This window comes from Algoriphagus sp., assembly GCF_046296635.1.
Classification (GTDB): domain Bacteria; phylum Bacteroidota; class Bacteroidia; order Cytophagales; family Cyclobacteriaceae; genus Algoriphagus.
In genome coordinates, this window is sequence record NZ_JBKBKZ010000002.1 from 1 (window position 1) to 57,671 (window position 57,671).

The 57,671-nt window shown below is 40.9% G+C and carries 49 protein-coding genes and 2 tRNA genes (1 of these 51 running past the window's edge); 28 read left to right on the plus strand and 23 right to left on the minus strand.

Features of this window, described 5'->3' with window-relative positions:
- The first annotated feature begins 341 nt into the window (after positions 1–341).
- The 5 genes from ACK4HU_RS02160 to ACK4HU_RS02180 all read left to right on the plus strand — a co-directional run bounded on the left by ACK4HU_RS02160 (position 342) and on the right by ACK4HU_RS02180 (position 8,898).
- A complete protein-coding gene (locus ACK4HU_RS02160) occupies positions 342–4,094 on the plus strand; it encodes an ATP-binding protein (RefSeq protein WP_409803203.1) in 3,753 nt (1,250 codons plus the stop codon).
- A gap of 117 nt (positions 4,095–4,211) precedes the next feature.
- Positions 4,212–4,634 carry a carboxylesterase family protein gene (locus tag ACK4HU_RS02165; protein WP_409803204.1) on the plus strand — a complete coding sequence of 141 codons (423 nt, stop codon included), beginning with the start codon at positions 4,212–4,214 and terminating at the stop codon, positions 4,632–4,634.
- A gap of 95 nt (positions 4,635–4,729) precedes the next feature.
- The gene (locus tag ACK4HU_RS02170) at positions 4,730–5,104 is read left to right on the plus strand and encodes a hypothetical protein (protein ID WP_409803205.1); all 375 of its coding nucleotides are present in this window, start codon (positions 4,730–4,732) and stop codon (positions 5,102–5,104) included.
- 80 nt (positions 5,105–5,184) lie between these two features.
- Complete coding sequence (gene glgP, locus ACK4HU_RS02175) at positions 5,185–6,840, plus strand: alpha-glucan family phosphorylase (RefSeq protein WP_409803206.1); 1,656 nt, start codon at positions 5,185–5,187, stop codon at positions 6,838–6,840.
- A gap of 447 nt (positions 6,841–7,287) precedes the next feature.
- Complete coding sequence (locus tag ACK4HU_RS02180; RefSeq protein WP_409803207.1) at positions 7,288–8,898, plus strand: GMC family oxidoreductase; 1,611 nt, start codon at positions 7,288–7,290, stop codon at positions 8,896–8,898.
- An 11-nt stretch (positions 8,899–8,909) separates the two neighbouring features.
- Here ACK4HU_RS02180 and ACK4HU_RS02185 read toward each other — a convergent pair whose 3' ends face one another.
- The 17 genes from ACK4HU_RS02185 to ACK4HU_RS02265 all read right to left on the minus strand — a co-directional run bounded on the left by ACK4HU_RS02185 (position 8,910) and on the right by ACK4HU_RS02265 (position 29,848).
- Positions 8,910–10,580 carry a PQQ-dependent sugar dehydrogenase gene (locus ACK4HU_RS02185; RefSeq protein WP_409803208.1) on the minus strand — a complete coding sequence of 557 codons (1,671 nt, stop codon included), beginning with the start codon at positions 10,578–10,580 and terminating at the stop codon, positions 8,910–8,912.
- A gap of 146 nt (positions 10,581–10,726) precedes the next feature.
- Positions 10,727–13,417, minus strand: a complete 2,691-nt coding sequence (locus tag ACK4HU_RS02190; RefSeq protein ID WP_409803209.1) for a cation-translocating P-type ATPase — start codon at positions 13,415–13,417, stop codon at positions 10,727–10,729.
- 171 nt (positions 13,418–13,588) lie between these two features.
- The gene (locus ACK4HU_RS02195; RefSeq protein ID WP_409803210.1) at positions 13,589–15,382 is read right to left on the minus strand and encodes an acyl-CoA dehydrogenase family protein; all 1,794 of its coding nucleotides are present in this window, start codon (positions 15,380–15,382) and stop codon (positions 13,589–13,591) included.
- A 39-nt stretch (positions 15,383–15,421) separates the two neighbouring features.
- Complete coding sequence (locus ACK4HU_RS02200) at positions 15,422–15,781, minus strand: four helix bundle protein (protein WP_409803211.1); 360 nt, start codon at positions 15,779–15,781, stop codon at positions 15,422–15,424.
- A gap of 75 nt (positions 15,782–15,856) precedes the next feature.
- Positions 15,857–17,032: a thiolase family protein gene (locus tag ACK4HU_RS02205; RefSeq protein WP_409803212.1), complete on the minus strand. Its 1,176-nt coding sequence runs from the start codon at positions 17,030–17,032 to the stop codon at positions 15,857–15,859.
- A 77-nt stretch (positions 17,033–17,109) separates the two neighbouring features.
- Positions 17,110–17,469: a four helix bundle protein gene (locus ACK4HU_RS02210; RefSeq protein WP_409803213.1), complete on the minus strand. Its 360-nt coding sequence runs from the start codon at positions 17,467–17,469 to the stop codon at positions 17,110–17,112.
- Between the two features lie 52 nt (positions 17,470–17,521).
- On the minus strand, positions 17,522–19,927 hold the full coding sequence (locus tag ACK4HU_RS02215) for a 3-hydroxyacyl-CoA dehydrogenase/enoyl-CoA hydratase family protein (protein WP_409803214.1): 2,406 nt from the start codon (positions 19,925–19,927) through the stop codon (positions 17,522–17,524).
- Between the two features lie 44 nt (positions 19,928–19,971).
- Positions 19,972–20,433, minus strand: a complete 462-nt coding sequence (locus tag ACK4HU_RS02220; protein ID WP_409803215.1) for a MarR family winged helix-turn-helix transcriptional regulator — start codon at positions 20,431–20,433, stop codon at positions 19,972–19,974.
- 253 nt (positions 20,434–20,686) lie between these two features.
- On the minus strand, positions 20,687–22,435 hold the full coding sequence (locus ACK4HU_RS02225) for an AMP-dependent synthetase/ligase (protein ID WP_409803429.1): 1,749 nt from the start codon (positions 22,433–22,435) through the stop codon (positions 20,687–20,689).
- A gap of 440 nt (positions 22,436–22,875) precedes the next feature.
- Positions 22,876–24,492 (minus strand): Ig-like domain-containing domain, encoded by a 1,617-nt coding sequence (locus ACK4HU_RS02230; RefSeq protein ID WP_409803216.1) that lies wholly within the window; start codon positions 24,490–24,492, stop codon positions 22,876–22,878.
- Between the two features lie 71 nt (positions 24,493–24,563).
- The gene (locus ACK4HU_RS02235) at positions 24,564–25,457 is read right to left on the minus strand and encodes a class I SAM-dependent methyltransferase (protein ID WP_409803217.1); all 894 of its coding nucleotides are present in this window, start codon (positions 25,455–25,457) and stop codon (positions 24,564–24,566) included.
- A gap of 1 nt (position 25,458) precedes the next feature.
- Positions 25,459–27,324: a tRNA uridine-5-carboxymethylaminomethyl(34) synthesis enzyme MnmG gene (gene mnmG, locus ACK4HU_RS02240; RefSeq protein WP_409803218.1), complete on the minus strand. Its 1,866-nt coding sequence runs from the start codon at positions 27,322–27,324 to the stop codon at positions 25,459–25,461.
- 78 nt (positions 27,325–27,402) lie between these two features.
- A complete protein-coding gene (ybeY, locus tag ACK4HU_RS02245; RefSeq protein WP_409803219.1) occupies positions 27,403–27,828 on the minus strand; it encodes an rRNA maturation RNase YbeY in 426 nt (141 codons plus the stop codon).
- Between the two features lies 1 nt (position 27,829).
- The gene (locus ACK4HU_RS02250) at positions 27,830–28,231 is read right to left on the minus strand and encodes an ATP-binding protein (RefSeq protein ID WP_409803220.1); all 402 of its coding nucleotides are present in this window, start codon (positions 28,229–28,231) and stop codon (positions 27,830–27,832) included.
- 40 nt (positions 28,232–28,271) lie between these two features.
- Positions 28,272–29,033 carry an exodeoxyribonuclease III gene (locus ACK4HU_RS02255; protein ID WP_409803221.1) on the minus strand — a complete coding sequence of 254 codons (762 nt, stop codon included), beginning with the start codon at positions 29,031–29,033 and terminating at the stop codon, positions 28,272–28,274.
- A 106-nt stretch (positions 29,034–29,139) separates the two neighbouring features.
- Positions 29,140–29,499: a hypothetical protein gene (locus tag ACK4HU_RS02260; RefSeq protein ID WP_409803222.1), complete on the minus strand. Its 360-nt coding sequence runs from the start codon at positions 29,497–29,499 to the stop codon at positions 29,140–29,142.
- A 7-nt stretch (positions 29,500–29,506) separates the two neighbouring features.
- Positions 29,507–29,848, minus strand: a complete 342-nt coding sequence (locus tag ACK4HU_RS02265) for a carboxymuconolactone decarboxylase family protein (RefSeq protein WP_409803223.1) — start codon at positions 29,846–29,848, stop codon at positions 29,507–29,509.
- Positions 29,849–29,930: 82 nt separating this feature from the next.
- On the opposite strand from ACK4HU_RS02265, the gene ACK4HU_RS02270 reads away from it, so the two are divergent.
- The 6 genes from ACK4HU_RS02270 (at position 29,931) to ACK4HU_RS02295 (ending at position 33,494) form a co-directional block, all read left to right on the plus strand.
- The gene (locus ACK4HU_RS02270) at positions 29,931–30,626 is read left to right on the plus strand and encodes a ComF family protein (protein WP_409803224.1); all 696 of its coding nucleotides are present in this window, start codon (positions 29,931–29,933) and stop codon (positions 30,624–30,626) included.
- Between the two features lie 4 nt (positions 30,627–30,630).
- Entirely contained in the window at positions 30,631–31,167 is a 537-nt protein-coding gene (locus ACK4HU_RS02275; protein WP_409803225.1) for a YfiT family bacillithiol transferase, read from the plus strand.
- Between the two features lie 22 nt (positions 31,168–31,189).
- The gene (locus ACK4HU_RS02280) at positions 31,190–31,948 is read left to right on the plus strand and encodes an SDR family NAD(P)-dependent oxidoreductase (RefSeq protein WP_409803226.1); all 759 of its coding nucleotides are present in this window, start codon (positions 31,190–31,192) and stop codon (positions 31,946–31,948) included.
- Between the two features lie 69 nt (positions 31,949–32,017).
- Positions 32,018–32,602, plus strand: coding sequence for a hypothetical protein (locus ACK4HU_RS02285; RefSeq protein ID WP_409803227.1), 585 nt, complete (start codon positions 32,018–32,020; stop codon positions 32,600–32,602).
- Position 32,603: 1 nt separating this feature from the next.
- Entirely contained in the window at positions 32,604–33,062 is a 459-nt protein-coding gene (locus ACK4HU_RS02290) for a PaaI family thioesterase (protein WP_409803228.1), read from the plus strand.
- 24 nt (positions 33,063–33,086) lie between these two features.
- The gene (locus ACK4HU_RS02295; RefSeq protein WP_409803229.1) at positions 33,087–33,494 is read left to right on the plus strand and encodes a hypothetical protein; all 408 of its coding nucleotides are present in this window, start codon (positions 33,087–33,089) and stop codon (positions 33,492–33,494) included.
- Positions 33,495–33,547: 53 nt separating this feature from the next.
- Here the strand turns inward: ACK4HU_RS02295 and ACK4HU_RS02300 are convergent, their stop codons facing one another.
- A complete protein-coding gene (locus ACK4HU_RS02300) occupies positions 33,548–34,081 on the minus strand; it encodes an RNA methyltransferase (protein WP_409803230.1) in 534 nt (177 codons plus the stop codon).
- 81 nt (positions 34,082–34,162) lie between these two features.
- Here ACK4HU_RS02300 and mutS point away from each other — a divergent pair, with 81 nt between their 5' ends.
- From mutS to ACK4HU_RS02320, 4 genes are all read left to right on the plus strand, one after another.
- Positions 34,163–36,766 carry a DNA mismatch repair protein MutS gene (gene mutS / locus ACK4HU_RS02305; RefSeq protein ID WP_409803231.1) on the plus strand — a complete coding sequence of 868 codons (2,604 nt, stop codon included), beginning with the start codon at positions 34,163–34,165 and terminating at the stop codon, positions 36,764–36,766.
- 65 nt (positions 36,767–36,831) lie between these two features.
- On the plus strand, positions 36,832–37,629 hold the full coding sequence (locus tag ACK4HU_RS02310; protein WP_409803232.1) for a LuxR C-terminal-related transcriptional regulator: 798 nt from the start codon (positions 36,832–36,834) through the stop codon (positions 37,627–37,629).
- A 139-nt stretch (positions 37,630–37,768) separates the two neighbouring features.
- Positions 37,769–37,841: transfer RNA gene (locus ACK4HU_RS02315), tRNA-Gly, on the plus strand.
- A gap of 85 nt (positions 37,842–37,926) precedes the next feature.
- Positions 37,927–38,010: transfer RNA gene (locus tag ACK4HU_RS02320), tRNA-Leu, on the plus strand.
- Between the two features lie 87 nt (positions 38,011–38,097).
- Here ACK4HU_RS02320 and ACK4HU_RS02325 read toward each other — a convergent pair.
- From ACK4HU_RS02325 to ACK4HU_RS02345, 5 genes are all read right to left on the minus strand, one after another.
- On the minus strand, positions 38,098–39,330 hold the full coding sequence (locus tag ACK4HU_RS02325) for a type II toxin-antitoxin system HipA family toxin (protein WP_409803233.1): 1,233 nt from the start codon (positions 39,328–39,330) through the stop codon (positions 38,098–38,100).
- Positions 39,327–39,563 carry a transcriptional regulator gene (locus ACK4HU_RS02330; protein WP_409803234.1) on the minus strand — a complete coding sequence of 79 codons (237 nt, stop codon included), beginning with the start codon at positions 39,561–39,563 and terminating at the stop codon, positions 39,327–39,329. The genes ACK4HU_RS02325 and ACK4HU_RS02330 overlap by 4 nt, the downstream gene beginning before the upstream one ends.
- Positions 39,564–40,063: 500 nt before the next feature.
- Entirely contained in the window at positions 40,064–40,531 is a 468-nt protein-coding gene (locus tag ACK4HU_RS02335; protein WP_409803235.1) for a hypothetical protein, read from the minus strand.
- 78 nt (positions 40,532–40,609) lie between these two features.
- A complete protein-coding gene (locus tag ACK4HU_RS02340; protein ID WP_409803236.1) occupies positions 40,610–41,380 on the minus strand; it encodes a hypothetical protein in 771 nt (256 codons plus the stop codon).
- 188 nt (positions 41,381–41,568) lie between these two features.
- Positions 41,569–42,324 (minus strand): superoxide dismutase, encoded by a 756-nt coding sequence (locus ACK4HU_RS02345; protein WP_409803237.1) that lies wholly within the window; start codon positions 42,322–42,324, stop codon positions 41,569–41,571.
- A 287-nt stretch (positions 42,325–42,611) separates the two neighbouring features.
- Here ACK4HU_RS02345 and dapF point away from each other — a divergent pair, with 287 nt between their 5' ends.
- The 13 genes from dapF to ACK4HU_RS02410 all read left to right on the plus strand — a co-directional run.
- Entirely contained in the window at positions 42,612–43,385 is a 774-nt protein-coding gene (dapF, locus tag ACK4HU_RS02350; RefSeq protein WP_409803238.1) for a diaminopimelate epimerase, read from the plus strand.
- A gap of 98 nt (positions 43,386–43,483) precedes the next feature.
- Positions 43,484–46,861 carry a preprotein translocase subunit SecA gene (gene secA, locus ACK4HU_RS02355; RefSeq protein WP_409803239.1) on the plus strand — a complete coding sequence of 1,126 codons (3,378 nt, stop codon included), beginning with the start codon at positions 43,484–43,486 and terminating at the stop codon, positions 46,859–46,861.
- A gap of 6 nt (positions 46,862–46,867) precedes the next feature.
- A complete protein-coding gene (locus ACK4HU_RS02360) occupies positions 46,868–47,410 on the plus strand; it encodes a hypothetical protein (protein ID WP_409803240.1) in 543 nt (180 codons plus the stop codon).
- Positions 47,391–48,581, plus strand: a complete 1,191-nt coding sequence (locus ACK4HU_RS02365) for a M20 family metallopeptidase (protein ID WP_409803241.1) — start codon at positions 47,391–47,393, stop codon at positions 48,579–48,581. The genes ACK4HU_RS02360 and ACK4HU_RS02365 overlap by 20 nt, the downstream gene beginning before the upstream one ends.
- 59 nt (positions 48,582–48,640) lie before the next feature.
- The gene (locus tag ACK4HU_RS02370) at positions 48,641–49,411 is read left to right on the plus strand and encodes a S1/P1 nuclease (RefSeq protein ID WP_409803242.1); all 771 of its coding nucleotides are present in this window, start codon (positions 48,641–48,643) and stop codon (positions 49,409–49,411) included.
- A gap of 93 nt (positions 49,412–49,504) precedes the next feature.
- A complete protein-coding gene (locus ACK4HU_RS02375; RefSeq protein WP_409803243.1) occupies positions 49,505–50,155 on the plus strand; it encodes a response regulator in 651 nt (216 codons plus the stop codon).
- Between the two features lie 162 nt (positions 50,156–50,317).
- Positions 50,318–50,518, plus strand: a complete 201-nt coding sequence (locus ACK4HU_RS02380; RefSeq protein WP_409803244.1) for a dodecin family protein — start codon at positions 50,318–50,320, stop codon at positions 50,516–50,518.
- A 708-nt stretch (positions 50,519–51,226) separates the two neighbouring features.
- Positions 51,227–51,673 (plus strand): IS200/IS605 family transposase, encoded by a 447-nt coding sequence (tnpA, locus tag ACK4HU_RS02385; protein WP_409803245.1) that lies wholly within the window; start codon positions 51,227–51,229, stop codon positions 51,671–51,673.
- Positions 51,674–52,254: 581 nt separating this feature from the next.
- The gene (locus ACK4HU_RS02390; RefSeq protein WP_409803246.1) at positions 52,255–52,764 is read left to right on the plus strand and encodes a DUF1648 domain-containing protein; all 510 of its coding nucleotides are present in this window, start codon (positions 52,255–52,257) and stop codon (positions 52,762–52,764) included.
- A 55-nt stretch (positions 52,765–52,819) separates the two neighbouring features.
- Positions 52,820–54,109 (plus strand): M20/M25/M40 family metallo-hydrolase, encoded by a 1,290-nt coding sequence (locus tag ACK4HU_RS02395; RefSeq protein ID WP_409803247.1) that lies wholly within the window; start codon positions 52,820–52,822, stop codon positions 54,107–54,109.
- A 59-nt stretch (positions 54,110–54,168) separates the two neighbouring features.
- Entirely contained in the window at positions 54,169–55,059 is an 891-nt protein-coding gene (locus ACK4HU_RS02400) for a phospholipase A (RefSeq protein ID WP_409803248.1), read from the plus strand.
- A 227-nt stretch (positions 55,060–55,286) separates the two neighbouring features.
- The gene (locus ACK4HU_RS02405) at positions 55,287–57,161 is read left to right on the plus strand and encodes an alpha-amylase family protein (RefSeq protein ID WP_409803249.1); all 1,875 of its coding nucleotides are present in this window, start codon (positions 55,287–55,289) and stop codon (positions 57,159–57,161) included.
- 178 nt (positions 57,162–57,339) lie between these two features.
- A protein-coding gene (locus ACK4HU_RS02410; protein ID WP_409803250.1) for a glycoside hydrolase family 25 protein crosses the window boundary here: on the plus strand, positions 57,340–57,671 show its beginning. It continues 469 nt past the right edge of the window; the window shows 332 of its 801 coding nt (coding positions 1–332); its start codon is at positions 57,340–57,342; its stop codon lies beyond the right edge, outside the window.

Genomic DNA, 57,671 nt, shown 5'->3' on the forward strand with positions numbered 1-57,671 from the left:
TAACGGACACCGAGCGAAGTCGAGGTGAAACTAAATAGAATTTGGCTACTGGCAGAATTGCGTATATCCATATTGAAAATTAAAAAAATTTAAAGGGGAATAAAATTGAAATTATTTGACTCAACAAAGCAGAATTTTATTTGCTAAGTAAATTATTTACAATATTTTCAAAGTGATTAATTCTTATTAAACTTTTAATTACACATGTATTTGATCCTTCGGCACCAATTTTCAATACAACCATTTCGGTATTTCCTACGATCATTTACCTTTTTTTAGTTTCCTGTATTCCTAAAACATCATCTGAATTAGCATAAACACCCTTTTACAAATCAATAGTTATGAACCCTTTTTTTAGAAAATTTCGAATTCCCTTTTCTTTCCTTTTTACACTTGGAGTTTGGATAGGATTACCGGCCGTCTTATCTGCCCAGTCCATCTTCGAGCAGATCGGAAGGCTGCCGGTCACTACCTACACTCCTGAGGAGTATGGTGGTTACCCTTCTGTATGGGCTGCTATCCAGAGTGAGGAGGGACTGATGTATTTCGGGACAGGATATGGAGTGCATGAATATGATGGGGTTAACTGGCGTTCTCTTTTTGATCGAAATAACAGTGTAACGATCCGCGGCTTAGCAAAAGAAACCAAAGGAAGGATCTTTTATGCCGGAACTGATTTCGGTTATTTGATGTCCAATCCAAAGGGAGAAATGCAGGCGGTATCTTTACTTCATCTGATTCCTGAAGAGATTCGGTCAGGAATAAATTTTTTTTCCATCAATTTCTTGGATTCCTATATATTTCTCCAATCAAGAGATCAGTTGATCAGACTGGAACTTGCGGAAGATTATTCTTTGAAATCCCTAAAGACCTGGCCTGCGGAGACCACCTTCACTTTTACTTTTGTACAGGGAGCCGATTTTTTTATCCATCAAAATGAGCGGGGTCTTTTCCAATTAATTGGCGAGGAGATCAAGCTTGTCCAAGGAACAGAGATTCTGGGAAAGGATCGGTTCAGGATTATGCTTCCTTATCCAAGTGATAAAGGGAAGACATTTCTATTTGGAGGTTACTCAACCGGATTCTACCTTTTTGATGGGAACACAGTCAGTAAGTTTCCAACCCAGGTAGATCAATTGATCAAAGGAGGTGCAGGACTGTTGTATCATGCGTTTCCCTATCAGGGTAATTACATCCTTTCTTTTTCAGGAGCAGGAATAGTCATCATGAGTCCAAAAGGCGAAATACTCAATAGGATCGGAACCGAACAAGGTTTGCCTACAGATGTCATGAATGAAGTTTATTTAGATAAAGGTCAGGGTCTTTGGGCGATGACTGAGGATGGAATAGCAAGAATAGCCATCGATTCCCCGATCCAAACCTTTGGGAAGGAGCTTGGAATCAATTCGGGGGTGAAGTCAATTAGAAAGCAAGACGGAAAGTTCTTCCTAGGGACTTCAAACGGCCTGCTAAAGTTTGATGAAAAAAGCAAAACCTTTCAATTTATACCTGAAATAAATTCAATTGGAATAATTGATTTATATCTAGACGGAGAGGATCTGATAGTACCAAGTTCCCAATTACAGGTATTTAGAGATGATAAAGCCATTAGGTTGGATTTCCCCAAAGATATGGGCCGGCCAATTACAACTTTTATTCCTAAAAACAACCCAAATCTCCTTATGGTTGGTACGAGTTCAGGACTCCTGCTTTACGAAAGAGGCCTTTCAAAAGGATTTCCATGGGAATTAAAGGGGAAAGTTCCTGGAATAGGCAGTATTAGCACCTATTTTTTTGAAGGAAAAGACGGGACAATTTTTATAGGTGGGGCTGGAAAAATCCATGCGCTTAATCTCGAAAGTATTGGATTGGAAATAGGAAATACAACTGGAATTAAAAACACTGTATTTGAAGTTAATGCCTCAGAAGATTCTTTTTCCTTGGTGGATGGGGAGTTATATAAAACCTCCCCTCAGGGTATGCAGAAGTATTCATCCAAGGAAGGAAAATTTCTACCAAATGATGACTTCAGTGAAGTGGAAAAGGACATGTTCGATTTCATCCAGCATAATTCCGGAATTTTATGGTACGAATCTCTAGCAGGTAAAAAATTTGTGTTGAAGCGGAATGAAGTAGGAAAATTTGTGAAAGATGATACGCCAAATTCTGTTGCGCCTTACTTGTCCGAAATTGATTTTATCGATGAAGACAGCATTATGTGGTTTGGGTCACCAAAAGGCCTGATCCGCTATGACCCGAAAAAGGACAAACATACCGATAAGGAATTTTATACCCTGATACGAAGGATAGAATCCAAGGCGGATACACTTCCGCTGATCGCCTATGGCAGGGATAAAACCCTTCCTTCAATGGAATTGGTGGAAAATTCATTGCGGTTTGAGTTTGCCGCGCCCTATTTCGAAGAGGAGAAAAAAACCAAATACCAGACCTACCTAGAGGGTTTTGACGCAGACTGGGTGGACTGGAACGACAACCGGTTTAAGGAATATACCAACCTGTCTCCGGGTGCCTATACCTTTCATGTCAGGGCAATGGCATTCACGGGAAGAGTAAGCGAAGAAGCGTTCTTTTCCTTTGTGGTATTACCGCCCTGGTACGCCACTTGGTGGGCTTACCTGATTTATTTCTTACTGTTCGTCGGATTGATTACCGCCATCGTGAAATGGCGCTCCCAAAAACTCAAAGCTGAAAATCAGATCCTTGAAGAAAGAGTAAAAGAAAGGACGGCGGAATTGGAAAAATCTTACCACAACGTGGAACTGTTGGGTGAAATCGGCAGAAAAATTACTGCCTCCTTATCGGCTGAAAAGATCATTGCTACGGTTTATGCCAATGTAAATGCACTGATGGAAGCCTCTGTCTTCGGTATTGGTATCTACCATGAGGAAACTCAAACCCTAGACTTTCCTGCTACTTATGAAAACGGGGAAGCTTTAAATCCCTATTCAAATTCAATCAAAGATCCTAATAGACTATCAGCGCTATGTTTCAATACAGGAAATGAAATAGTAATAAATAATTTGAACGAAGAGTACGGAAAATACCTACAAAAAATGCCTACACCTTCCAAAGGTGAGGCACCGGTTTCTCTCATTTATCTACCTTTGAAAGTAAAAGGAAAAATGTTTGGGGTGATCACTGTGCAGAGTTTCACCAAAAATGCTTTTTCAGAATACCACCTGTATATGCTCAGGACGATTGGAGTATATACAGCAATCGCCCTTGAAAATGCCGAATCCTTCCAGAACCTGCAGCAAACCCTCGGCAGCTTAAAGGCCACTCAGTCGCAGCTAATCCAATCCGAAAAGATGGCTTCCCTGGGAGAACTCACCGCGGGAATAGCCCATGAGATTCAAAATCCCCTGAATTTCGTGAATAATTTCTCGGAACTGAATAAAGAACTCGTGCAAGAGGCAAATGAGGAATTAGCTAAAGGAGAAATTGAAGAAGCGAAAGCAATTTTAAAAGATATTGGTGAAAACGCAGAAAAAATCCATCACCACGGCAAGCGGGCTGATAGCATTGTGAAAGGAATGCTGGCACACAGCCGTAGCAGTTCGGGTGAAAGAATGCATACAGATATCAATGCACTGGCAGATGAATACCTTCGGCTCTCTTACCATGGATTACGCGCAAAGGACAAAGGCTTCTTTGCAGAATTTACAACAGAACTGGATTCCGATCTTCCAAAAGTAAATGTGGTGCCACAGGATATGGGGCGTGTGCTACTGAACCTGATCAACAATGCTTTTCAGGCTTGTGCAGGGAAAGACCTGCCAGGTTTTGTTGACGACGACAAAGAAAACCTGGCAGGTCTAACCCCAATGGTCACCGTCTCCACCAAAAACCTTGGCGACAAAATCGAGATCTCCGTCCAAGACAATGGCCCCGGCATACCCGATTCTATCAAGGAAAAAATCTTCCAACCTTTCTTCACTACCAAGCCAGCAGGCTCGGGAACAGGCTTGGGATTAAGCTTGAGCTATGATATTGTGAAGGCGCATGGAGGCGAACTCAAGGTAGATTCGGAAGTAGGAAAAGGAACAACTTTCAGGGTGCTTCTTCCGGTTTAATTTGGTACTCGCCCATTTCTAGCTTTAAAAAGTCAAATATCAATCGTAAGGGATAGGAATTACAATTCTATTTTTTCAAATTGAGACAATAGAATTAATGCTAAATCCGAATCCATTGTGAAAAATAACAGAAGAGACTTCCTACAAAAAATCAGCCTTGGGACGGCGGGCCTTGCCGCGGTACCTTTTGTTGGAAATGCAAAAGCCATGCAAAAAGCACCGGTTTACATGGCATGGTTTGGCTGGGAACCAAATCTGTACAATGGCCGTATGCGTGCTTTCCACTGCATTGACATTTGCTTTTGGTTTGACAATACAGACAGAATGTACACGCATACGGGAGGAGGCCAACGCCCAAGAGTCCTATCGGAGAAAATGTCAGCATCTCTTTTGGCATTTATGAAAACTGGAAACCCCAATGCTGGGGCCTTACCTAATTGGCCAAAATTCGCTGCTCAAAACGGCGAAATAATGGTCTTAAACGATGTGGTTGAGGTAAAAAATGACCCAGATCGATCCGCAAGGCTGGCTTTGGTATAAATATGTAAATAACCCAAGTGCTTTTATTCCGTTTGGAATTTGGAAAAGTCAGTGAGCTTTAGCTTTTTGACTACCAAATTCCAAACTTTCCCAAAATGATTGAAAGAAAACATTTGCCCATTATTGCCCTAGGAATTTTTGTAGGAGCTTTTGGTTATTGGACAGCAGATTTTTCAATTGATGGAGAATTTTCACGAGTAATTTATTCCATTTTGGGCCCGGGGGCGTTTATCTGCTCCGTGATTTCAGTTTTCGTCAGAAAAAAATCTCCCGGTTTCATAGCCCTTTTGATTAGTTTGGGTGTCATGCTGGGAATGCTTTCCAAAATTTTCTATGATATTATAAGAGACTCCTCCTCCCATAATTTATTGCCATTTGAATTGCTTTTGGGATTAGTGATTGTAATTCCTGCGGCATTTTTAGGTTCATTTTTAGTTTGGGGTTTAATTAGGATCGCAGGAAAAAATTAAGGTTCTCCGGTTCCATTTTTGGTTTTAATTGAGACTTTTCTGGGCATTTGGTTAACTTATGGCTCTCAAAATTTTAATCTATGACCGATTTTAGAAACTACATAGTTCCTTATGAATTTGAGCCTGAATATTCAAAATCAGTAGCTTACTTCTCGATGGAATTTGCCATCCATCAACCTCTAAAAATCTACAGTGGGGGCTTGGGGTTCCTCTCCGGTTCTCATTTGCGTAGCGCTTTTGAGCTAAAGCAAAATCTTATAGGAATCGGTATTCTTTGGAAATATGGCTACTATGATCAAGGCAGAAATCAGGATCAGACTCTGAAACCCGAATGGTACGAGAAAACTTACAGCTTTTTGGAAGATACCGGGATCAAATTTACAGTACCTGTCCATGATCAGCCTGTTTGGGTAAAAGCTTGGTATCTGCCTCCAACGACTTTCAAAAGCGCACCACTTTTCCTCTTGAGCACCGATCTGCCGGAAAATGACTACCTCAGTCAGACCATCACCCACCGACTGTATGATGCAGATACCGCCGCCAAAATCGCTCAAATGATGATTCTAGGTTTAGGTGGAGCCAAACTTATTGATGAGCTAAACTTCAACCCGGATGTCTATCACCTTAATGAGGCTCATGGAGTAAGTAGTGTTTTCTACTTGATGAAGAAATTTGGTAGCAAAGAAGAAGTCCAAAAGCGATTGGTGTTTACCACCCACACTCCTGAGGAAGCAGGCAATGAAAAGCATGACTTTCACCTTTGTGACAAAATGAGCTATTTCTATGGACATTCCATTGCTGAGGTACATTTGCTGACTGGAATAATGGGAGATCAATTCAACCACAGTTTAGCCGCCTTACGTTTTGCAAGAAAAGCCAATGGGGTGAGTAAACTCCACGGAGAAGTAAGTCGAAAAATGTGGGGATTCTATCCAAACATTCCCGAAATCCAGTCGATCACCAATGCCCAAAACTGGAATTATTGGGCAGACAAGCAGCTTTTCCGATTTATGGAAGAAGCAGATAATCCGGGTTTTGATGATCGTAAGCGCCACCTGAAGAAGCGGGCTTTTGAAATTGTTGCTGATCAGACTGGAAAGCTACTTGATCCCGATGTTTTGACGATTGTGTGGGCAAGAAGATTCGCCGCTTACAAAAGGCCTGAATTGATCACGCGCGATATCCGTCGATTTGATGCGCTGATGCGAAATACAGATCGACCGATCCAAATCATCTGGGCCGGCAAGCCATATCCAATGGATTATGGTGCAATAAGCGTCTTCAACCAACTGGTACACTTGAGCAAACACTACAACAATGTCGCTGTCTGCGTGGATTATGAATTGACACTAAGCAAGCGACTAAAGCAGGCTTCCGATGTCTGGCTAAATAATCCCCGGGTACCTCGGGAAGCATCCGGAACAAGCGGAATGACAGCCTCCATGAATGGCGCCATCAACTTCAGCACTGATGATGGTTGGATTTGTGAATTTGCCAGACATGGAGAAAATTCCTTTATAATCCCTCAGGTGGATTATATCCATCTCAGTGTTCAGGATCAGGATGAAGAGGATTTGGCACACCTATACGATATTCTTGAAAATCAGATCATTCCAATGTATTATGACAATAAGCGTAAGTGGAGAGATATGGTCCAAGCCGGAATGCACGACGTTCGCTACGAATTTGAGAGCAATCGAATGGCTAAAGATTATTACGAGTTGATGTACAAGTAATTTTGTAATTCCACGAATTTTCGTTCGGACTGCACCTCGACAAGCTCGTTGTCCGGAGGTTTTTGGTTTTGAGAGGAGGGGAGGAATATGCGGCGCATATTCCTCCCCTCCATACTTTAATCATGTACTCGGTGGCCGAGCTTGTCGAGGTCATTTAGTTTCAATTTACCTGGTGGTACCAAAGCCGTGAGTTATTTTGTTTTACCCTGATCTTCAAAGCTTGATAATTACTTTTTATGTGTATCCGCTTCTTTGCCAGTAGAAAAAAACCAAAAGGAGGAATTAGGCCCAAAATTAAAGTTTATGCTCTCTTCGGTCTCCCGTCTTCGGTCCTTCCTACCGAAGGCAGGCTTCCAGCCGAATTTAAAGAGATAATTTGTTTAGTGGCAGAATTGTGTATATCCATCTTGCTTTTTTTATATTATCACTCAATCAAGATGCCCTTTTATGAATTCCTTTGATTACATCATCGTAGGTGCCGGTTCGGCAGGTTGCGTTCTTGCAAATCGGCTTTCAGAAAATCCCCAAATCTCGGTTTTACTCATCGAAGCAGGCGGGCCAGACAAAAAACTGGAAATCGGAATCCCTGCCGGTTATGCAAAACTACATCGATCCGAGGTGGATTGGGGGTTTTGGACCGAACCACAAGAATTTGTCAACAATAGAAAAATTTATTTGCCAAGAGGAAAAGTCCTGGGCGGATCAAGTTCTACCAATGCCATGGCCTATGTAAGAGGCAACAAGGCAGACTATGATGAATGGGAAAGCCTGGGAAATCCGGGTTGGGGATATGAGTCGATTTTACCCTATTTCAAAAAGTCAGAGCATAATGAAGATCTTCAGAACGAGTTCCACGGACAAAAGGGTCCGCTTCATGTGACTTTTGCAAAGAGCCATCAAACCCCATTTGCCAAGGCATTTGTAAAAGCATGTGTCGAAGCTGGAATCCCCGAAAACCAGGATTACAACGGAGCAACTCAAGAGGGCGCTGGATTTTTCCAGTTCAACATCAAAGGGGGGAAGCGACATAGCTCTGCCAGTGCATTTCTCAAACCCATAATTGCCAGAAAAAACCTCAGGATCTTGACTCACTCCCAAGTCAAAGAAATTCTAATCAAAAATGACCGTGCAATCGGCGTTGAATTTTTCTCCGGAAAAAATTCCACTGATACGGCTTACGCTAAAAAAGAGGTCATCCTAAGTGCAGGTGCTTTTCAATCGCCCCAACTCCTCATGCTATCAGGAATCGGTGAACCGGAAGAATTGAAAAAAAGAGGAATCGATCTTGTCAAATCTCTTCCAGCAGTCGGTAAAAACCTTCAGGATCATCTGTTCTTTCCAGTATCCGGTTTATCCTCTACGAGAGACGGCTTTAATCATCATCTGAGTCCATTGAATCAAGTCAAAGATCTCATTCAATACTTGATAACCCACCAAGGAGTAATGACTTGCAGTCCTCTGGAGGCTGTGGCTTTTTACTCCACTCAAAAAAACAAACCTGTGGATTTCCAACTTCATTTTTCTCCGATCCAGGCAGGAATGGATGGGAAAACCGACATGTATGACTTGAACACTTACCCAACCACAGACGGCTTTACCATATTGCCAAGTCTTCTAAAGCCCAAAAGCGTAGGGTATGTTGGTCTTAATTCCCATCATGCGACTGAAGCACCGATCATTCAGCCTAACTTTCTCTCACAGGAAAAGGATCTGCAAACGTTAATCGATGGTGCCAAAAAGGCGCTTGAAATTTTTTTCCAGGATTCCTTTACTCCTTACTTCAAAAGTCTGGTTTGCCCTTTGGATCAGTCAGATGAAGGAATTGCCGCGCATATTTGCGAACGGGTAGAGACCATCTATCATCCTGTTGGGACTTGTAAAATGGGAATTGATTCCGACTCAGTAGTTAATTGGAAACTTCAGGTGAATGGAATCGAAGGCTTAAGAGTGGCAGATGCCTCCATCATGCCTAGGATTGTGGCTGGCAATACCAACGCCGCCGTAATTATGATCGGAGAAAAGGCAGCTGATATGATTCTAAAGGATTCGGAAGGCTGATATAATCACGTCTATTTGATTTTATACACTTTCCCTTCTGTCTTGCTCATGATGTAGACATTATTTTCAGCATCAATTCCGAATTTCAGGTCAACCCGGTCATGATTGACCAAAGTCTGCATGGAAACTTCTTTGCCCTCAAAAGTGACTCCCCAAGTCTTCACAACTGGACTGGAAGATTCATTGAGATCTGCAAAAAAGAGACGGCCTGAAGGAATGTCCCCAAAGATGAACTTCCCTTTCAATGGACCATATGGCATGGTATACCCACCAATGATCGCCACAGTCTCGTCATGCTCCAATTGTATAAGTGGATAAGTGACTCCATATTTTTTATCATCCGCCGGCAAAGGGTATAACGCTCGAAAGCTTCCAAAAGGATTGATTCCAAAAGTTCCTTCCCGAATCGGCCATCCATAGAACTTGCCGGGTTCTATTCGATTGATCTCCTCAATGCTATGCTGACCAATGTCTGTAGAGTGGAGTTTTCCTTTTTCATCCCAAAAAACTCGATTGGGGTTTCTGAATCCATAGGCAACGATCTCTCCTGCTTTGCCCGGAACTCCCGCAAAAGGATTGATTTTAGGAATTCCATACTTACCGTTTTTTCCATCTTTTCCTGCAGGATCAATCCTCAAAATGCTGCTGTATATGCCCGCTCCACGATGATTGGAAATTGCAGCAAAGCGCTTTTCAGCCGTTCCTCCATCTCCATATCCGATGTAAAGCAATCCATAATCTGCATCTCCATTTTTGGAAGTTGGATTGAAGGTGAGCTCTTGCATACCATGGGCTTGAGAAGAATTGTCAATCCGGAGAATTTCCCGGTCTGTTCCTTTGAAATTTCCGGAATTTGGGTCGTCCACTTTCCACTCAGTCAACACCCATTGCATAAAAACGGATAGACTATCAGTGTATCCAAAATCTGATTTTTGAGTTCCTCCAGGCTCAGTGTGGGAAGTATAGAATAAGCCGTTGTTTTCGAAATCAGGGTGAAATGCAAAACTGCCCACTCCAGTGGCCCAGCCTGGTTTACTCACCATGTCAGGACGCTTTTCTTTCAGGTTTAAATACAAAACTGGTTTTTGATCAACAAACTCATAAAGTCCAACACGTTGATCGTTTATGAAAAGCCTCTTTGTCCCGGGAATCGGCTCCATTTTTGTCATTTTGGCCAAAGGTGGAACAGGGTCAGAGGCGGGGAGTTGAGCAAAAAACTCCAATTCAAGGCGAATACCGGAGTCCTGAATTTTCTCGGGGATCAAGTTGGAAGTGGTGTCCCCGCTGATCGGGATTGGCAAGGTCTCAAAAGTGTGCATATAGCTAAGCAGCGCATCGATATCCTGATCTATCAAATCCGGAAAGCCAGGCATTTGGCTCTTGTATTTAGCAAGAAGTTCCACGGCTCGTGGATCTTTTGCATCTATGGCGACGGCAGGATTTTTTATAAACTCCGTGATCCACTGAGTTTCAATTTGACGGGTGAGTCCGCTTAGGTTAGGACCTATTGCGTCTTCATTGAAGTTATGACAGGTGGAGCAGTGCTTTTCAAAAAGCGTCCTTCCCTTAAGAATTTGGGAGGCATCTGAAGAAATATCACTTCCAAATTGCTCTTCCTGAGACGAAGAACAGGCCCAAGAAAGAAGGCCTAAGGCTAGAAATTTTACAATTTTTGGAATCATCAATTCTAAAATTGAAGGTTTTTCCAGTACTAAAAAAAACTACCTCTATTTATTTACGAAATGGATTTCATAGGATTATTTTTTTTAAAGGCCTCACCCGACTGCCGACATGCCTGTCTGCCTTAGGTAGGCTCGATTTCATCGAACTAGTTCACTATTGTCCTTAAAGTTTCAAGTCTTCGTTGATTCCACTTGAATAATTCCATCGCTGCAACAATCGGGATTGCCAATAAAATAACATAAGTCCATTCCTGAAAAGTGATAGGTTCTATCCTCAATGCACTTTGCATAAATGGAATCTGCATGCTTAATATATGCAAACCCTGTGCAGCAAGCACTCCCATCACCAAAATCCAATTCCGATTCAGCGGGATTTTGAACATGGAAACACGCTCAGAACGGCTATTGAAAGCGTGGAAATTCTGCATGAAAACCATCAGTAAAAGGACGAGATCACGTGCATGATACTCGCTCATCTGCCTCACTTCTATCAACCAATACCAAAATCCAAATGCAACAAGTCCAATGGTCAAACTTGCCACCAGAGTCTGCTTCACCATCAGTGCGTCAAAGACCGACTCTGTCGTCCTTCTTGGCTTTTTGTTCATTGCGCCCGCTTCTCCGCTTTCAAAAGCCAAGGCGACATCCTGAATACCGTTAGTAACAAGATTCAACCAAAGCAACTGCACAGCCAAAAGAGGTAGTGGTAAACCCATCATCACAGAAAGAAAAAACATGATGACTTCGGCCGCCCCGGTAGAAATGAGCAAGAAAATTACTTTCCTCACATTGTCGTAGGCAAATCGACCTTCTTCCACTCCTGCTACAATAGAACTGAAATTATCATCAGTGACAATCATCGAACCGACCTCCTTAGCGACGTCAGTGCCAGAGCCCATCGCGACACCGATATTTGCACGCTTTAGTGCTGGCGCATCATTCACACCGTCTCCGGTGACAGCTACAAATTCCCCATTTTTGATTAAGACATCCACGATTTCCAACTTTTGGACTGGAGAAACCCTTGCAAAAACAGTAGTGGATAGCACCAAGTCTTTGTACTTCTTGTCTTCTGTTCTCCCCGCCTCACTGAGCATTTGGCCTGTTACTACTGTTTGACCTTTTTCTATTATTCCCAACTCTTGGGCTATCGTAAAAGCTGTAGAAGGATGATCACCGGTAATCATTAAGACTTTGATTCCTGCCTTTTTACATTTTTCAACTGAGTCCTTGGCCTCGAATCTGAGCGGATCTATAAAACATACCAAACCCAAAAATTCAAGGTCTGGAATGTCTGTTTCTGAATATTCTTCTTTTGATTCAAATCGGGTAGAAGATCCTTCTGCAAATGCCAGGACGCGGTAACCATTGGAAGCCAGTTCATCCGCATGTTTTAAAATGTTGGAAACATCTTCCTGTGATTTACTTCCGCAAAATTTTAAGATCGTTTCTAATGCTCCTTTTGCTCCGAAGTAGATATCAGACCCAACTTGATAAAATGCTCCTGAGAATTTTCGTTCTGATTCATAAGGAATTTGTCCCAAAACTGGAAAGTTGTTTTTCAGATCATCAGGAGTTGTCTTGGTTTTATAGGTCAATGCCAAAAGCGCTACATCCATCGCGTCACCATAAAAAGTCCACTCTCCGTCCACAGATTGTAGTCCACCTTCATTGGCCAAAGCAGCAACCCTGATTAATCGGGAAATTGGTTCTGGGTTTTCTAAGTTTCTGACTTCTCCCTCTCCATTGTAGCCTTCTCCCGTGATCTCATATCTATTCCCACCGGATAGAATAATCTCTTTCGCCGTTTGTTGGTTGACCGTAAGAGTTCCTGTTTTATCACTTGCAATCACTGTGCAGCTTCCTAATGCTTCTACTGCATTGAGTTTTCTGACGATGACGTTCCGCTTAGCCATCCTTCGGGTGGCAATCGAAAGTGCTACAGTCAAGGCAACTGGAAGACCCTCGGGGATTGCAGAGACAGCTAAAGCCACAACAAAAAAGAAAATCGAAGCCAAGTCCATTCCTTGAAATCTCAGCAAGAAGGAAAGTATCAGCCCCAAGATCACAATAAACAATGTGATCTGCTTGATAAATTTCTCCATCCGTTGAATCAAAGGAGGTTTGGCGGATTCTCCGGTAGCTACATTCTGAGCGATTTTTCCCACCTGAGTATCTTTACCTGTTTCCACAACCAGCCCTTTTCCACGTCCGGAAAGGACTGTCGCTCCTGCAAATGCCATATTGAAACGATCAGGAATTCCTGTTGATTTTTCCAAAAGATCAAGTTTCTTAAAGGATGGGTGGGATTCTCCCGTCAAGAAACTCTCATCTATTTCCAAACTTGATGCTTCTGCAAGCCGAATATCAGCGGGAACTTTCATCCCTGACTCCAAAAAGACCAAATCTCCCGGCACAAGAAACTCCGAATCAATCTCCTTTATCTTTCCTTCTCTTTTGATTTTTGCTTTGATTTTCATCAGTTGCTGAAGAGCAGATGCACTTTTTTCCGCATTAAACTCTTGATAAGTCCCGAGTCCAGTATTTATTAATATGACAAGGAAAATGAATACGGCATCTTTTGCCTCTCCAATAAGTATGGAAGCAAAAGCTGCCAAAACAAGAATAAAAATCAAGGGATTGAGCACTTGATGAAGAATGATCTTCATCAAGGTGGTTTTGGATTGTTCTGGTAATTTATTGGGGCCAAATTGGTTTAAGCGATCTTTCGAGTCAGAATCGCTCAGCCCTTTTCCGTCCGTACTTAGTGTTGAATAAATTTTTTCCCAATCCAGAGAATGCCAGGAATCTTCGCTTTTGATTTTTTGAATATCCATGTTTAAAATATTTAATTCAGGTTAAAAAACAGATTAACAAAAGCTTACGCTTTGATAGCATAAACTAGACCTATCAATCGAAAGAAAAAATGATTTTTGACAAAACATGATAAAAATCAAAAAATCCTCCGATTGAATTTACAATCGGAGGCTTCGTTATTATATCTATCGTTAAAATGGATATTTGCCCTGAGCGATCATATAATCGGCAATTTGCCTTCTTAGCTCTTTGGTATTGACCAAATCGGCTTTGGTGTAGCGCTTTAGACCCATTAGCATGATTTTTTGTTCATCACCCTTGGTAAATGAGGCGATGGCTTCTTTTGCTGCGTCATTTATTTTGTTCACAGCTTCAGAAAGGTAAACCTGAGACATAGCAATCTGATTAGAGCAAGCAGCTTCTCCTTTTATGCTTACCAATTTTTCGGCGCGTAGAATTCCGGATTCGGCAGCATAGATTTCAATCATCAAATCCGCCAAATTCATCATAATCTCCTGCTCGTCTTCAATCCGATCCTGAAGGGCCATAGCAGCTTTTCCTCCCACCATCAAAAAGATCTTTTTCAAGTTTTTCAAAACTTCCTTTTCCGCTGCGAAAAGTTCTGAGGTATCCACAGTTTCAAATGAAGGTACTGAGGTCAGCTCAGCAGAAACAGCCATTGCAGGTTCGAATAGATTTACTTCACCTTTCATCGCACGCTTCAACAGCATTCCTACCATGAGCATTCGATTGATCTCACTGGTCCCTTCATAGATTCTGGAAATTCGGGCGTCTCTGTAGGCTCTTTCCATAGGAGCATCCGCAGAATATCCCATTCCTCCATAAATCTGAACACCTTGGTCCACTACATAGTCAAGCACTTCCGAACCGTGGATTTTAGCAATCGCACATTCCATTGCGAAGGTTTCGACTCCTTTTAATTTCGCCTCCGCATCATCCATTCCTTCTGAAATCAAAGCATTGATTCGATCTTCAATATCCTGACCCGCACGATAGCACAGTGATTCGGTCACAAAAGTTCGAATTGCCATTTCTGCCAATTTGGACTTGATTGCTCCAAACGTATTGATGCTCACGCCAAACTGCTTCCGCTCGGTGGAATATTTAAGGCAAAGTGAAATTACTCCCCGCACGCCTCCCAAAACTCCCGCACCAAGTTTTACCCGGCCGATATTTAGGATATTCACTGCGATTTTGAATCCATTCTGACGATCGGAAAGCATATTTTCAGCTGGAACCGGACAGTCATTGAAGAAGACCTGACGGGTAGATGAACCTTTGATGCCCATCTTTTTCTCCTCCTCGTTCATGGTGATTCCACCGAAGGTTTTTTCTACGATGAAAGCCGTGAGGTTTTTGTCGTCCTCGATTTTAGCGAAGACAATGAAAAGGTCCGCAAATCCGGCGTTTGAAATCCACATTTTCTGCCCATTGAGCAAATAGGTCTTGCCGTCGGCTGAAAGCGTTGCCTTTGTTTTACCACTGTTTGCATCCGACCCTGCATCAGGTTCGGTGAGGCAATAACAAGCTGCCCACTCTCCAGTGGCAAGTTTTGGAAGGTATTTTTGCTTTTGCTCCTCCGTGCCGTAGTACAAAATCGGCAATGTTCCGATCCCGGTATGTGCTCCATAAGTGGTGGAAAAAGATCCTGCCGAACCGATAATATCAGCTATCAGCATAGAGGTATTGAAGCTCATGCCCATTCCCCCATATTCTTCGGGAACAGCGATGCCTAAAAGCCCTAATTCACCTGCCTTCTTGAAAATCGAAGGAACCAAGTCAGGATTCTTCATACTGTCAATTTCCTCGATGTTCGGAGTAATCTCCGTATCAATAAAATCCTGACAGGCCTGAGCCATCATTTTTTGCTCTTCTGTAAACTGCTCAGGTATAAAAATATCCTGCGCCTGGGTCTCTCTCACGAGGAATTCACCTCCTAGGATTGCTTTTGTAAGTGTTGCCATTATATATAGACTTTAGATTTTAGACGTTAGATATTAGACTCATTTGCGTGATTCAAACTTTTGAATTAAAGCATAGAGCATTTTTTGGATTTCAGTTATTTCCAAAGAAATCGGATCAATTTGGTCATAGGTAACAAATTCTAATTCCACACTTACAAAGAGTTGTGTCTCCAATTCACAAATAGAACCATGGGCGACACCAAGAAAATGAACAAATTCATTATCTGTTCTTCTTCCTCCTCCCTCTGCAATATTTGAAGGAACAGAAACTGAAGCCCTTCGCATTTGAGAAATCAAACCAAACCGTTCTTCGTTTGGAAAATTTGCCGTGAGCTTATAAATCACAGCGCATAATTTTATTCCTCTTTTCCAGACATTTAACTCTTTGTAGTTGTGCATAAAAATTCTTTTTTGGTTAAGCACTATATTCTGTTGCTAGATATCTTTTGTCTAATGTCTAGCGTCTTGAGTCTTTTACTTTAATAGCTCATAAATTCCTGCCACTCCCTGACCACCACCAACACAAGCTGTAACAAGCCCATACTTTTTATTTTGTCGTCGTAGTTCATTGAAAATCTGCACAGAAAGCTTAGCTCCGGTACATCCCAGCGGGTGACCCAAAGCAACTGCGCCACCATTGACATTGACGATATCCGGATTCATATCCAGCGATTTCATCACGGCTAATCCCTGTGCGGCAAAAGCTTCGTTCAGTTCAACCAAATCAATGTCGTTCAATGTCAATCCTGCTTGCTTCAAGGCTTTTGGAACAGCTTCTTTTGGACCGATTCCCATGATTCTGGGATCAACTCCAGCCACGGAATAAGACATCAATCTCGCAACGGGATCAAGTCCCAAAGATTTCATCAGTCGTTCGGACATTACCACCACGAAAGCAGCCCCATCGGAAGTCTGAGATGAGTTTCCTGCTGTCACCTGACCACCATTTTTGAAAGCAGGTTTCAGCGCCGACAAAGCTTCCATTGTCGTACCTGCTCTTGGTCCTTCGTCGGTATCGACGATGTATTTTCGGGTTTTCTTTTTGCCTTTTTCATCGAGGTAAGTTTCTTCAACTTCGACTGGTACGATATCTTCTTTGAATTTACCAGCGGCTATTGCTGCCAAGGCTTTCTCATGAGATCGAACCGAAAATGCATCCGCTTCTTCTCTTGTGATGCTGTATTCTTTGGCCAACTCCTCAGCAGTCAACCCCATGCTGATGTAATAGGATGGGTGCTGCGTGGCGATTTTGTAGTTGAGGGCTGTTTTGTAACCCATCATCGGAACCAAAGACATGGATTCTGTTCCTCCGGCAATGATGCAATCGGCCATTCCTGCTTTGATTTTACCGACAGCTAAGGCAATCGCTTCCAAGCCCGAACCGCAATATCGGTTGATGATAAATCCGGGGGCTTCAATTCCCAATGCTAAAAGTGAAATCATCCGACCCATCTGCATGCCTTGTTCCGCTTCGGGAACCGCATTGCCAACGATCAGATCGTCGACCATTTTTGTCTCCAATCCAGGCGTATTTGCCACCAAATGTTTGATCACATCTGCCGCCAAGTCATCCGGGCGATAAAATCTAAATCCCCCTCTTTTTGACTTTCCTACTGCTGATCTATATCCGTTAATTATGTATGCTTCCATTTGTTGATTAGTTATTGGTAATTGGGTTATTGAATGAGAGTATTAAGTAGCTAGTATCAAGTAGCTAGTATCAGGTATCAAGATTTTGACTCAATGGAGGACTTTAAACCCATGATCATCCGCTGAACTTCTGAAAGATCTACTTCCATTTCTTTGGCAATTTCAGGATCAAGAATTCCTACAATTTCAGAAATTATCAATTGGGTTTCCAATTCAAAGCTTTCTCCTAAACTCACTTCAAGAGAATTGACAAATGATTTTGAGGAAGTTTTAGCACAACCTTCCGCAATGTTTGAAGGAATCGAAACTCCTGCTCTTCTCATCTGTGAAACGAGCCCGAACTTTTCATCATTCGAATAGGCTCTCGTGACAGAATAAATTTTTACTGCAAAATCAACTGCTTTCTGCCATACTTTTAAGTCTTTGAAATTGTGCATAACCTATGGGTTTAAAATCTTGATACTTACGTCTTGATACTTGCTACTTTAATCAATTTCTAAGCGGTTTACCTTTGAATAAAATGCTATGAATTCGCTCAAGGGTCTTTTTCTCAGCAGTCAAACTCAAGAAAGCTTCCCGTTCCAAGTCCAGCAAATACTGCTCACTTACTTCGGTTGTCGAGGACAAATCTCCACCTGACATAACCCAAGCTAGTTTTCTGGCGATTTTGGCATCGTGCTCAGAGATATAAGCACCGTACTGCATTCCGGTGATTCCTGCTTCAAACAATGCCAAGGAAGTTTTACCCAACACCTTCACATTCGTCTGTTGAACTGGCTGGGTATATCCTGCTTCATGCAATCTCAACACATGGGATTTCGCATCCGCCAATTGACGTTTTCTGTTTAAAGAAATTCCATCGCTTTTTCTAAGATATCCCAAGCCTTGGGCTTCCACAGCTGAGGTGGAAACTTTCGCAGTGGCGATATTCATGAAGTATTCCTGAAGTTGATTTAGCTCGACATCGCCATTGATGACCGCATTGGAAAATCTCAAGGTCATCTCTTTGGTACCACCACCGGCAGGAATCAATCCTACTCCGACTTCTACTAATCCCATGTACAATTCAGCATGTGCCTGAATATGATCTGAATGAAGGGATAGTTCACAACCACCTCCCAAAGCCATATTATGCGGAGCAACTACCACCGGAATCGAAGAATAACGAGCCCGCATCATGGTATTCTGGAACTGAGCGATCATCATATTGATCTCATCAAAATCCTGGTCACCGGCAAACATGAACAGCATTCCAAGATTAGCTCCTGCAGAAAAATTAGCACCTTCATTGCCTATGACTAAGCCTTTGTAGGATTTCTCGGCCATTCCGATTGCAGTGTTGATTCCTTCGATGACTTCCGCACCCATAGAATTCATTTTGGTATGGAATTCCAAACCGATCACATCATCTCCCATGTCATACACGGTGGTGCCAGTATTTCCCCATACCTTCTTGCCTGCAGATTTCAGGGTATCCAGAATAATGAAATCTTCAATTCCCGGAATTTCCAGATAGCTTTTGCTTGGAATGTCATAATACAGCTTTTTGCCGCCATCGACTTTGTAGAAGTTTTCATGTCCTGCAGAGAGCATTTCATGAACCCAAGGAGCAGCCTTTTCACCGGCAGCTTCCATTTTTTCAACGGTTTCTTTTACCCCTAAAATATCCCAAGTTTCAAATGGACCTAATTCCCATCCAAATCCAGCGGAAACAGCTTGATCTATCCGGTACAATTCGTCGGAAATCTCAGGAATACGATTGGAGCAATATTTAAATAAATCATAGAAAGAAGCCCGATAAAATTCACCGGCCCGATCCTCGAAATTGACCAGAAACTTGATTCGTTTCTTCAAATCCTCGATTTCCTTCGATGCTTCCAAAGCCTTAAACTTTGGCTTTTCCACATCTTTGTATTCGAAGGTTTTTAAGTCTAATTCTTTCAGTTCTTTGGTTCCGTCTTTGTGACGGATCATCTTGAAGTAACCTTGGCCGGTTTTATCTCCAAACCATTTGTTGTTGTATAGCACTTCGACGATCTGTGGTAATTTGAATTTGTCACGGGATTCGTCGTGAGGAAGTGCTTTGTACAGATTGTTGGCCACATTGACAGTAGTATCGAGCCCGACCACATCCATGGTTCGGAATGTGGCTGACTTTGCACGACCAATCACAGGACCGGTCAATTTATCCACTTCAGAGACGCTGAAGCCCATCTTTTCAATGGCATGCATTCCGGAGATGATTGCATAGACCCCGATTCTATTGGCTATAAATGCAGGAGTATCCTTGCAAAAAACAGTCTCTTTTCCCAAAAACTTATCTCCATACTCCATCAAGAAATCGATGATTTCAGGATTAGTTTTTGGACCTGGAATGATTTCCAAAAGTCTCAGATAGCGTGGGGGATTGAAGAAGTGAGTCCCGGCAAAATTGGTCTGAAAATCTTCACTTCTGCCCTCACACATCATGTGCATTGGAATTCCTGAAGTGTTCGAAGTAATCAGGGTCCCCTGTTTTCTGTATTTCTCTACTTTTTCAAATAGCGACTGTTTGATATCCAATCGCTCTACCACTACTTCCATCACCCAATCATAGTCTTTGATTTTTGGTAGGTCGTCGTCAAAATTTCCTGTGGTAATCCGATTGGCAAAGGACTTGTCATAAATCGCCGAGGGATTTGACTTAAGCGTACTTTGCAAGGCATCATTTACGAGGCGATTTCGGACTGCTGGATGATCCTTGGTCATTCCCTTCTTTTGCTCTATTTCGGTCAGCTCGAAGGGAACAATATCCAGTAAAAGTACCTGTACGCCAATGTTGGCGAAATGACAGGCAATTCGAGATCCCATCACTCCTGAACCTAAAATGGCTACTTTCTTAATGGTTCTGTTCATGTTTTTTGGGTTTTGGTAGTCTATTCCGACGAACGGAAAATCAGTTATAATTCAAATATTGGTTTATTGACTTCACTTTCATTGACTTGATCAATGACCATGTGGATTTTACTGAATACTCCGAAAAAAGTATCCAAATCCTTTTCGCTAACTACTTCGCGGACTTGCTGATTGAAGTCCATGATTGTGTTAATCGATCTCTCTTTCTTATCTTTTCCTTCTTCTGTCAGAAAAATCCGCACCGATCGCTTATCCACAGGATCAGCCTTTTTGAAAATCAATCCTTTTTCCTCCATTGTTTTTAGCATGCGAGTTAAGCTGCGCGTTTCCAAACCGATCAGTGGGGCAATCTTTGTCGCAGGCGTGCCTTCTTTGGAGTTGATATTGATCAGGACAAAGCCTATCGCCGTAGTAAATCCCTCCTCAGCAGCTTGCTGATTGTACATGCGGGAAATGGCATGCCAGGCACTTTTGATGTGATAGTCTACTGTCTCTTCTCTTGTCATGGTGCTCAAATACAGGATTTGAAGTCACCTAAGTTAGAAAAATTTTGTATGCATGCATACTATATTTTCAAAAGAGGTATGCATGCATCACAAATAATTAATCGATTTTCTACGAGAAATAAAATATACTACTGTATTCAGACTAAATCATATTATAAATCAGAATAAAAATCAGCAAATTCTAGGTTAGCAGAAAAAAATTTTGATGTGAAGAAATTATGATTTTTTGATTAAAAGCAAAAAAACCAGGCGATTATGCCTGGTAGATAGATTCGATTTCCTTCTCAAATTTTTGATAAATCACTTTTCGCTTCAATTTCATCGTAGGTGTTAGCTCACTTGTATCGATTCCCCATGGTTTGTCCAACAGCTTAAAACGTTTGATTTGCTCCCATTTTGCAAAGTATTTATTAAGTCCATCTATTTCCTCCTGATACTTTTCGAGAATTTCAGAATTGGATATCATTTCACCATCTGTGAGATATGGAATGTCCTTCCGTTTGCAATATTCCCTCAATCCGTCAAAACTGGGAACGATCAATGCTGCCGGGTAATTTTTCCCATCACCAACTACCATAAGTTGCTCAATGAGGACAGATTCCTTGAATTTGTTTTCCATTACCTGAGGTGCTATGTATTTTCCTCCGGACGTTTTGAACATCTCTTTTTTACGATCTGTGATTTTAAGGTATTCGCCATCCAGTTCTCCGATGTCTCCGGTGTGAAACCAGCCGTTTTGAAGTACCGCAGCGGTCATTTCAGGCTCTCGGTAGTATCCTTGCATCACATTAGGTCCTTTGACCAGAATTTCGCCGTCCTCAGCGATTTTCACCTGCACGTCTTTTACTACTTTACCTACATATCCTATTCGGATTCCATCCTCAGTACCAACAGAAGCAGAAACTACCGGCGATGTCTCCGTTAGGCCATATCCTTCACATACTTTTATACCGGCAGCCCAGAATACTCTCGCCAGTCTTGGCTGTAAAGCTGAAGCTCCAGAGTTGATTTGCATCACATTTCCTCCTAATGCTTCTCTCCATTTTGAGAAAATCAGCTTATTGGCAAGTTTCAATTGGAAATCATACCAGCTACCCATATTTCCGGAAGGGTCATATTTCAGACCGAGATTCAAAGCCCAGAAGAAGAGATTCTTTTTTACTCCAGTCAATTCATAACCTTTGGCTACAATTTTATCATAGACTTTTTCTAAAAGCCTTGGAACTGTATTAAATACATGGGGCTGCACTTCCTTGAGGTTTTCACCAATTTTTTCCATGTTTTCAGCATAATAAACTGAAAATCCGAGGTAAATAAAGCAAAATGAACCTGTTCGTTCGTAGATATGGCAGAGTGGAAGGAAGCTCAACACTTTTGAAACTCCGGGGGGAGGTGTCATGGTATTGGAAACAGAAAGTACATTGGATAGCACATTTGTGTGGCTAAGCATGACTCCCTTTGGTTTACCCGTGGTGCCAGAGGTATAAATTATTGTAAAAAGATCATCCGGTTTAATCAGACTTTTTGAGTCTTCCAATTTTAAAAGATCGCCTGATTCACCCTTTTTTTCCAAAATTGACCAATGCGCCACTCCATCTAGCTGATCAAAGGCGTATATGGTTCGATCTCCCGCGACTGCGGCAGCTTTTCCGTAGATTTCCTGATCTCCGACAAAAATCATTTTGACTTCTGCATGGTCAAAAATATAAGCGTAATCCTCAGAGGTAATCGTCGGATACATGGGTACGGATATTGCTCCGATTTGCTGAAGTGCGAAATCAACGAAATTCCATTCCGGACGATTTTCAGAGATTATGGCAACTTTATCTCCCGCAGTAATTCCGGAGGATAAAAAAGCTAAGCCTAGATTATCTACAATCTGCTTAAGGTCTTTGGAGCTATACGTCTTCCACTTTCCATCTTCTTTTCTAGCCAAAGCCACTGCTTTATCATAAGATGAAATCTGATGTGGGATCAAATCAAAAATACGGGTGAGGTTCATCATGCTTTCGGGTTTATCAATCTAATATTACCCAAATCAAAATGGAATCCCAAAAGCTTTCCACACAATTCTCCTTATAGTAATTATATTATATTATTTAAATAAATAAACTATTAAGGTTATTAAGGCTGTGGATTTGTTGATAAGATAGGTTTAAAAAGTTTGGCACAAATTGCATTCCCAGCCTTTTGCTATCCCGACATATTGTTAACGAGTTATCCACCTGTAACTGATTGAAATTCTATTATTTGATAAAAAAATGTTTATCTGGTGGATTATTTGCTAAAAGATAAATGTGGTTAAGTCTGTTGTGGATAGTCTGATTGTGTTTTGTGGACAAATCTAAGTTTTCCCCATTAGCTGAATGATATAATTGATTTTAAAAAAAATTGTTGAAAATTGAATAAATAAATCTGTGATATCTTAGAGTTTCCCACAGTCTAATTATCATTATCCACACCGTTTTTTATGTTTTGTCCTATTCCGGTTAGTGGTGTTGCCTGAATATTCTGTTCGGGACGTGTCCATCCACTTCGAATAATTAAATCTTGCGTTTTCTCTTCGTTGAGGAAGTAAAAGACCCGTTCTGCATTTCTTCGTTGTATAAAATTTGCTGGGTCCCATCGTTTATTTCCATTGGAATCTTCAATCACCCGAATTTTGAAAGTTCCAGGTTCTAATAGTTTGAAGGAATAATTGTTGGAGTTTTGTAAGAATTGCTCTTGAACCAGTTCATCTTTTGAATTCAGAAGCTGTACGATAAAGGGAGGACTGGCATTTAATATTGATCCGGAAATTTCATCTGCTAGGTTACTCCGTTTCAGTTTTCGGTAATTGGCAGAAAGGACTGCTTCATTGTATTGATTTTCAATGTCCATAAAAGTAGAGTCACTGGCTTTTATTGTAAATATTTCCTTGCTGATTGAATCTGGTACAGATAAACGTACTTTTAATAGATCCATTTTTGATGAATCCTGAAATACTGTCATTTGCTTGGTTATGGGGATTCTTGAGGCAGTATCATAAGAAATAAACAAGGAATCGAAGTTAACCGATTGGATGGGCTTGTTGAATTGGAGTTCAATTTCCAGATTATTATAGAAGCTTTTTCCTGAATTTGCTGTGACTTGTAGTTTTTCTGGTCTTCTTTCTGATTCTGGAAATTTCGCCCAGATCAAGGAATCCTTCCTAAATCCCACTGAGTCAGTTAGGCTAATGTTGAATGGAATGCTGTCAGTTTTTGAACTTCTTGGATAGATTCTAATTCTGTTGTCTGAATAGGTATAGAAATATTCTTTACTCAATTCCTTATTTTCTATCCTTGTTTCTACTGGAGTTCGGTTTAGAATAATATCAAAGTTTTTTCCTAATGGAGCACTTCTTAATATTCTTATGGGAGTCAAATCACCTTTAGATAGATTGAATTGGACGTTTTCAATGTTTCTATTCAAAATAAGAGTATCCAAAATGAAGTCATATTCTTCAGATTTCGATTCAGCTTTTAATGTTCCGTTTGCATCTTTCCAGGCATACGCCAAGTATTTACCATCTTTAATGTTTGTAATGGAAAAAGTTCCTGTACTATCTACTTGACTTAGGTAATAAGGTGGTGCTGTAAATACGTCTGTAGTATCTCCTACCGGGTAGATTCCTACCACAATATTTGAGTAGTCTGGTTTTGAAGGAGGAAAATGGTAGTTAATTTTTCCTGTTACGCTTAAGCTATCAATGGAATTTCCCGTCGAAAAGACCAACTTTAGGTTTTCTGCCGGATTTGCTTCGGATATATCTACTATTGATTTTTGAAAATTAAATACATACGTTGTGCTATCCTCTAGTTCCTGATTTAGTTTGATAGTTACGACATTTTTGAGTGCGGTAAAGATTACCTCATCTTTATTAATCCTTGGCGTAATAACAATTCCTTTCGATGCATTGTCAAGTTTGATGTATTCATCAAAAGTCAAAATTATTTCTTTTGGCTTTGTATTAAGAGATTGATCAGCTGGATTGGACGATTGTAGGATTGGTGGATCTTCATCTCTGGGTCCTCCCATTGGTGTGCTTTGCTTAGCGCAGGAAGCCAAGAGTAAAAAAGAAAGTGTATATAGGAGGTGTTTGAATCTTGTCACTTCTTTTGGAAAACGTAAATATTGCTTGAATAATGTCCGGGTGTTTTGGCTTGGCGGTTGGACTTTAATCCATTAATGATTGCCTTCCAATATCTTTTTACTAAAGATGAGTTCTTTTCTAAATAACCTTCCGACAGTAATGAAACATAAAAACTATCGAATTTCATGGGTTTTATCTCCTTTAATTCTAGATTAAAATTATTTTTAAAACCTTCTATTGCTGAGGAATTGAAATGGTATAAATGCCTTGGAACATCCCAACCTGCCCAGGTATTACCATAAAATTTTCCATCCCAACTATTATAATTTGGAACAGCAATTATTAAGTAACCATCTGAATTTAAGTGGCTTATAATTTTTTTTATTGTTTTTCTTAGATCATGAATATGTTCCAATACATGATAAAGAGTAATTACATCAAACTCAGAATCTTTCTTAATCTCTTCGAGGGCAGGTTTTATTTTATTTTTCAGTTTAAGGTTTGCCTGTCTTCTTGCTTTTTCATTTGGTTCGACTCCTTCTACCTTCCAGCCTTGTTTTTTTGCTGCCTTGAGGAATTCGCCGGTACCACAGCCATAATCGAGAAGTTTCCCTTTCTTTTTAAATGTTTCAATAAAACTGACTTTTTTCGAGATATTATAGGTTCTGATTTTTTTGTACAGCCATTGCGTCAAATTCCTGGTTTTATCATCATGTGAAAAGTATTCAGGGAAATTGTAATATGGTCCAATTCCTTCTTGGCTAGGTCTTGGGTTAGTAAATACGAGCTGACAGTCTGAGCATTTGCAAAGCATAAAATTTTCTTTGCTCACTGCATGATCTGTTATTTCAGCGTAATTAAGAAAACGCCCACTTTTACATAATGGACATTTGCTAAGTCTTTCTAACATTTTATCTTCCTAAATAGACTGTCAAGATAGATAAATCCGCAGGGGATACTCCGCTTATCCTCGATGCTTGCCCTAATGTTTGAGGACGGATTTTGGTGAGTTTTTGTCTACCCTCATTTGAAAGAGCTGTGATTGATAGAAAATCAAAAGTCTGGGGAATTTGATAATGTTCCATGTTTGATAGCTTATCGACCAGCTGTTGTTCCTTATCAATGTAGCTGTCATATTTTATTTGGATTTCAGCTTGCTCCAATACGTCTTTTGAGTATTTTCCTAAATATTCTGAAAGTTCCTCATCTACAGAAATAAGTTCATTCATTCCTATTTGAGGGCGTTTTAGCAATTTCTCCACACTTATTTTTTCTAGGATTGTTGCTGTACCCATAGATTCCAAGCCCTGATTGATTGATTCAGGACTAAGTTTCTTTTGTTTGAGGTCATTGATCAGTTTGGCAGTGTTTGACTTCTTTTCTTGCATTTTTTCCAGTCTTTCATCTGATGCAAGACCTATATTATGGCCAAGTTGTGTCAGTCTCAAATCTGCATTGTCCTGACGTAGGAGTAATCGAAATTCAGCCCTGGAGGTGAACATCCTATATGGCTCTTCAGTACCTTTATTGATAAGGTCATCTACCAACACGCCAATATAAGCTTCCGATCTCTTTAATATAAACGGTTCTTTTTCCTGAACTTTCAAACAAGCATTTATTCCTGCCACTAATCCCTGTGAAGCTGCTTCCTCATATCCTGTTGTTCCGTTGATTTGTCCAGCGAAATAGAGATTCTCCAACAGTTTTGTTTCTAATGTAGAATTCAACTGTGTAGGTGGAAAGAAGTCATATTCTATTGCATAGCCAGGCCTGAACATTTTGGCATTTTCAAATCCGGGAATTAAACGTAATGCCTTGTACTGTACATCTTCAGGTAGTGAGGTGGAAAATCCGTTGACATAGATTTCTACTGTATTCCACCCTTCAGGTTCTACAAATATTTGATGTCGTTCGCGTTCCGCAAATCTGTTGATTTTGTCTTCGATACTTGGACAATATCGGGGACCCAAACCTTGAATTCTGCCATTAAACATGGGAGATCGATCAAATCCTGTTTCCAGTGATTGATGTACTTCTTTATTTGTATAGGTTATCCAGCAAGATTTTTGGGATTTAAGTGGAACAGTTGAATTCAAATAGGAAAATTTTTCAGGATTTTCATCCCCAAATTGCTCTTCCATTTTTGAGTAATCAAGGCTTCTTCCATCCACTCTTGGTGGAGTTCCTGTCTTCATTCTTCCCGCTTCAAAGCCTAATTGAACCAATTGCTCCGTGATTCCTCTGGCGGCTGACTCCCCTGTTCTACCGCCACCGAACTGCTTTTCACCAATATGAATGATTCCATTGAGAAATGTGCCATTTGTAAGAACAACAGTTTTCGAGGGAATTTCTATTCCGATTGCAGTTTTTACTCCTACTACTCTTCCGTTTTTAACCAGTAACCCAGAGATCATTTCCTGCCAAAAATCAACATTTGGAGTTCGCTCCAATGTAAGTCTCCATTCTTCAGCAAACCGCATTCTATCATTTTGTGAGCGTGGAGACCACATCGCAGGGCCCTTTGATCTGTTTAGCATTCTAAACTGAATCATAGACTTGTCGGAAATTATTCCTGACATTCCTCCTAGCGCATCAATTTCGCGTACAATCTGTCCTTTTGCAACCCCTCCCATTGCGGGATTGCAGGACATTTGTGCGATGGTATTCATGTTCATAGTACAAAGTAGAACTTTTGAACCCATAGCTGCTGCTGCATGTGCCGCTTCACAACCTGCGTGCCCCGCCCCTACTACTATGACATCGTATAATGGAAACATGATAAATGATTTGATGTTTCACGTGAAACAGCTGGCGGATTCTTATTTCTTGCCAGTGTACTGTTTCACGTGGAACAGTTAAATATTATGGAATAAATTTATGGCTAACTCCTCTTTGGATCGCATAAGATCCGATTGGACTTTGGTTTTATCCTTGTAGCCCATCAAGTGGAAAAGACCATGACTAATTACTCGGCTTAGTTCGGTTTCTTCTAATTGTTGATGATTTGATGCATTCTCCCTCACTCTGTCTAAACTGATGAATATATCACCTTCGATTTTACCATCTTGTTCAGAGTTGTCAAAAGTGATAATATCTGTATAGGTGTGGTGTGCTAAATAATCAACGTTGATTTGATAAAGGTATTCGTCTGAACAAAAGATGTAATTCAACTCACCTACTTGGAAATTTTCAGATTCCGCAATTTTCTTTAGCCAATTCTTCCTTTTCAGTTTTTGAGGAAGTTCAAATTTGATCTCTTCAGAAAAAAACTGAATTGCCATATTAGTCTATATAAAAGGAAAGAATGGTTTTTTTTCCACCTTCTTCAAATTTTACTTCGTCGCTTAAATGTCTAATCAAGAAAATACCTCGACCGCCTGGCTTCTCCAAGTTCTCCGGAGAAGTGGGATCTTGTAATTCTAATAAATCGAATCCTTCGCCCTCGTCCTCAATAATAAAATTAAGTTGATCACCTTCCATATTAAGTTCGAGGTGGACGAGTTTATTTTTATCACTTTGGTTACCGTGGATTATTGCGTTACTGATACATTCGGTAACAGAGATCATGATATTTCCATAGATGTCATCGTTTATTTCGAAACTATCTTTCGCATTATCAATAAAACTTTCGATGATCTTTATATTCTCGATCAGAGATGGAATTGAAATTTTAATAGAGTTCATCTTGGAAATATTCTATAATTCAGATCTTTTTGTTTTTTTCTTACTCAATTTCTAATACAATCGGACAATGATCCGAATGTTTTACGCTAGGCAAAATTACGGCACTTTTCAGATTGTTTTGCAATTCCTTGGTTGCCATGTGGTAATCTATTCTCCATCCCAAATTCTTTTCTCTTGAATTTGCTCTGAAGCTCCACCACGAGTATTGGTGTGGTTGAGTATTGAAATATCGAAAGGTGTCAATGAATCCATTTTCAGTAAACTTATCCATCCATGCACGTTCTTCTGGAAGAAAGCCAGATGAGTTTTTATTGGAAATAGGATTATGGATATCTATGGGTTTATGACAAATGTTATAATCCCCACTTAAAATCAACTTTGGGTTGACTTCTTTTAGATCCTGAATATAACCAAATACATCATCAAGAAACTCATACTTGAATTGCTGACGTAGATCCCCCGTTGTTCCTGACGGGAAATAAGATGAGATAAAGGAAAATCCATCAAAATCCGCTTGAATCATCCTTCCCTCGTCATCATATTTATTCATACCCATGCCATATTTGATTGATTTGGGTTTGATTTTGGAGAAAATTGCCACTCCACTGTATCCTTTTTTTACAGCTGAATACCAATACAAATTATATCCTAAATCTTGGAAAATACTGGGATCAATATCCTTTTCCTGAGCCTTAATCTCCTGTAAACCAATGATATCTGGATTTTCCTGCTTTAGCCAATCTACAAAACCCTTCGTCATTGCAGACCTGATTCCATTTACGTTGTAGGAAATAAGTTTCATCCAATTATAATTTTTTTTCCAGCAGAAATCCCGATCGCTAACGGGAGGAATTTCGCATAATTCCTAACCATATAATTTTTGTCGTTTGTGCTATGCTCGATTTCATTCAAATTTCTATTTGGTATTCCTTTTCAAAGTATTCCATCACCTGAATTTTGAGAAGTTTTTCCTGCTCTAATAGATCAAAGTGAGGAAGTTCTTTTATCAACTTCCAATGGGGCCAACCTTCTTGATCGACAAATTCCAATTCATAGAATCCTGCATAGCTCAGAACTTTACAAACAGCAATATGCATTAAATCCTGTTTTTGTTCTTTTGAAAAAGTTTTTGTTCCTTTTCCCAACTCTTGAACACCTATTAGAAACAGTACGCCATTCAGATCGTTTGGTTTTTTACCAATCGTGTCTTTCAAGCCGTCCAATAGTTTAGACCATCTTTTTTCAAGATCAAGATCCCGCTTAAACATCTGTAAATTATTGATTTGTAAGTTCTTCCCAGTATTCTACGGCTCTCCTTAAATGTGGGATGACAATGGAACCTCCGATAACGAGGGCAATTGAAAAAACCTCAAAAATCTCTTCCTTTTTTAATCCCGCCTCGTGGCTTTTCCCTAGATGATATTTGATGCAATCATCACACCTTAATACCATAGAACAGGCCAATCCGATCATCTCTTTGGTTTTCACATCCAGTTCCCCTGCTGCATAGGTATTCGTGTCAAGGTTGAAAAAACGCTTGATTACCTTATTGTCTTCGCCCAGGATTTTATCATTCATCTTGGCACGATAGGCATTGAATTCTTCTATTAGATTCATTAACTTAAGGATTAAATATAAGTCTAAGGGGTAAATATACTGCATATTCCACCCTAAGAGGTAACAACTGAACTTTTTAGCAATGCGTTTTGATATTTGGAAAGATTTTTTGGATCTCATTTTCCCGAGGAATTGTCCTCAGTGCGGAAGAGCGCTCTTCGATTTCGAACCCTGCCTCTGTACAATCTGTCAAGGAAGTTTGCCTGTTGCCAATTTTCATTTGAGACCCTATGACAATGAACTTTCCGCAAAGATCAGGGGGCTTACCCAAGTGAACCGCGTAATGGCCTATTTGAGATTTTCAAAAAAGGGAAGAAGTCAGCAGCTACTTCACCAGCTGAAATATAAAAACAAACCGGAAATAGGTGAAGAAATGGGTAGACTTTATGGACTGCTTTTGGCTCAAAACGGCTATTTAGGAGAATGGGACGTGATTGTCCCTGTTCCCTTACACCCGATGAAACAAAAAAGGAGAGGCTTCAATCAAAGTGAAAAATTTGCCATTGGCCTCGTTAAACCTCTTGACTTAAAACTGGACAATTTGCTGGAGCGGAAAAAATTTACTGAAACCCAGACCAAAAAAACCAGACTTCAAAGACTTGAAAATGTGGAGGAGGTATTCGAGCTCAGACATGGAGAGAATATTTCGGGATTGCGAATCTTGTTAGTAGATGATGTCATCACAACAGGAGCCACACTTTGCGCTTGTGCAAACGTGCTTTTGGCCAATGGTGCAAAACATGTAGATTTGGTTACCATCGCCGCAGGAGGCCAATAAAATCATGAGCATTGATATAGAATTTCTCAAATACCCTATCGGTAAGTTCAAAATACCAGAACAGGTTACCTCTGAAGCTATCGCTGAAGCTTTAGGAAAAATCAAGTCTTTTCCATCCGATTTATTTAAGGCAGTGAGCCGGCTTTCTGTCACACAGCTGGACACTCCTTATCGTCCGGGTGGCTGGACTGTAAGACAACTTGTGCATCATTGTGCAGACAGCCACATGACAGCCTTTATTCGGTTTAAATTGGCTTTGACGGAGGAAAATCCAACCGTAAAACCTTACGATGAAGCTAAGTGGGCTAACCTGTCGGATGCTGCATTGCCAATTGAGTCCTCTTTAGCAATTATTCAAGCCATTCATATGAAATGGGGTGCCTTACTGGATTCAATGAAGCCCGAGGACTTCAAAAAAACCTATTTTCATCCTAAGAAAAATCGAAGTCAAGGATTAGAAGAAGTTACACTGATGTATGCTTGGCATTCTCAGCATCACTTGGCCCATGTTCTGCATTTGGCGATGCGGGAAAAGTGGTAGTTTTTCTTTTGGAATCAGAATCATGAATATTTCTTTAAAAAATCAACGCATCCTCGTAACAGGAGCTTCCCGAGGTATAGGAAGAGCGATAGCCCGTCAACTATCTGAGTCTGGCGCCGAGGTAATTATTCACTACAATTCCAACAAAGCTGAGGCGGAAAGTCTTCTCAATCAGCTAAAAAACCCTGCTTTCATAGAGACATGTGATTTATCCAAACTGGAATCAGTTGTTGGATTTATTCCATTCTTGGTAGAAAAGTATGGTCCATTGTCCGGGATTGTGAATAATGCGGGGATCTCCCCTCCTGCAGCCGATACTTTGCCAACTTTGGAGTGGCTGGAGATTTGGAACAAGGTGATGGCTGTTAATGCTACAGCCGTTGGGATTCTCACCAAGGAATTTGTAGATCAGGCTAAACTTCATGAAAATGGACGGATTGTAATGATTTCGTCCCGTGCAGCCTTCCGTGGAGATACGACAGACTATTTGGCCTATGCTGCTTCTAAGGGCGCATTGGTGAGTCTGACACGGTCCATCGCCAGACATTATGGAAAAATCGGGATTAAAGCCTTTTTGATTGCTCCAGGATTCACTCGTACGGATATGGCAAATGGAATATTAGCGGAGTATGGGGAAGATTTTGCATTGAAGGATATTGCGCTGAAGGAATTAACGCTGCCCGAGGATATCGCGCCTATGGTCACGTTGCTCTGTTCTGGCTTGGCAGATCATGCGACAGGTACTTCTATAGACATGAATGCCGGGTCTTATGTGCGATAGCAGCTTTTATCTAAACGAAACCATCAGCCTAATTCGAGGGTTTTATGAAGGAAGTCTCCAAACTTAAAAATGACCAAAAGAGATTCCGTCCTCACTCCTGAACTTGTCAAAATCCTAAAAATCTTCATTTTATCATCTTTGGGATTAGTTTTAGCGCTTTCATTCTTCAATGAGTACCGGGCAAATAATTCGGGGGAAGATCGAACCTTCAGAGTAAATGACTCAAATCGACTCTATTTCCTCAATGTCAGGGCGATTCACTATGATCGGGAAATTCGTCGAGATGCAGGAATGACACTTTACCGAAATGGAAAGCGAACGCAGTCTGATTCCAGTCCTACGTTGGATCTGGTGATTCTTTTGAATTCAGGAAAAGAAAATGCTTACATCTATTTTGAACTGAAAAATGCTGAATGGCCGATTCGTATTTCTGCAAAAACAGCCAAAAAAACTCAGGTTTTCGATTTTTCAAACGGGAACAATGCCGATCATTATTCAATGCTTGAAAAATTGAAACCAGCAATCCTTGAAAATGCAGAATTTGAGCTCATTTCAGAGGGAAAAACTTTTCCAATTTGGTCGAAAGAAATGGAAAAAGAAGCGGTAAAGACGGTCTTAGAAGACTATTTTAGGCTCCTGAACCAAACCAACTAAGATGGAAAAGACAACGAATTCGGGATTGGAGTTTTTCAAAACCCAAATTGGGAAAAAGCTGGACAAAACACCCTCTGCAGCAGGGAATTGGCTGGGAGGCACACTTCTGGAAATTGACCTTCATCACATTAAAGTTTCTTATATAGTCAGACCAGAATTGTGTAATCCCGGCAAAATACTTCATGGAGGAATAGCCTCACTGATGCTGGATGACGTGATTGGGATGGGTAATTTCGTAGCAGGTTCGGAATATTTGATGACAAGTATTAATCTGAACGTGGATTTCCTCTCAGCTGCACAAATCGGAGAAAAACTTGAAGTTACTGCCAAATTGATTCGATCCGGATCAAACCTAAATCATTGGGAAGCTGTAATCAGAAAAGAGTCGGGGAAATTTGTCGCCAAGGCCAGCTCGAATTTGATCAAAACTCATGTGAAACTAAGTGAATTGGGATTTTAATTTAGTTTCATGTATTTTTCATGCATGAAAAAACTAATTCTTTTGGCCGTATTTGGCTTGATTTCCACTGCTTCCTTTGCCCAATGGACTGTTTCTTATCATCAAAGTAACCTTCCATTTTTAGGAGTGAATAAACAATTGGGAGAAAAGTGGCTTCCCGAATTCCGAGTGGGAACTGATAATTTCATTGATAATGTCTCATTGGAATTAGTCGTTAATCACATTTTTTACAAAAATGATCGCATCGATTTCTATGGAGGAATTGGAGGGAGAATTCAAAGCTTCGAGGGCTTAGTCATTCCTGTAGGCTTGAATATTTATCCATTTGAAAGGAAGGATTTTGGTTTCCATATCGAAGCTGCCCAGTTTATTGGAGATGGAAATATCTTCAGAGGGTCCTTTGGAATCAGATATCGGTTTTTTAAGGAGTAGTGAAATCTTGGATGCATTTTATAGCTCATCTGTGCATCTGTTGCAGTCTGCCTTTAAAATTGTTCCAGCTTCACCATCAAGTCCCACACTGCAATTCCCAGAGACACTGAAATATTGAGGGAATGTTTGGTTCCCAATTGTGGAATTTCCAAAACTTGGTCACAGGCTTTTAAAACTTCTTCTTCGACTCCAAATACCTCATTTCCAAAGATGAGCGCGTATTTTTTTCCTTTCTCCGGTACAAAATCATTCAATTTCATTGAGCTTTTCACTTGCTCCAAAGCACAAATTTGATATTCAGCTTCCTTCAATTTTTTAATGGCCTCCATGGTATTCAGACAGTATTCCCATTCTACAGATTCCGTAGCGCCAAGAGCAGTTTTTTGAATGTCCCGATGGGGTGGAGTACCGGTAATGCCACATAGAAAAATCTTCTCAATGCGGAATGCATCTGCGGTTCGAAAGGCTGATCCGACATTGTTCAAACTTCGCACATTATCCAAAACCAATACAATCGGTGACTTCTCGGTTTGCTTAAATTCCTGAATCGAAAGCCTATCCAATTCCTCCATGCTTAATTTCTTCATCTTTTTTGATCTCCTTGCCTAAACGGCTATTTTCAGCTTTTCATACCAAGCCAAAAGTACCACAATTCCTTTTTGATCCCCATGAGCAAATCCAAAGACGGACAAGAAACTCCCCTGATGAAGCAATATAACGCCATCAAGGCCAAACATCCCGGAGCATTGCTGCTTTTTCGCGTAGGGGATTTTTATGAGACATTTGGAGAAGATGCGGTCGTGGCGAGTAAAATTTTGGATATCGTCCTGACCAAAAGGGCAAATGGTGCTGCTTCACACATAGAGTTGGCTGGATTTCCTCACCATTCCTTGGACAATTACCTCCCAAAGCTAGTTCGCGCCGGGAATCGAGTTGCGATCTGTGATCAACTGGAAGATCCGAAATCAGTCAAAGGAATCGTAAAGCGCGGTGTAACTGAATTGGTAACACCAGGCCTTTCCTACAACGATCAAGTCCTTGACACTCGCAAAAATAACTATCTCGCCTCCATTCATTTTGGAAAGGATACCCACGGGATTGCTTTCCTGGATGTCTCGACGGGTGAATTTATGTGCGCTCAAGGCAATTCCTCTTATTTGGAAAAGCTATTACAGAGTTTTGCACCATCAGAAATTATTTTTTCAAAAGCTGCAAAAAAGATCGCTGCCGAAATCATCAAAAACGAATTCATCACCTTCTACTGTGAAGATTGGGTTTTTCAATATGATTTCACATACGAAAAATTAAAAACACATTTCGGTACAGCCAATTTGAAGGGTTTTGGAATCGAAGAACTTGAATCCGGAATCGTAGCTGCAGGAGGTATCTTGTATTATCTCGAAGAAACGGAGCATCGGGAGGTTCAGCATATTTCTTCGATATCCAGGATTGCAGAGGAGAAATATGTCTGGTTGGATAAGTTCACGATCCGCAATCTAGAATTGGTTTTTCCTCAACATGATGGGGGCGTTCCACTGATTCAGATTCTTGATCAGACGGTGACACCGATGGGTTCGAGGATGATGAAAAAGTGGATGGTGTTGCCTTTGAAAGAAAAGCAAGCGATCGAGGAGCGATTGAATGTGGTTGATTTCTTCTACCAAAATTCAGCCCTAATCGAAGAAATGCTTGCTCCACTCCGACTGATTGGTGATTTGGAGCGCTTGATATCCAAAGTGGTAGTCGGACGGGCAAATCCACGGGAGATGAATCAAATCAAGCGTGCACTCAAGTCCGCTCTTCCGATCAAGGAAATGCTGAAAATGCAGAAGAATCCTACGTTGAAGCGCCTTTCTGATCAAATCCATCCCTGCGAGTATTTGCTGGAAAAAATCGAGCGTGAGCTCAAAGAAGATGCCCCGATGCTGGTTCATCAAGGTGGAGTGATCAAGGATGGAGTGGATCCCGAACTGGATGAATACCGGGGTTTGGCAAATACCGGAAAGGATTTTTTGGTTCAAATCCAACAGCGAGAAGTTCAAAATACTGGTATTTCTTCACTGAAAATAAGCTTCAACAAAGTCTTTGGGTATTATCTTGAAGTAACACATGCCCACCGGGACAAAGTGCCTCAGGAGTGGATTCGCAAACAAACCTTGGTCAATGCGGAGCGATATATCACTCCCGAACTCAAAGAATATGAAGAAAAGATTCTCAATGCTGAAGATCGCATGCAAGGAATCGAGCAGAAGTATTTCTTGGCCTTAGTCCAGGAAGCGGCGCAATATGTCACTCAAATCCAGCAAAATGCGAGAGTGTTGGGAACATTGGATTCGCTGCTTTCTTTTGCACAAGTTGCATTATCAAATGGTTATTCGAGACCAAAGATCTCAGATACCGAAACCCTTGAAATTAAGGATGGTCGTCATCCGGTAATCGAGAAGCAACTCCCTCCAGGGGAAAATTACGTCCCAAACGATATTTATCTCGATCATGACAGTCAACAGATCATGATCATCACCGGGCCAAATATGGCCGGTAAATCTGCTTTACTCCGGCAGACTGCACTGATAGTCCTGATGGCGCAGATGGGAAGTTTTGTTCCTTCTTCATTTGCTAGGATTGGAATTATTGACAAAGTATTTACTCGAGTTGGGGCTTCAGACAATCTTTCCAAAGGGGAGTCGACATTCATGGTGGAGATGACTGAGACAGCAAGCATTCTCAATAATCTATCAGATCGAAGTCTTGTACTGATGGATGAAATTGGGCGTGGGACCTCTACCTATGACGGTATTTCAATTGCTTGGTCGATTGTGGAGTTTCTTCACAATCATCCCACATTCAAAGCAAAGACGCTTTTTGCGACTCACTACCATGAACTCAATCAGCTTTCGGGAGATTTTCCAAGAATAAAAAACTTCAATGTCTCTGTCAAAGAAGTGGGCAACAAAGTGATATTTATGCGGAAGTTGAAAGAAGGAGGAAGCGAACACAGCTTTGGAATTCACGTCGCTCAAATGGCAGGGATGCCTAATCCAGTTGTCCTCAGAGCTGCAGAAATAATGGGACACCTTGAAAAAGACAAAGAATTAAAGGAGAAAAAGGAGCACTTCAAGTCCATACCGAAAAATAATTTCCAGCTCAGTTTATTTGAAATAGACCCAAAATTTACAGAAGCGAAACAACTCTTAGACCTGATTGATATAAATGCGATTTCTCCTATTGAAGCACTTTTAAAACTTCACGAAATAAAAAAGAAATTAGAATGATATGACCGAAATTTTATATTTTTCTAAAGATTTAAACTAACACACACGCTGAACTTAAACTTAAAATGGATAAGGTATTACTCAAGGACCTGAAAAAGCAGGATAAGTATACCAAATTCTTTAAAGAATGGAAGGATCAGGAATTCAATGGTGAAATAGATGAGCAAAAGTTAAAAGATGAGCTGGCTGCTATCAGTAAAACGATCGGTATGCAAGAAAGCCTTGTCATTGCTTGTTTTGATTATCGAAATTTGAACCTAGCATTTTTTACAGGAAATGTGGAAAAACTGACTGGATACCCGGAGTCGATGTTCCGGAACAAAGGTATGGAGACATCCTTTACCATGATTCATCCAGATGATCGACCAGAGCTATTTCGATTCCAAAAAATTGTTTTTGATGCCTTTCATGGCCTTTCAATCTCAGAAAGACACACGTTCGAATTTTCCTACACCACACGCTGGGTACATCGGACCACAGGGGAAGTGATTTGGATGACCTCAAAAGTTCGACCCTATGTCATTGATGAGACAGGCAATTTCATCATGGATTTGCACATCATTATCCAGCTTTTCACTCCTCCCAAAACAAAAAGCTACGATTGGAATTATACCTACACTAAGGATAATGGATCCAAGATCTTTGTTAGCAAAAACTCACCTGTTGGCAAAGCCGTCAAGTTGACAACAAAGGAACGAGAAATTGTAAACTTGATCCTGGAAGGAAAAGAGTCAAAAGAGATAGGAGAAATCTTTAATATTTCAATTTTCACAGTGGCCACGCATCGAAAAAATATTCTTAGAAAGCTTAGAGCAAAAAATGTGGGAGAAATGGTTAAGATTTTAGCCTCTTATGATTTTTGAAAAGACTGTAAATCAACAGTAAATGAAGTTTTTGCCGTTAATCTCGAAAATATTATTCATTTCGGTCTTGTAAAATTATTTTGTGGGCTTACCTTTGCATCCACAATCGCTCGAATAAAGCTTTGGGCAATGACAAAAAGCGAGAGTAGCTCAGCTGGTAGAGCACGACCTTGCCAAGGTCGGGGTCGCGAGTTCGAATCTCGTCTCCCGCTCAGTAAAGCCCTTGAAAAAGGGCTTTGTCATTTCAGGGCATTTGAATCTCAAATGTGACTGAGGCTCTACTCCCAAGTAGAGTAAGCCGGGATGGTGGAATAGGTAGACACGCAAGACTTAAAATCTTGTGGGAGCAATCCCGTGCGGGTTCGATTCCCGCTCCTGGTACAAACAAATAGCCTCGCATTTTGCGAGGCTATTTGTATTTTAAAGCATGTTTACGGTTTATGCTATAAAGAGCCAAATTCTTCAAAATCATGGATTACCATTGATCAAGCGAGAGACCAGCAAAATATTTTCTTGGCTTACTCCATGATTTTTAGCCAAGGGTTCCCATTGGTTCAATGCTGTTCTAGTTTCCTCAATAATGCCTTCAATCAATTTTTTTGGCAACTTGGACTCAGACCCGAGTTTGACCAAATGTATTAATGTTGGATTTTTTCCTTCTCCCATCACCATGGTACTTTGCTCACCTGCGGGGCCACTTGAAAAAGTGAGATCGTAAGCAGGTGCAAGTTTCCAATCTCCTGATTCATCCATTAAAAAGCTGAAATTTTTTGAATGGTCATCCCTGTTGTGAGCCAATACATTAAAAACTGCTAAACGGTACATTTTCTCCACCTCACGAATATCTTTGGTGAGAATGCCTGTTAGATTGATCAAGTCTTCATAATCCAATGAAGGAGTTCTAAAATCACTGTTTAGCAAACCGCTTACTGAGTGCATATGAAGTTTTTTGCCCTTAGTTCTATCAAAACGTTTTACAGCAAAGTAGCCATCTCCTTTTTGTGAGGGAAATAAGTGCACTTCAGGCATTGAAACACCCGCAACTTTCGCCATTTGCGCATAGACATATTCAATAGCACCTGCATCTCGTCCATCTTGGGAATTGGGAAATTTTACCAACCAAGGCTCAAATTCTCCTTCAAGCTGTTTTGCTCCAAAAACGATCTGATTACGGTCCTCATGCACGCCTATAAGTGCTTTTGGCCTCGCTCCAGCAGAAGATCCGTTTAAAGCTAGTAATTCATCGATCACTATTTCTGGACCTCCTTTCAGCACTTCATAAGCTTGTGTGGACAAATGATCCAAGTCAATTAATTTATGGCTTTCGGTTGGACTATAATCAGGTTCGTAAACCAAAGCACCCATACCATGTAAACCTACATGAGCAAGACGATCGAGAGATGAAAGATCTGAGGGATTTATGCCTTTCGCTCTTACCATCCGATCAAAAAGTAATCGCCCCCATCCATCAGGTAGACTATCGCTAAAAACTCCCGCTAATCCCTCAAAAGGGCGTTTCGGTAATTCAATTACCCCTTTTTGCAATGGCAATCGAAAGGGAGATATTTCAATGCCTTGTTGTAGAAAATCATCATGATACTGAAAATAAATTATTCCTTCCCGCATCCCGAGACGCCCTACAGGCTTAATACCGCTGCCGAAATCCAGCCCGGTTTTTATTTCTGTGACTAGCTTCGTCATTTCTTTCGACCTCTTTTTCGTTCCCTACCACTATCGTCTTTGAGCACATCGTCGATTGATTTGAAATTTGGCTTTGGCGGGTTTAGAGAATGAATGACTTCTTCCAGTCCACCAATTATCCATAAAAGCTTTAAAAAAGATTCCAAGGAAATAAGTCCCTTTTGCTCAAACTTACGCAGGGTTGCCAGTGGAACCCCGGATCGCTTGGACAATCCCTCTTGGGTAAGCTCCATGATAAGACGTTTTTTTCGAACGTTTTCAGCAATTTTTTTTGCCGCTTTAGAGGGAGAAATAAGCGATATCATAGTAGCATTTAAGTAAAATTTAAATAGAATACTAATACTATGATAGCATAAAATTGCCAAATTTCAAATACAAATCAAGATAACTTCAGTATTGGATTGGACCATTTCAACATTTCCGTGATCTAGGATAAAATAGAATCAAAAATTATTTAGTTTCGATATGAAAACCCATCCACTTAGAGCATATAATATTAAATAAGATTGAATTATATGCTTTTAAGGGGTTTTTCTCATTTTTTGTAAAATACAATCTTGTGGGATGAGCAATCACGCTCGGGCCTGCCTGTTGAAGATAGGTTCGATTTTTCCTAATTGAGGTAGGTCGCGCTCCTGGTACAATTAAAAAGCCTCGCATAGCTGCGGGGCTTTTTGTGTTTTTAGATAAAAAAACCGAAGGTATATCGATTTCTAAATTCAGTTCATACGGATTATTTTTCTAAGATACCCTTTAAATCCGCAGGCGAATAGCCCACTGACTTCAAAGTCTTATGATCCCCCTCTCTGAAAACTAAGTACAAATCACCCTCTTTTTCATAAAAGCAGGGAGTTCCTTTGTCTTCGTAGTGTTTTACAGTTGCTTTCGCTTCTTCCTCTGAAGTACATGCCTTACTCATATTCGAGCGTTGTACTTCATCAAAAAGCGCCTTGAACTTTTCTCCCAACCCAAACTCCAAAATAGCGCCGGAAAGTACGTATTGAAGGTCGCACAAGGCATCGGCGATTTCGACGAGATCCTTGTTGTCAATCGCATCCTCTAATTCTTTCAACTCTTCTGCCAAAAGGGAAACCCGAAGATTACATCTTGTTTCGGATGGAATAGTGGGTTCTGGTAAAACAGGATGTTTAAACGTCTCATGAAAAAGAGCAACTGAGGTAAGGGACTTAGGGTCTTGCATAGAAATTACATTTTGAAGCCCGAAATAAATGAAAAAGGCCGGGATATCCGGCCTTTTTTTATTCAGAATAAACTATTTCTATCTTTTTCTTAGACTAACAGCACTTTCCATGTTAGCTTCGATCTTTGAAAATATTGCTGCATTTCCGTCAGGACTGCTTGGGCTGATTTCGATTCTGCCATCGCCATTTGCATCCATTGCCTTTGTGAAATCTACCCCTGCAAATAATTTGTCCATTTCAAATACAAGCACAACTTCAGTATTTTGATTTAATTCCACTCCCGTGGATGTTTTAGTCGAGGCACGAAGCATTTTTTCTGATTCGGTCCAGAACTGAGTGATTTTTCCATTAATCGTCCCTGTAATTAAAACAGATTTTTGAAACATTGGGTCATTCGCGTTCGCCCCGGCATTTTTATAAAGTTTAAAAGTGGCCTCAGTGTAGTTTCCCTCAGGTGTTGTTCCTTCACCAATTAAACTAAATTGAGATTTCCCACCAGTAATTAAAACATTTGACTTTTTTGACGAAGCTGTTTTTTGAAGATTGGCGTTCAGAATAGTTTTCGATTGCAAGTTTCCTAGACTGATGCCAGCAGTAAGGTCTGCTTTAGCAAAATACTTCATTTCAACATTTTGGGTTCCAACAGTGAATTGAGTAACTGTGAAAGCTCCAACTGCCATTCTTGAATTAGGTAAGGTTGCAGTAGAAGTGGATGCCGTTGCAGTAATTTTAGCCTGTGTCTGAGGATCAGTAATTAGGTCATCTTCTTTATCGCCACATGAGCTAAGGTAGAACCCATTTAGAAGCACTAGGCTAAACAAAGCGAAATTTTTCAATACTTTTTTCATAGAACCGTAATTTGATTTTCACACCTGTTACAATCGTGATGCCAACTAAAAAAAAAGAAGCAAGGGGGAAATAAAAGCTTCATTTGGCAATGAAAAATGTACGAATCACAGTCCGGATCAAGATTTTCGTTTTAAAAAAAAAGGAAGTCTTGTGACTTCCTTGACTTTAAAATCATCCCAAATAGCTTTTAAATAGCTTTTTCAAATCTATTGGAAACTGCATCCCAATTGACAACATTCCAAAATGCAGAGACATAATCTGGACGTCTATTTTGGTAATTCAAATAATACGCATGCTCCCAGACATCCAATCCAAGAATCGGAGTGCCTTTTATTTCTGCTACGTCCATCAATGGATTGTCTTGGTTTGGGGTGGAGCTTACTACCAACTTGTTGCTGGAGTCAACACTAAGCCAAGACCAACCCGATCCAAATCTGGTTTTTGCAGCATTCTCAAACTGAGTCACGAAAGATTCATAACTCCCAAAAGAAGCAGTGATTGCTTCCAGAAGTTTTCCTTTGGGCTTTCCGCCTCCATCCGGCGACATGATATTCCAAAAGAGCTCGTGATTGTAATGCCCACCACCGTTATTTCTCATTTTGACAGAATATTTGGAAATAGAAGCCAATACATTTTCCAATGGCTTGGAAATATCCACACCTTCTTCTTTAGCCGCATCCATCAGATTTGAAGCATAGGCAGCAGCATGTTTGGTATAGTGAATTTCCATAGTCTTGGCATCGATATTTGGAGCCAAAGCTGAAAAACCATAAGGTAACGGTGTCTGAGAAAAACCAGTGGAGAATCCGCCCGAAGTGGTCACTTTTGCAGCTGCGCATGAGCTCGCTAAAATCCCTGTTCCGACCAATCCCATAACCAATCCTGCTTTTGTTGTATCGGATAAAAACTTCCTTCTTGAACTAATGTTTTCTATTTTCTTCATAAGTTTATAATTTGATATTTAAAAGTCATACCGATAGCTATCGGGGGAGCATCACGCTGTTTGTTGCTTTAGGTAATGCTTTTCTGCCAGGCAGGTTCGATTTCATGATGTGATAAAACATTCAGTGCAATAATTGAACCAGCTGAATCGCAATTTAGTTGCCTAGAATAGTCATTTACTGACGGATTTGGATTTGAGGATCAGACAATACGTCTGAATTTGTGACAACTTGGTTAAGTTTGCAGCCTTGGAGAAGTTTTTGAAATCTCTAAATATTATCTGTTTCCATGGAACTTACATTTTATAAATATCAGGGTACTGGAAATGACTTTATCATGATCGATGATCGAGCTGAGTCATTTGACTTGGAGAATCTGGATCTGGTCAAAAAGCTGTGTGATCGCAAATTCGGTATTGGTGCAGATGGCCTTATAGCAATTAGAAATCATCCTGATTTTGAGTTTGAAATGGTTTACTTCAATGCTGATGGTAGCCAAAGTATGTGCGGAAATGGGGCAAGATGCGCCGTGGCTTTCTCGTCTTTTTTGGGGATTGTAAATGGGAAAACCCAGTTTCTGGCCATCGATGGCCCTCACGATGCCGTCCTCATTGGAGATCAAATAGAGCTCTCGATGGGAGATGTAAAAGAAATTGCTGCTAAATCGGAGGATTTCTTTGTGAATACCGGTTCACCACATCACATAAGATTCGTGGAAAAAGTTGCAAAATATCCGGTTTTTGATGAAGGAAAAACCATCCGAAACGATTCAGGATACGCACCTGGAGGCACCAATGTCAATTTTGTAGAGCAAATTGCTCTAAATGAAATCTTCGTGCGCACCTATGAGCGAGGTGTCGAAAATGAAACATTATCCTGTGGCACCGGGGTAACTGCTGCTGCCATCGTTTATGGCTCGCAGCATCAACAAAATCATGTTAAAATTAATACACTCGGTGGACGCTTGTCCGTAAAATTTCAATCTAATCCTGATGGGTCTTTCAATAAAATCTGGCTTATAGGACCAGCGGAACAGGTTTTTTCAGGGAAAATCACCATTTAACATTCAATGTCCAAATCTACTTCAGAAAATGGACGAATTATCAATTGTAACAAAAACGGCTTATTTTTAAGCCCCCAATCGGGAATTTATAGATAGACATGCTAGATTTTATTGCTAAAGGATTAGCCAAGGTATTTGGAACCAAATCCGACCGAGATATTAAAGAACTCCTTCCACGAGTCAGTGTTATCAACCAAGCTTACGAGGTGCTGAAGGAAATTAGTGATGACGAGCTAAGAGCTAAGACTCAGGAAATCAAAGGAATAATCAATGATCGCCTAAGGCCGATTGATGAAAAAATCGTTGAAATCCGAGGCCAAATTGACCTTTTACCCGCACAGGCAATTCATCAAAAAGACCAGCTTTTCAATGAGATAGATAAGCTTGAAAAAGGGAGAGACGAAGAACTGGAGAAAGTTTTGGAGGAAGTGTTGCCTCAGGCTTTCGCTGTAGTGAAAGAAACCGCCAGACGATTTAAGGAAAATGAAAAGCTGGTAGTCTCTGCTTCCATGCATGACCACGAATTGGCGGTCGTTAAGAAAAATGTGGAAATCCAAGGCGAGCAAGCTATCTGGCACAATCGATGGCTGGCTGCGGGCACAGAAGTCGTGTGGGACATGCTGCATTACGATGTACAACTCATCGGTGGTATGGTGCTCCACAAAGGTAAAATCGCCGAAATGGCCACCGGTGAAGGTAAAACATTGGTTTCAACCCTTCCGGCATTTCTAAATGCCCTTGCTGGCCGTGGAGTTCATATTGTAACTGTCAATGATTACCTGGCAAAGCGTGACTCCGAGTGGAACGCGCCACTTTTTGAATTCCATGGTTTGACAGTGGATTGTATAGATAAGTATCAGCCAAATTCTCCAGGTAGGAAAAAAGCATACGCTTCGGATATTGTCTACGGGACAAACAACGAATTTGGATTCGACTACCTAAGAGACAATATGGCTCGCGAAGCTGGAGATTTAGTTCAAGGAAAGCATCACTTTGCGATGGTCGATGAAGTTGACTCCGTATTGATAGATGATGCAAGGACGCCATTGATTATTTCAGGTCCTGTGCCTAGAGGTGATGTGCATGAATTCGATGGAATGAAGCCGCGAGTTGCAGCATTGGTTGATGAGCAGCGAAAGTTAGTTCAGGGATTTTTGTCCTCAGCCAAAAAATTGATTGCTGAAGGAAATGACAAAGATGGAGGACTTGCACTTTTCCGTGCTTTCCGCGGAATGCCAAAGTATAAGCCGACAATTAAATACCTCTCAGAGCCCGGTGTTCGGGTGATTCTTCAGAAGACAGAGAATTTTTATCTGCAGGATAACAAGAAAAACATGCCTGAGGCGGACGAGCCGCTACTTTTTACCATAGATGAGAAAACCAACGTGGTTGACTTAACTGATCGTGGGATTGAAACCATGACCACCAAAAACGAAGACGAGTCATTTTTTATTCTTCCGGATATAGGGGTAGTAATTGCTGACTTGGAAAAGTCAGTGGATATCGACGATAAGGAAAAACTTATCCGAAAAGAAGAAGTAATAAAAGACTACGGTGTAAAAGCGCAGCGAATCCATACCGTAAATCAGTTGCTCAAAGCCTATTGCATGTTTGAGCGAGACACAGAGTACATCTTAGTGGACGGCAAAGTAAAAATTGTCGATGAGCAAACGGGTCGTGTGATGGAAGGGCGTCGATATTCAGATGGACTTCACCAAGCCATCGAAGCTAAAGAAAATGTGAAGGTGGAGGATGCTACGCAGACTTACGCCACGATCACGCTTCAGAACTATTTCAGAATGTACCATAAGCTTGCCGGTATGACTGGTACAGCAGAGACTGAGGCAGGTGAATTCTGGGAAATATATAAACTAGATGTAGTAGTTATTCCTACAAATAAGCCGATCGTAAGAAAAGACAGCGAGGATATGGTTTACAAAACCGTCCGGGAAAAATTCAATGCCGTTGGTGATGAAATCAACAACCTTGTTGCAGCAGGAAGACCCGTGTTGGTAGGTACCACTTCTGTAGAAATCTCCGAGGTACTCAGCAGAATGCTGACATTGAAAAAAATTCCTCACCAAGTTTTGAACGCTAAGCAACATGCTCGCGAAGCGGATATTGTTGCTGAGGCAGGAAAATCCGGTACAGTAACTATCGCTACCAACATGGCAGGTCGAGGAACGGATATCAAGCTTACTCCTGAATCCCGTGCGGCAGGAGGTTTGGCAATTATCGGTACAGAGCGTCACGAATCACGTCGAGTTGATCGACAGCTTAGAGGTCGTTCCGGTCGTCAGGGAGATGTGGGATCTTCCCAATTCTTTGTCTCTTTGGAAGACAGTTTGATGCGACTTTTTGGTTCGGAGCGAATCGCAAAACTGATGGACCGAATGGGTCTGGAAGAAGGAGAAGTGATTCAACACAGCATGATCACCAAGTCTATCGAACGTGCTCAGCGTAAGGTCGAAGAAAACAACTTTGGAACACGTAAGCGCCTACTCGAATATGATGACGTGATGAATTCACAGCGTGAGGTGGTCTATAAGAGAAGGAGAAATGCGCTGAAAGGAGATCGCCTTGAGTTGGATATTCTTAATATTCTATTTGATGTCTGCGAAAGCCTGATCGACATGGGTAAGACCACAGATGTTGCTGAAGACCTCAGAATGAATATTTTCACTACTTTGGGAATAGATCACCAAATTTCTGAAAATGACCTTAAATCCAAGGATGCTGCTAAGCTGACTCAAGAGCTTTACACGGTAGCTTTTGAGCATTACACAGCAAAGAACAACTTAATTGCTGAAACAGCCCTTCCAATATTCAAAAGAGTTCAGGAAGAAAGAGGTGCAACGGTAAAAGATATCATGGTACCAATTTCTGATGGACTTAAGCAGATTGGGGTAGTTTGCAACCTGGAAAGCACTGTTCATTCAGAAGGTAGAGAATTGATAAGAGCTATTGAGAAAAATGTCTCCTTGGCAATTATTGATCAAAACTGGAAAGAGCATCTCCGGGATATGGATGATTTGAAGCAATCTGTACAAAATGCAGTTTACGAGCAGAAAGACCCTCTGTTGATCTATAAGTTTGAAGCATTTGAGATGTTCAAACGCTTCATTGGCAAATTAAATGAGGACATGATTTCCTTCTTAACTCGGGCAGATCTACCCAAGCAAGATCCTGCTCAAGTACAGCAAGCCCAAACTCAGCGCGCTTCGGAGCCGAAACTTCAAACGTCAAAAGCAGAAGTGGCAAGCTCTTTGAATCCCGGAGCTAATAGAGCCGTTGCTGCTGCTCATGCAGGTCGACCCGCACAGCAAGTGGTGGCGCCAAGAAGAGTTGAAAAAACCTTTGGAAGAAATGACAAAGTTTCTGTTCAATATACTGACGGCACCAAAAAAAGCGACGTGAAATATAAAAGTGTGGAGCAAGATATTGCCGAAGGAAAATGTGTCCTTATTGAAAACTAAGATAGAATGAGAAAAATTTGGGCTATTGGGTTCCTTGTGCTAATAAGCAGCTGTAAAATCATAAGACCGGCTTCGGATAGTGGAGGAAATGCTTTTTCTACCTTTCAGGAAGACCTTAGCAGTTCTTTGCCTCAATATCCTGACTTTCGGAACGCATCCGAAGAAATCTCGTCTTCAACTAGCTCTGGCTCTGTGAAGTCGGTAGATTCTGAACTCGATATAGTCCAAAGTAGATTTGCCCAAAAGAATAAATCTGAACCGTATTTCAATGGATACACCGTATTGGTTTTTTCAGGAATTGATCGAAATCAAGCATTCAAAACTCAGGATGACCTGAAGATGAATTATCCGGATTATCCCTCTGAAATGCAATACCAACAACCACGATATCTGGTCAAATTGGGTCAATACACTTATAAAATTGAAGCTCAAAAAGTCTTCTCGCAACTAAAAGGGCAATATCCTAGTGCTCGAATAACTCAAGATAGATTTCAGCGGAAAGAATACTCGCAATCGTCAACCGATCAAAATGATCCTCTCCAAGATTAAATCTTTGGCCAAGGCCTATAAGGAAGAAGTAATTTCCAATCGCAGATATCTCCACGCAAATCCTGAACTTTCTTTTCAAGAATTCAAGACTGCGGAATTCGTGGCTGGAAAGCTTAGAGAAATTGGAATTACCGAAATCGAGCAAAAAGCAACCACAGGTTGGTCTGTCCTTATAAAAGGGAAAAATCCTGACATAAAAGTAATTGCCCTGCGTGCGGACATGGATGCTTTGCCAATTATCGAGGCCAATGATGTTCCCTATAAATCCCAAAATCCGGGAGTAATGCATGCATGTGGGCACGATGCACACACTGCATCACTTTTAGGCGCAGCCAAAATCCTTCATGAAGTTCGTGACCTGTTTGAAGGAACAATTAAACTTATTTTTCAGCCTGGTGAAGAACTGGTTCCAGGTGGAGCTTCCTTGATGATCAAAGATAAGGTGCTGGAAAATCCTCGACCTAGCTCCATTCTAGGGCAACATGTGATGCCTTTTATCCCCGCAGGTAAGGTTGGTTTCAGGCCTGGATTATACATGGCTAGCACAGATGAACTCTATGTCACTGTTAAAGGAAAAGGTGGACATGGTGCCATGCCGGAAACCTTCATTGATCCCGTTTTGATAGCCTCCCACATGATTGTTGCTTTGCAGCAGATTGTAAGCCGAGTAGCTAACCCTAAGATTCCTTCCGTCCTTTCATTTGGCCGTGTTGAGGCGCTGGGAGCAACTAATGTCATTCCCAATGAAGTGAAAATCCAAGGAACCTTTCGTACGCTCGACGAAGTTTGGAGAGCAAAGGCACATGAAAAGATGCTTCAAATCGCTCATGGAATAGTGGAAGGAATGGGTGGAGAATTGGACTTTGAAATACGAAAAGGCTATCCGTTTTTGAAAAATGATCCAGAATTGACAGCGAGATCCATGGAAGCAGCAAGGGTATATTTAGGTGAAGAAAATGTGCTGGACTTGGATATTTGGATGGCGGCGGAAGATTTCGCTTTCTATTCTCAGGAAATTGAAGGCTGCTTTTACCGACTCGGAACTCGAAATGAAGCACGTGGAATCACCTCAGGAGTACACACCCCCACTTTTGATATCGAAGAAGATGCACTCGAAATTGGCGCAGGCCTTATGGCGTGGTTGGCGGTCTCAGAGCTTTCCAAAGCATAATCTTAATATAACTTACTTTGACGGAAGATGACTTACCTTCCCTTTTTCCTAACCAAAAAATGAAAAATTTTAAAGCACTTACCCTGACATTATTCTTTTCCTTGATGATTTCTCAGGCATTTGCCTGGGGTCAGATTGGACACTATCTGATCGGCTATATGGCTGAGAGACAAATGAAGAAATCCACTCGGAAGAAAGTGGAGAAAGTGCTTTATCCAATGTCTTTGGGTCGTAGCGGCACTTGGATGGATGAAATCAGGTCGGACAAAAACTATGACTATGTCAATACTTGGCATTATTTGAATAGCAAGAACGGGGAGTATGATCCTGCCACACAGGAAAAAGGAGGAGATGCATTTGAAGCCATTCAGCGATTGAAATCAGAATTAAAAGCTGGTGGACTTGACCCAAAAACTGAAGCTGAAAAGCTAAAAATGTTGATACACATGGTAGAGGATATTCATCAGCCGCTTCACGTGGGCACAGGTGATGACCGAGGAGGAAATGATGTGAAAATCGAGTTTTTCAATCAGCCAACTAATCTCCATGCCCTTTGGGACAGTGGCATGATCGAGAGACAGGGCATGAGCTATACTGAGATTGGGAATGAACTATTCAAAAGACTGACTCCAGAAATGAAGGCAAAATACAGATCAGGCTCTATGGAAGATTGGCTAAAAGAAGCCGTCTCTTATAGACCTATGATCTATAATCTTCCTGAAAATAAGCGAATCAGTTACCCGTACATGTATGAAAATTATAAAATTGCCGAAGAAAGATTAGTTGCTGCGAGCATTAGATTAGCTCAAATTCTTGAAGAGATTTATTAAGAAAAAACTTTTTTGAAAACGGCCTTTGTCTCTTTGGATGATGAAGGTCGTTTTTTTATTTTAGTCCTGCATAGCTCATTTTTCTAAACTTCAATGTCAATAAAAATCGCCATTGCCGAGGACAACAGCTTTCTGCTAAAAGCGATTCTGGATAAACTCTCGATTTTTCCAGATATCGAGGTCAAATTTCATGGGTTTAATGGTTTGGAGTTTTTAGAAAAATTGGAAAAAAACCCCAATATCCATTTAATCTTAATGGATATCGAAATGCCAAAAATGAATGGGATAGAAACGGTAGAAAAAGTCACCCAAAAGTATCCGCATATCAAGATTATCATGTTGACAGTTATGGACGATGACGAGAATATCTTCCGTGCCATTCAAGCTGGCGCAAATGGGTATTTTCTCAAGGAAGTTGATCCTCCAACCTTGCACCAGGGGATTCTAGATACCCTTGATGGTGGGGCTGCTATGACACCTTCGATCGCATTAAAAACACTGAAGTTTCTTCGAAATCCGCCACATTTTGAAGAGAAAAAAGAAGAAATTTCGCTTACAAGCAGAGAAGTCGAAATCTTGGAACAGACCTCAAAAGGCTTGAATTACAATCAAATCGGTGAAAATCTATTCATTTCACCCAAAACCGTCCGAAAGCATCTGGAAAATATCTACCAGAAACTCCAAGTCCACAGCAAGTTGGAGGCAGTACAAAAGGCTGTGAAGAATCGGATTATTGAAGGGTAGTTTTTTTATTCCAGTAGATAAATCGTCACATTTTAAGATATGCGGATTTAAAGAGGTAAATTGAAAAAGAGCACCCGGATTTTTTTGTGATTAAGATCTTATTTTTGATTTCCATCACTTTGAATGAAAGAGGGCGCTTTTAACCATAAAATCCAAATAATTATGTCTATTGTAAAAGTAATTGAGGTGATCGCAACTTCTGAGATTAGTATTGAGGATGCCATTCAAACAGGAGTAGCTGAGGTTTCCAAGACTGTTCGAAATATTGATTCGGTTTATGTAAAAGATATCAAAGCGCACGTGAAGGACGGTAAAGTAAGTTCCTACGGGGTTATTTGTAATATTTCGTTTCGCGTTGATTGATTAGAAATGATTTGAGTTAAAAAGAGCGCAATTGTCGCTCTTTTTTTTTATCCCGAGCTTTGTATTTAAAGGAAAATAAGGTGGAGTATGATGAACAATATGTTTGGGATTAAATGAGGCAAACATTACAGGTCGCCCTCCCGAAACCGCTTTCGCTCAACGGGACTTTCGCTTCAGAGCTCACTATCATTTAAATCGTTTTTGTACCCCAAATTGGATTTGGGGCTGTTACAGGGCGCGCCTTCAGCGCTATTTCAAGTTCGATCATATTTGTATAAATTGTTAGTATTTGAAATAGTGCCAAAGGCACGTTCTGTAAAACCCCTGTCTACCGCCTTTTATCCAGGCCAGAATGCAATTCTGGGTTTTAAATGAAATGAATATTTTCGCAAGTGCTGAAGGCTCGATATGAGGAAAAAATATTGGAATATCCATTTTAATATACCAACAAAATAGACCGCCCCTTCAGGGCTCTGATATTGACATTTCGCGATTGACCCCAAATTGCATTTGGGGCTGATACAGGACACGCTTTCAGCGCTATTTCAATTTCGATCAATTTTTATATAATTTATAGTATCGGGAAAAGTGCCAACGGCACGCTCCGTAATAGCCCAGAATGCAATTCTGGGTTTCGGATGAAATTGTTATTTTCAGGGTGCCAACGGCACGATCTGTATTTATTTTTAAACCATAGATTTTTAAGCCATGCCTCAATCTCTAGCCAAAGTTTACCTTCACATCATATTTTCTACCAAAAACCGGGTTGCACATGTTTCAGAGGAAATCCGACCTAATGCTCAGGCATATTTTGTTGAGGTAGGGGCAAATCTTGGAAGTTTTACTGAAGAGATTTTTATGATGCCAGACCACATTCATTGGCTTTGTACCTTACCTAGAACCCAGACAATAGCAGATTTAGTGAAAAATGTCAAGATCCCAAGTTCGGCAAAAATTAAAGAAATGGGAGTTCGAAATTTTGCCTGGCAAAAGGGATATGGTGCATTTTCTGTTAGCCAATCCAAAGTTGAAACGGTAAGAAAATACATTCAGAACCAACCTGAACATCACATAAAAGAAGATTTTCAAACCGAGTATAGGCGGTTTTTAAAAGAATATAAGGTGGAGTATGATGAACAATATGTATGGGATTAATTTTGGCAAAATTACAAATCGCCCTTTCAGGGCTCTGGTATTGACATTTCATGATCGACCCCAAATTATATTTGGGGCTGTTACAGGACGCGCTTTCAGCGCTGTAAAAAGCTTGGATAATTGCTTATTTGCAAGATTGAATTTGTAAAAGTGCCAACGGCACGTTCCGTGATAGCCCTGCCTACAGGCAGGCCAGAATGCAATTCTGGGTTTGAAATGAAATGAATATTTTCGGAAGTGCTGAGGGCATTATTTGTCAAAAAACAATACCAATATTCTTTTAAAAATATTAACTAAAGATCGCCCCTTCAGGGCTATGGTAATGTGGTGACATGATTGACCCCAAATTGCATTTGGGGCTGTTACAGGCTGCGCTTTCAGCGCTTTAAAATCCTTGGATAATTGCTTATTTACAAGATTGAATTAGTAAAAGTGCCAACGGCACGCTCCGTAATAGCCCAGAATGCAATTCTGGGTCTTTCCATTGAGATTTTCACCCGAGTGCTGAAGGCACGAACTGTAAAATTCAGTTGAGTAAGATTTTAAATCAGTTATAATTCCAATTGTTAAATTTGAAATTCATGCCCTTTTCAAAATTGAAAAAACACCCATTAGATATCATTATTGAAATCACAGGAATTTTTGTAATTCTTACCACCTTCCCTCTTCTGGCTTTAAATTATCAGTCTTTGCCCGATTCATTACCTCGTCATTATGGTTCGGATGGTGTGCCGGATGCTTATAGTGCAAAAGGAATAATCTGGGTCTTGCCAATTATGGGCTTAATACTTTATATGGTTATTGGATTAATTAGCAATGTTCCCAGTGTAATCAATCTGCCTTTTAAACCAAATCCTGAAACCGCAGAACGCTACCAGCGGAAATATGCCCGAATGCTGCGGATACTAAATGTGGTTATGGTCTGCATTTTTGCTTTTCTGACCTATCAATCGGCGCAAATCGGTTTGGGTGTTCAATCTCAACTTCCAAAATATTTCAAAGTGGTATCTTTAGGTTTGCTCTTCGGAATTCCTCTGATTTATGTGATTCCGGATATGATAAAGTTTAGAAATCAGGAAGGTCTCAATTGAACATTCCCATTCTTATATATTTGCCCACTCCCGCTTTTTCACCTAATTTCCTCCCATGAAGAAACTCACCTTTTTCCTGATTTTGGCTTTTGGTCCATTCTTGACTTTTGCGCAGCAAAAACTCAATAAAGACGAGCAAAAACTCATCGAACTGATCGATAAAAACTACAAGGAAACGCTAGCACTGCTGGAAGAGGTCATTAATATCAATTCGGGTTCGCTGAATAAAGAAGGTGTAAGAGAAGTCGGAAGAGTTTTCGAACGAGAATTTAAAAAAATTGGCTTCCAAACTGAATGGATCGAACTTCCAAGCGAAGTCAACCGCGCTGGTCATTTCGTTGCCACAAGAAAGGGCACAAAAGGTAAAAAACTGTTTCTCATCGGACACTTAGATACGGTATTCGAAAAGGACATGCCCTTTTCTCCTTTCACCTATCTAAATGACAGCACCGCCACCGGCCAAGGAGCAAATGACATGAAAGGAGGCGATGTGTTGGTGTTCGCTAGTCTGAAAGCCCTACATGAACTTGGACTCCTAAAGGACCGCACAATTACAGCCTATTTTAATGGGGATGAGGAGAGTTCTGGGAATCCGGAATTGTCCAGAAAAGATTTTATCGAGCGAGCAAAGCAGCACGATATCGCTCTGGGTTATGAAACGGCACAAGGCTTCAGCACAGTGACTGTTGCTCGACGAGGAGCCGGAAGCTGGACGCTCAAGACAAGCGGAAGACAGTCGCATTCCAGTGGGGTTTTTGGTCAAAGTGCGGGTTATGGTGCTATCTATGAAGCTGCCCGAATTCTCAATGAATTCCGGGAAACTTTGGCTGGAGAAAAGTATTTGACATTCAATCCGGGTCAATTTATCGGTGGGTCGGACGTGAGTTTGGATGAAATTACAGGAAAAGGATTCGCTTTGGGCAAAACCAATATCGTAGCCAGAGAAGCCATCGTAACAGGGGATTTACGATTTTTGGGAGAATCCCAAAAAGAAGCAGCGCGTGCCAAAATGCGAGAAATTGTCTCCAAAAACCTTCACCAGACTGATGCCGAAATCACTTTCAAAGATTACATCCCTTCTATGGAGCCGACGGAAGGCAACTACGCCTTGGCTGAATTCCTAAATAAGGTAAGTCAAGACATGGGATATGGGCCAGTAAAGCCTGGAGATCCCGGAAGCCGGGGTGCTGGAGATATTTCATTTGTTGCCGAATTCATGGACTGTTTAGATGGTTTAGGTGCTTCAGGAACCGGAGCACATGCTCCAGGAGAAACGATCAACATGAAGCAGTTTGCGGATTTGATCAAAAGGAATACGATTTTTCTTTACAGATTGACAAGATAGATTCAACTAAAAAGCTTAGGAACCTAAGACTGGTTCCGACAGCCTAATTTGAAAATGATATGAAGCAGAATTTATTTTTATTTTGTTTAGTATGGATTTGCATATCCTCTAATGCGCAGGATCTTATTCAGCCTCAAGAAAAAATAATCACAAAATCATTGGCTGAGCGATGGGAGTTGGAACCGGAGTTTAAAAAGGGAACTTTCAGGCTTACGTCATATAAGCCATTTTACATCACCGCGGGTCGATGGTCGAGCAATCCCAATAATCAGCCTCAAAGCGAAAATCCTGATTACAGTGTTCCTACTCCAACAGAATACAATAATTATGAAGCCAAATTCCAATTAAGTTTTAAAACAAAAGTTCTACAGTCCATATTTTGGGGACATGGAGACTTGTGGCTTGCTTATACTCAAAAAGCGCACTGGCAAATCTACAATGTCAATGTTTCCAGACCTTTCCGTGAATTAAATTATGAGCCGGAAATGATGCTTAATTTTGGAATTAAGGCCAATATTCTGGGATTTCAGGCAAGAACTCTGGGAGTCTCATTCAATCACCAATCAAACGGTAGAGATCTTCCTAGGTCAAGGAGTTGGAATCGGGTGATTTTTCATACTGGATTAGAGCGCGGAAATTGGATATTGGTATTCAGGCCATGGATTAGACTCCCAGATGAGGATGACGAAAACCCATTGATCACTGATTTTATTGGAAGGGGGGAAGCAAATTTGATTTATACGTTCAAAAATCACAGCATTTATTTGATTGCCACTAACTCACTCACTGCGAAAAATAATCGAGGTAGCGCTCAACTGAACTATGTTTTCCCAATCAAAGCAAATCTGAGAGGGCATTTGCAGATTTTTGATGGGTACGGAGAGACCATGATTGATTACAACCATAGACAAACGACAATTGGTTTGGGAATCTCATTTGTCGATTGGTAGTAAAATGAAGAGATTCGCAGATAACTTAAAAAAGTCAAGTTCACTCCATTCCTCTATACACGCTTAAGATTTGGAAAATGAAATCGAGCCTGCCTGTGGCAGACAGGCATGTCGTATCCGACACACAGAGGGATGCCCCGATAATTATCGGGGAATGCATGCGAAGATTCCACCTGCCTGCCGGCAGGCAGGTATGGCCGCAGAAAAAAAATTATAATCATATGAATATGTTCAAAATTAAAACGCTTACAGTTTTTTTGCTTCTTGGATTGATAAGCTGTAGTAAAACAAATGAACCTAAGGTATCAACATTACAAATGGATAATCCAAAGAAAATAGTCGTTTACCAGGTTTTTACCCGACTTTTTGGCAATACGAATACAACCAATAAGCCTTGGGGAACCAAGGAAGAAAACGGGGTGGGGAAATTCAACGACTTCACGGATTCAGCTTTGGAAGAAATCAAAAAGTTGGGTGTCTCACACATTTGGTACACTGGCGTGCCACATCATGGGGTTATCGGTGATTTTCCGGAAATCGGCGTGAGTTCAGATGATCCGGATGTAATCAAAGGCCGTGCGGGTTCGCCATATGCTGTTCGAGATTACTACCAAGTCAATCCTGACTTGGCAGTGGATGTGACCAAGCGAATGGAAGAGTTTGAAGCGTTGATTGACAGAACTCACAAGCACGACATGAAGGTGATCATAGACATTGTGCCAAATCATGTTTCGCGCTTTTATGAAGGAAAAAATAATCCTGAAGGTGTATCAGACTTTGGATCAAATGATGATAAAACCGTCGAGTATGCCAAGAATAACAACTTTTATTACATACCTGGAAAAGCATTTAAAGTACCTGCTGCAAAAAATGGTTACCTCCCTCTAGGAGGAGAAAAGCATCTACTTGCCGACGGAAAATTTGAGGAAAATCCTGCAAAATGGACTGGAAACGGTTCTCGACTAGCCCAACCGGATTTTTATGATTGGTACGAAACCGTCAAAATCAACTACGGAGTGAGTCCTGATGGGGTAAAAGATTTTGATGAATTACCAGCAGGTGCAGATTCCCTCGATTGGAAAGCACATTTTGACTTTTGGCAAGGAAAAGAAGTGCCGGATTCCTGGAAAAAATTCAAGGACATCACCCAATTTTGGCTTGGGAAAGGTGTCGATGGATTCCGATTTGATATGGCAGAAATGGTACCGGTGGAATTCTGGTCTTATTTGAATTCTCATATCAAAATGACCAATCCGGAGGCGTTCCTATTAGCCGAAGTCTACAATCCCACACTGTATCGGGATTATATCCACAGAGGAAAAATGGATTACCTCTACGACAAAGTGGAGCTCTACGACACACTGAAGCATATCATTCAGGGCCATGGATTAACGGATAATCTGGTTTCGATCTTGGAAGGACTGAAAGATATTGAGCACCACATGCTTCACTTCTTGGAAAATCACGACGAGCAACGAATCGTGAGCCCGGAATTTGCCGGAGATCCATGGAAAGCAATGCCCGCGATGGTCGTTTCGGCCACGGTTTCTACTGCGCCTACTATGATTTACTTTGGACAGGAAGTTGGCGAACCTGGAGCGGAAAAGGCAGGCTTTGGGCAACCAAGCCGGACTTCGATCTTCGATTACATCGGCGTACCTCAGCATCAGAAGTGGATGAATGGAGGCAAATTTGACGGAGGCCAGCTATCTGACAATGAAAAAGCGCTGCGAAACTACTATTCCGAAGTACTGAACTTTACCAGAAACAGTTCAGCACTGATGGGCGAATACCTTGAGCTTCACACCTTCAATCGTGATCAAAATCCCGCTTTCACAGATAAAGCCTTTGCTTATGCGCGCTGGGATGAAAGCCAAAAACTGATCGTGGTGACTAATTTTGACCAGAATCAATCGGTAAAAACAGTCTTGAAACTTTCTCCGGAACTTCTTCAAGCTTGGGATCTGGAAGTTGGTGAGCGAGAAATTCAAGAAGTGATGTTTGGGAAAAAGAAAACCAAGCTGCGAGTGACTGAGTCCGGTGCTGAGCTCGATTTGGACTTTGGTCCGTTGGAGTCGGCGGTGTTTGAGATTGGGGATTAGGAAGTTTGGATGTTGGGAAGCTAGGAAGTTTGGAAGAAGGCCTTGCTTCTCGAGGTTTGGGACTTCGAGATTTTATCTATGGATTTGTAATCCTCAATTCATATATCAAAAATCTGATCGTAACCACGTGAAACTCCAAATTAGGTAAGCTTGGAAAACCAATATTTTAGAATAGAACATGCCTCGAAAGAAAAAATCCAATGGCTGGATTTGGATTGCTTTTTTGATTTTTGTGGTGGCCTTGGGATCAGGGTATTTAGTCTTCAAATTCCGAAACCAAATTGAGCGTAAGATGGGCGACTTTACCCGAAAAGCTCCTCCATTTACTGAGGCTTTGAAATTTGAGCATGTTTTCTCAAATAATCCTGAGGGAATTTTGGGAATCGATGTTTCTCAATATCAGGGAAGAATTGACTTCGCGGGGCTTCAACTCCAAATTCAGAATAAGCAAATCGAGTTTGTTGTCGTGCGGGCTACCATGGGAAAAGATGGAGTGGACGCTCGATTTAT

What these genes read in the sequence shown, in the direction of transcription:
- ACK4HU_RS02160 (WP_409803203.1), top strand. Translation starts at nt 342, where the DNA reads ATGAACCCTTTTTTTAGAAAATTTCGAATTCCCTTTTCTTTCCTTTTT.
- ACK4HU_RS02170 (WP_409803205.1), top strand. Translation starts at nt 4,730, where the DNA reads ATGATTGAAAGAAAACATTTGCCCATTATTGCCCTAGGAATTTTTGTA.
- glgP (WP_409803206.1), top strand. Translation starts at nt 5,185, where the DNA reads ATGACCGATTTTAGAAACTACATAGTTCCTTATGAATTTGAGCCTGAA.
- ACK4HU_RS02180 (WP_409803207.1), top strand. Translation starts at nt 7,288, where the DNA reads ATGAATTCCTTTGATTACATCATCGTAGGTGCCGGTTCGGCAGGTTGC.
- ACK4HU_RS02185 (WP_409803208.1), bottom strand. Translation starts at nt 10,580, where the DNA reads ATGATTCCAAAAATTGTAAAATTTCTAGCCTTAGGCCTTCTTTCTTGG.
- ACK4HU_RS02190 (WP_409803209.1), bottom strand. Translation starts at nt 13,417, where the DNA reads ATGGATATTCAAAAAATCAAAAGCGAAGATTCCTGGCATTCTCTGGAT.
- ACK4HU_RS02195 (WP_409803210.1), bottom strand. Translation starts at nt 15,382, where the DNA reads ATGGCAACACTTACAAAAGCAATCCTAGGAGGTGAATTCCTCGTGAGA.
- ACK4HU_RS02200 (WP_409803211.1), bottom strand. Translation starts at nt 15,781, where the DNA reads ATGCACAACTACAAAGAGTTAAATGTCTGGAAAAGAGGAATAAAATTA.
- ACK4HU_RS02205 (WP_409803212.1), bottom strand. Translation starts at nt 17,032, where the DNA reads ATGGAAGCATACATAATTAACGGATATAGATCAGCAGTAGGAAAGTCA.
- ACK4HU_RS02210 (WP_409803213.1), bottom strand. Translation starts at nt 17,469, where the DNA reads ATGCACAATTTCAAAGACTTAAAAGTATGGCAGAAAGCAGTTGATTTT.
- ACK4HU_RS02215 (WP_409803214.1), bottom strand. Translation starts at nt 19,927, where the DNA reads ATGAACAGAACCATTAAGAAAGTAGCCATTTTAGGTTCAGGAGTGATG.
- ACK4HU_RS02220 (WP_409803215.1), bottom strand. Translation starts at nt 20,433, where the DNA reads ATGACAAGAGAAGAGACAGTAGACTATCACATCAAAAGTGCCTGGCAT.
- ACK4HU_RS02225 (WP_409803429.1), bottom strand. Translation starts at nt 22,435, where the DNA reads ATGAACCTCACCCGTATTTTTGATTTGATCCCACATCAGATTTCATCT.
- ACK4HU_RS02230 (WP_409803216.1), bottom strand. Translation starts at nt 24,492, where the DNA reads ATGGGAGGACCCAGAGATGAAGATCCACCAATCCTACAATCGTCCAAT.
- ACK4HU_RS02235 (WP_409803217.1), bottom strand. Translation starts at nt 25,457, where the DNA reads ATGTTAGAAAGACTTAGCAAATGTCCATTATGTAAAAGTGGGCGTTTT.
- mnmG (WP_409803218.1), bottom strand. Translation starts at nt 27,324, where the DNA reads ATGTTTCCATTATACGATGTCATAGTAGTAGGGGCGGGGCACGCAGGT.
- ybeY (WP_409803219.1), bottom strand. Translation starts at nt 27,828, where the DNA reads ATGGCAATTCAGTTTTTTTCTGAAGAGATCAAATTTGAACTTCCTCAA.
- ACK4HU_RS02250 (WP_409803220.1), bottom strand. Translation starts at nt 28,231, where the DNA reads ATGAACTCTATTAAAATTTCAATTCCATCTCTGATCGAGAATATAAAG.
- ACK4HU_RS02255 (WP_409803221.1), bottom strand. Translation starts at nt 29,033, where the DNA reads ATGAAACTTATTTCCTACAACGTAAATGGAATCAGGTCTGCAATGACG.
- ACK4HU_RS02260 (WP_409803222.1), bottom strand. Translation starts at nt 29,499, where the DNA reads ATGTTTAAGCGGGATCTTGATCTTGAAAAAAGATGGTCTAAACTATTG.
- ACK4HU_RS02265 (WP_409803223.1), bottom strand. Translation starts at nt 29,848, where the DNA reads ATGAATCTAATAGAAGAATTCAATGCCTATCGTGCCAAGATGAATGAT.
- ACK4HU_RS02270 (WP_409803224.1), top strand. Translation starts at nt 29,931, where the DNA reads ATGCGTTTTGATATTTGGAAAGATTTTTTGGATCTCATTTTCCCGAGG.
- ACK4HU_RS02275 (WP_409803225.1), top strand. Translation starts at nt 30,631, where the DNA reads ATGAGCATTGATATAGAATTTCTCAAATACCCTATCGGTAAGTTCAAA.
- ACK4HU_RS02280 (WP_409803226.1), top strand. Translation starts at nt 31,190, where the DNA reads ATGAATATTTCTTTAAAAAATCAACGCATCCTCGTAACAGGAGCTTCC.
- ACK4HU_RS02285 (WP_409803227.1), top strand. Translation starts at nt 32,018, where the DNA reads ATGACCAAAAGAGATTCCGTCCTCACTCCTGAACTTGTCAAAATCCTA.
- ACK4HU_RS02290 (WP_409803228.1), top strand. Translation starts at nt 32,604, where the DNA reads ATGGAAAAGACAACGAATTCGGGATTGGAGTTTTTCAAAACCCAAATT.
- ACK4HU_RS02295 (WP_409803229.1), top strand. Translation starts at nt 33,087, where the DNA reads ATGAAAAAACTAATTCTTTTGGCCGTATTTGGCTTGATTTCCACTGCT.
- ACK4HU_RS02300 (WP_409803230.1), bottom strand. Translation starts at nt 34,081, where the DNA reads ATGAAGAAATTAAGCATGGAGGAATTGGATAGGCTTTCGATTCAGGAA.
- mutS (WP_409803231.1), top strand. Translation starts at nt 34,163, where the DNA reads ATGAGCAAATCCAAAGACGGACAAGAAACTCCCCTGATGAAGCAATAT.
- ACK4HU_RS02310 (WP_409803232.1), top strand. Translation starts at nt 36,832, where the DNA reads ATGGATAAGGTATTACTCAAGGACCTGAAAAAGCAGGATAAGTATACC.
- ACK4HU_RS02325 (WP_409803233.1), bottom strand. Translation starts at nt 39,330, where the DNA reads ATGACGAAGCTAGTCACAGAAATAAAAACCGGGCTGGATTTCGGCAGC.
- ACK4HU_RS02330 (WP_409803234.1), bottom strand. Translation starts at nt 39,563, where the DNA reads ATGGAGCTTACCCAAGAGGGATTGTCCAAGCGATCCGGGGTTCCACTG.
- ACK4HU_RS02335 (WP_409803235.1), bottom strand. Translation starts at nt 40,531, where the DNA reads ATGCAAGACCCTAAGTCCCTTACCTCAGTTGCTCTTTTTCATGAGACG.
- ACK4HU_RS02340 (WP_409803236.1), bottom strand. Translation starts at nt 41,380, where the DNA reads ATGAAAAAAGTATTGAAAAATTTCGCTTTGTTTAGCCTAGTGCTTCTA.
- ACK4HU_RS02345 (WP_409803237.1), bottom strand. Translation starts at nt 42,324, where the DNA reads ATGAAGAAAATAGAAAACATTAGTTCAAGAAGGAAGTTTTTATCCGAT.
- dapF (WP_409803238.1), top strand. Translation starts at nt 42,612, where the DNA reads ATGGAACTTACATTTTATAAATATCAGGGTACTGGAAATGACTTTATC.
- secA (WP_409803239.1), top strand. Translation starts at nt 43,484, where the DNA reads ATGCTAGATTTTATTGCTAAAGGATTAGCCAAGGTATTTGGAACCAAA.
- ACK4HU_RS02360 (WP_409803240.1), top strand. Translation starts at nt 46,868, where the DNA reads ATGAGAAAAATTTGGGCTATTGGGTTCCTTGTGCTAATAAGCAGCTGT.
- ACK4HU_RS02365 (WP_409803241.1), top strand. Translation starts at nt 47,391, where the DNA reads ATGATCCTCTCCAAGATTAAATCTTTGGCCAAGGCCTATAAGGAAGAA.
- ACK4HU_RS02370 (WP_409803242.1), top strand. Translation starts at nt 48,641, where the DNA reads ATGAAAAATTTTAAAGCACTTACCCTGACATTATTCTTTTCCTTGATG.
- ACK4HU_RS02375 (WP_409803243.1), top strand. Translation starts at nt 49,505, where the DNA reads ATGTCAATAAAAATCGCCATTGCCGAGGACAACAGCTTTCTGCTAAAA.
- ACK4HU_RS02380 (WP_409803244.1), top strand. Translation starts at nt 50,318, where the DNA reads ATGTCTATTGTAAAAGTAATTGAGGTGATCGCAACTTCTGAGATTAGT.
- tnpA (WP_409803245.1), top strand. Translation starts at nt 51,227, where the DNA reads ATGCCTCAATCTCTAGCCAAAGTTTACCTTCACATCATATTTTCTACC.
- ACK4HU_RS02390 (WP_409803246.1), top strand. Translation starts at nt 52,255, where the DNA reads ATGCCCTTTTCAAAATTGAAAAAACACCCATTAGATATCATTATTGAA.
- ACK4HU_RS02395 (WP_409803247.1), top strand. Translation starts at nt 52,820, where the DNA reads ATGAAGAAACTCACCTTTTTCCTGATTTTGGCTTTTGGTCCATTCTTG.
- ACK4HU_RS02400 (WP_409803248.1), top strand. Translation starts at nt 54,169, where the DNA reads ATGAAGCAGAATTTATTTTTATTTTGTTTAGTATGGATTTGCATATCC.
- ACK4HU_RS02405 (WP_409803249.1), top strand. Translation starts at nt 55,287, where the DNA reads ATGTTCAAAATTAAAACGCTTACAGTTTTTTTGCTTCTTGGATTGATA.